The organism is Corynebacterium sp. UD i78, assembly GCF_056280545.1.
The window spans coordinates 1,315,732-1,372,416 of sequence record NZ_JBWCED010000001.1; the positions used below are offsets into that span (position 1 = coordinate 1,315,732).

A 56,685-nucleotide genomic window follows, 5' to 3' on the forward strand; every position below is an offset into this window, starting at 1 on the left:
CGGTGAGGGAGTTCTTGAAGATCTGCTCGAAGCCGAGGAACTTGATGATGCCCAGGTTCACCGACGGGTGGAAACGCAGACCACCCTTGTACGGGCCGAGGACCGAGTTGAACTGCACACGGAAACCACGGTTGACCTGGACGTTGCCCTGGTCGTCGATCCACGGGACGCGGAAGATGATCTGGCGCTCCGGCTCGGCGAGGCGCTCAATGAGGCCCTGGTCGGCGTAGTGGGGGTCCTGCGCGAGGACGAAACGGAGGCTGTCCAGCACCTCGGAAACGGCCTGGTGGAACTCAGGCTCACCGGCGTTGCGCTGGAGGATCTTCTCGTAATAGCCCTTGACTGTGGATTCGACGTCCATCGTGCTCCTTCAGTGTAATTCTGCAGTGTCGTCCGGTATTGTCATGCCGGGGAAACATTCGTAACGTCCCCGTAACAAGAAACCTTAGACAGTTTACCGGTAGGGCACTCGGCCTGAAATGTAACCGCAATCTCCGGCCCTCCGTTTTACGCTGCCGTAACAATTGATCCACTGGATGGGATTTCGGGGGTGGCCGGGGACCATATTCGGGGGCGGATCATCGGAACCCTGAAACATTCGGCCGGGATGCACCCCGTCCGACACCGGCTGACGGCCAACCCCGGCGTCCCCGTCGGACCCCCGGTCCCGCTACGGCCCGGCGCAGCGCCCCACGGCGTCCTCCCCCACCCCGGAATGCAGAAAACCCCGCCTCCGCACACGATGTGCGGCGACGGGGTCTGATGCCGGAGTGGACTACTCCGCGGACTCCTCGGCGGGAGCCTCTTCCTCAGCGGCGTCAGCAGCCTCGGCCTCAGCGGCAGCCTTGGCCTCGGCGGCGGCCTTGGCCTCGCGCTTCTTGGAGGTGATGGCCTCGGCGGTCGGGCCGTCGGCGGCCTCGGCGAGAGCGGCGTTGAAGAGGTCCAGCTTGGACGGCTTCTCCTCTGCCACCTTCAGGGTGCCCTCGGCGCCCTCGATGCCCTTGTACTTCTGCCAGTCACCGGTGACCTTCAGCAGAGCGAGGACCGGCTCGGTCGGCTGGGCGCCGACGGACAGCCAGTGCTGGGCGCGCTCGGAGTCGATCTTGATGACGGACGGCTCGGCCTTCGGCTCGTAGGTACCGATGTTCTCGATGACCTTGCCGGAGCGGCGGGTGCGGGCGTCGGCGATGACGACGCGGTAGTGCGGGGTCCGGATCTTACCGAGACGCTGGAGCTTGATCTTGACGGCCATTGCTGGTCCTCTTTCTTTTCAGACGGTCACCGGGCAGTGCTGACACCCGCTGCCCACCTTCACGGTGCGGCACCGGGCCGGTTCAACCCTTGGATTTATCCTGCGCGTGACCACCGGCCGACCATGGTCGGTGACGGTGTTACGCAGACTGCTCAACACTACCCGAGGGAAGTGCCCGGAACCAAACCTGACCAGCCCCGGCTACTCCCCTACTTCTTGCCGAAGTCGAGATTGTCGAGGTCGACGTTCTCGAACCCCGGGGGCATCTGCTGCTGCATCTTCTGCAGGTCGGCCATCGACGGCATACCGCCCCCCATACCCGGCATTCCGCCACCCATTCCGGGCATGCCCGGCATACCCTGCGGCATGCGCTGCTGACCGCCGCCCTTCTTCGCGGGCTTGCGCTTGCCGTTCTTGCCCTTGCGCCCCTTCGGCTTCTTCTTCGTCGCCGAACGGTTCATGCCGCCCATGCCCATCTGCCCGGCCATCCTGCCCATCATCTTCTTCGCTTCGAAGAAGCGGTTGACCAGCTGGTTCACCTCGGAGACTGCGACACCGGAACCGTTGGCGATGCGCTTACGGCGCGAGGCGTTGAGGATGTTCGGGTCCTGACGCTCCGCCGGGGTCATACCGCGGATGATCGCCTGGATGCGGTCGAGCTGCCCCTCGTCGACGTTGTCGGCCATCTGGCTCATCTGCTTGCCGCCGGGCAGCATCTTGAGGACGTTGCCCAGCGGACCCATCCGGCGGATCATCATCATCTGCTCGAGGAAGTCCTCGAGGGTGAGTTCGCCGGACGCCATACGCTGGGCGGCGGTCTCGGCCTTCTCCTGGTCCATGACCTGCTCGGCCTGCTCGATGAGGGTGAGCACGTCACCCATGCCGAGGATCCGGTTGGCCATCCGGTCCGGGTGGAAGACGTCGAAGTCCTCGAGCTTCTCACCGGTGGACGCGAAGAGGATGGGCTTGCCGGTGACCTCACGGATCGACAGGGCGGCGCCACCACGGGCATCACCGTCGAGCTTGGTGAGGACGACGCCGGTGAAGTCGACACCGTCACGGAAGGCTTCCGCGGTGGTGACGGCGTCCTGACCGATCATCGCGTCGATGACGAAGAGGACCTCGTCGGGGTTGACCGCGTCGCGGATGTTCCGCGCCTGGGTCATGAGCTCCTCGTCGATGCCGAGGCGACCGGCGGTATCGATGATGACCACGTCATGCTTGGTGCGGGCGGCCTCCTCGATACCGGCCTGGGCCACGGCGACCGGGTCACCGTGACTGGTGCCCATCTCGTGGTCGAGGGAGTCGAGCGAGGTGCCCGGGTCAGGGGCGAAGGTGGTGACGTCGGCGCGCTCACCGACGATCTGGAGCTGCTGGACCGCGCCCGGACGCTGCAGGTCACAGGCGACCAGCATCGGGGTGTGCCCCTGCTTGACCAGGTGCTTGGCCAGCTTTCCGGCCAGCGTGGTCTTACCGGCACCCTGCAGACCGGCGAGCATGATCACGGTCGGCGGGTTCTTCGCCAGGTTGAGCCGACGGGTCTCACCGCCGAGGATCTCCTTGAGCTCCTCGTCGACGATCTTGATGACCTGCTGGGCGGGGTTGAGTGCCTCGGAGACGACGACACCGTTGGCGCGCTCCTTGACCCGCTTGATGAAGCCACGGACCACGGTCAGCGAGACATCGGCCTCGAGCAGGGCGAGCCGGATCTCCCGCGCGGTGGCGTTGATGTCGGCTTCGGTCAGCCGGCCTTTGTCCCGCAGCCCCTTGAGGGCGCCTGCGAGGCGGTCTGACAAGGACTCAAACACTGTGGAACTACTCCCTTGGGACTACAGATTTCGGACCCCACCACAGTACCCGGTGTCGACGGGGCGGCACATTCGGAGGGGCCGGAAGTTGCGCCATCATCACTCATGGACCCGGGTCTCAGCCATCGGAGAAGGACACCGACCCACCAGAACCCGGCACAGATCCCGCGAACTGCGTGGTTCGCGGGATCTGTACCGGGTTCCGGTGGTTTCACGGGCCCGACAGGAGGCCGGGTGCGGAGCGTCAGCCCTTCGTGGCGACCCCCGCTGCGTCCTGCTCAGCCTCCAGGGCGGTGAGGTCACCGTCGTCGGAGTAGGCCGACTCGGAATGCAGGACGGAGTCGATACCGGCGACCTCGTCATTGCCGGAGATACGCCAGCCCATGGTCTTCTTCAGGATGATGCCGATGACAGCGGTGACGATCGCGGTGTAGACCAGCGCGACCACGGCGATGACGATCTGGACGATAAACAGCTTGAAGCCGTCTCCGCCACCACCGGTGAGCAGGCCGTCGTCGGTGGCCAGCAGGCCGATACCGACGGTGCCCCACAGGCCGGCGACGAGGTGGACGCCGACGACGTCGAGGGAGTCGTCGAACTTGAACTTGTACTTCAGGCCGACACCCACCGCGGCGAGGGCACCACCGACGGCACCGAGGATGATCGCGGTGACCGGGGTGAGGTTACCGGCGGCCGGGGTGACCGCGACCAGACCGGCGACGACACCGGACGCCGCGCCCAGGGAGGTGACGTGCTTGTCACGCAGCTGCTCGACCAGGAGCCAGCCGAGCATCGCGGCACAGGTGGCGACAGTGGTGTTGAGCCAGGCCAAGCCGGCGTCCCCGTTGGCGCCGAAGGCGGAACCGCCGTTGAAACCGAACCAGCCGAACCACAGCAGAGCCGCACCGAGCATGACCAGCGGGAGGTTGTGCGGACGGGCGTCGGACTTCATGAAGGAGCGGGAGCGGCCGATGATCAGGGCGAGGATCAGGGCGGCCATACCGGCGTTGATGTGGACGACCGTACCGCCGGCGAAGTCGATCGGGGCGATGTCCGCCTCACCGTCGGTGCTGCCGAACATCATCGCGGCGATGCCGTCCTCGGAGTCGGACAGGAAGCCGCCACCCCAGACCATGTGTGCCAGGGGGAAGTAGGCCAGGGTGACCCAGATGTCGGCGAAGACCATCCAGGTGGAGAACTTCACGCGGTTGGCCAGGGAGCCGGAGATGATCGCCACAGTGATCACGGCGAAGGTCAGCTGGAATCCGATGTCGATGACATTCGCGTACCCGGCCGCACCCACGATGTAGTTACCGGCGTCATCGGTGATCGAGTCCTTCAGCCCGAAGAACTCGAAGGGGTTGGCGAACCAGCCGCCCACCGATTCGGTGCCGTAGGACATCGACCAGCCCCAGAGGACGTAGATCACGCCCACCAGTCCCAGGGTGCCGAAGGACATCATCATCATGTTGATCGCGGACTTCTGGCGGGACATGCCGCCGTAGAACAGCGCGAGCGCCGGGGTCATGAGCAGCACAAGAGCTGCACTCATCAGCATCCAGGCAGAGTCACCGGTGGCGGTCACCATTTCCTCTGGGGTCATTGTCCATCTCCTCGGGATCGTTAGCGCCGGCGTCGGCTACCGGCCACAGGAGACAGTCAAATGCAGCCGTGTTTCACGGGTCCGCCCCTGAAGATTTCGTACACGTGAAATGAGACGAGGCCGCCGTTACAGGATCGTTTCCTGCGACGGCGACCTCGGTCACACATCTGACATCAGAGCCTGTCAGGCCCCGGGACTGCTACCCCAGCAGCGCATCCACGAAGCTCTCGACCTCGAAGGGGGCGAGATCGTCCGCGCCCTCTCCCAGTCCGACGAGCTTCACGGGAACGCCGAGTTCCTCCTGCACCTGGAAGACGATGCCTCCCTTGGCGGAGCCGTCGAGCTTGGTCAGGGCGACACCGGAGATGTCGACGACGTCGCGGAAGGTACGGGCCTGCATCAGGCCGTTCTGCCCGACGGTGGCGTCGAGCACGAGGATGACCTCGTCGACCTTGGCCTTCTTCTCGACGACACGCTTGACCTTGCCGAGCTGGTCCATGAGGCCGACGGAGGTGTGCAGGCGTCCGGCGGTGTCGACTACCACGACATCGACTCCCTCGTCGACGCCACGGGCGACGGCGTCGAAGGCGACGGACGCCGGGTCTGCGCCTTCCTTGCCACGGACGGTCTCGGCACCGACGCGGCGTCCCCAGGTCTCGAGCTGGTCGGCCGCGGCGGCACGGAAGGTGTCGGCCGCACCCAGCAGGACGCTGTGCCCCATGCCGACGAGGACGCGGGACAGTTTGCCGGTGGTGGTGGTCTTGCCGGTGCCGTTGACGCCCACCACCATGATGACGGCGGGCTTACCGTCGTAGGGCATGGCGTGGATGGAGCGGTCGAGTTCGGGACGGGCGGCCTCGATAAGGCACTCGCGTAGCATCGCGCGGGCCTGGGCCTCGCTCTCGACACCCTCGGTGGCGATCCGGTCGCGCAGCTTCTCGACGACGGCGACGGTGGTCTTGGTACCGAGATCGGCCATGATCAGCGTGTCCTCGATCTCCTCCCAGGCGTCCTCGTCGAGGTCGCCGGCGGACAGAATACCGAGGACGCCGCGTCCGATGACGTTCTGGGACTTGGAGAGGCTGCCGCGCAGTCGGCCGAGACGACCCTCGACCGGGGCGATCTCCTCGACCGGTGCAGCTGCGGGAGCGGACCCGGGACTCGGTTCGGGTTCAACCTCGGGCTCCGACTCTGCCTCAGGCTCGGGCTCCGGCTCGGGCTCCGGCTCGGCTTCCGGCTCGACAATCTCAGGCTCCGGTTCCTGCTCAGCCCCAGGTTCTGCCTCAACAGGCTCCGGCGCTGCCTCCTGCTCAGGGGCAGGCTCGGGAGTGGGTTCCGGCTCAGGCTCGACCTCGGGCTCTGGCTCTGGGGTGGGCTCCGGGGTGGGCTCCGGGGTGGGCTCCGGAGCAGGCGTCGGCGCCGGCTTTTCCACCGACTCCTTCTCCGGGCTCTTCCCCTCGGCGATCTTCTGCGCCTCATCGGCGAGTCCGGTGGCGGTACCGGCGCTGAAGTTGAATCCGCCCTTGGCCTCATAGTCCCCCGAGGTCGGCTTCTTCTGTTCCAGCTCCTCCTTCTTCTCGAAGGAGACCTGTTTGGTCTTCCCCCTGCGCAGCCCCAGAACGACAAGCAGCGCAATGATGACGAGGACCGCGACGACGGCGATGATGATCCAGGTGACCGAGTTCATGTCCCCCAGTGAATCAGAACACGCCCCCACGCGGCCACAGCACCCCCACACTGGCAGGTCACTCACTGCACCTGGGCCCACCGCGTCATGCGTTCCTCTCGGGCGTCGTGAGAGAATCCCGGTTCAACGGGCTTTTGCGCGAGTTTCTCATGACGCCGCCCCAGCAATCCCACCCGGCACTCCCACCCTGCAGGCTCTCAGAGAATCAGGCCCGCCCGCGGGGCGTCCTCGGCTCACGCGGGGTGCGCGGCTGACGCGGACTACGCGGCTGGCGGGCGACGCGCCCTGCGGCAGCCTCCCCGGCACCGTCTGAGGACGCGGACGCGGCGTCCACCACATCAGCGGCACCCTCCGCAGCGTCTGCACCCTCCGCAGCGTCTGCACCCTCCGCAGCTTCTGCAGCGTCTGCAGCGTCCGACGCGTCCGACTCCGGATCGTCCGGTCCGAAGACACCGAGCACCATGGCGTCGGCGGCGACGAGGTCACCGGTGATGAGGTCCGGGACGATGCGCGCCAGCTGCGCCCACCCCACATACGCCGAGGTCAGCTGACCGGGCGCACCCAGGCGACCATGGGCGCGCAGGCGCGCGGCCATCGCCAGGATCATGCTGATCACCGGAGCCAGAGCCCACCGGTTGTCCGGGTTGTCGGTGTCGACGTTGTCCAGCTTGTCGAAGCGCACCCGCGCCGAGGTGAACAGCTGACGGTTGGTCTGACGGATCCGACGCAGCAGCGTCAGAGCGACCCGCAGCAGCTCCGGATCAGCCAGGATCTCATTGAGCTCCTCCCGCTGACGGAAGGTCTCGAAGACGGCGATGAGCCTCGAGTTCTCCTCCGACAGCGCGCCGGGCACCACCTTCGAGCCGGCGAAGAAGGCACCGAGGACCGCCTCCTGCTGCTCCGGGGAGAGCTGGGCGATCTGCACCGTCGTCGCGTCGATGCAGGAGGTCTCCAGGGTCGCGTCGCGACCGGATTCGACGGTACGGGCCAGCTCGGCACCACCGACGGTGGTCAGCCGCTGGCCGATCTCGCGACGCGCGGCGGTGTCCTCGTCGTCGGTGGCGGCCAGCTCACCGAGGATCTCCAGGGCAGCGATCCAGGCGACACCAGGATTCGGGTCGGCCTCGTCGGTGCGCAGCGGTGCGTGGACCAGGCCGGAGAGGATGAACTGCGCCGGCCGGTCCGTGGAGGGCACCAGCGACCGGGACATCGCCCGCAGTGACTCCCGCGGGTGGCGGGACAGGGCGGCACGCATGGACTCGCCCGCGGCGTCCGGCGCTCCACCGGACAGCCAGCCGGCCAGCACGTCCCACAGGGTCGTGAGGACGTCGATGTCGTCGGGGGCCTCGTCGGATTCACCCGCGAGGAAGGCGGACAGCCGGGTCCACGGGCCGTCCTCGTCGGGACGCGCGTGGCCGGGGGCCTCGACACGGATCGCCGCAGGCCCGGGCGTCGCCGGGGCGTGCAGGCCGCTGAACCGGTCACCGGCGAACAGCTGCACCTTCAGTGGGCCGGCGTCGCAGAACTCCGCCGGCACCGTGGCCGTCGCGCCGCCCTCGGCGAACATGACGGTGACCGCGGACTGCCACGGTGCGGTGAGTTGCCACACCCATGCGCCGACGGGCCGGTCGGTCAGGGCGACCGGCGTCGGAGTCACCGTCAGCACACCGTCGACGAGCTCGGCGGTCCGTTCCACCGAGGGGGTGAAGGACGCCAGGCGCACCGAGTGCTTCCGGCCGTCGGCGATGAACTCCAGCTCGCAGGAGCCTTCGCGCAGCATCGCCAGCGACCCCGCCAGCGGCTTGAGGGAGATGGACCAGGTCACGGCGTCAACGGTCCCGAGACGCAGGGTCCGCACCGCGCTACCGTGGTGGTCGCGGATGACCAGCACGGGCTTTTCGACGGGCAGACCGGGGCGGATCCGGAACCGGGTGGTGGTGTCCACGGCGTCCGCGGAGAGCACCATGGACTCGGTGCGCCACATCGGGTCCTCGCCGATGAGCGGCAGCTGGTAGCGCAGCCGCGGCGGTTCGACGACCAACGGCAGGGCGTCGCCGGCGTCGGTCTCGGCGATGACCTGGACCTGCTTCTCCCCCGGCCCCAGATCCACGGAACCGGCGATGATCAGCGGCTTGTCGCCGCCGCGGAAGTTCACGGTCACCGGAGACAGGCCGGTGAGACGGGCCAGGCGCGGCGATTCGGGTGCCTCGACCTGGAGACCTTCGACGATGGCGTACTCGTGGCGGAAGGACTCGTTGCGCGGGCCGCGCATGCGGACCAGGTACTCACCCACCCAGGGGGTGTCGTAGGCCTCCGGGTCGAAGACATCGAACAGGCCACCTTCGGCCGGGACTTCCAGCGGCTCCTCCTCGGTGACCTCTTCGCCGGTCTCGTCGGGGCCCGCCCAGGAACTCACCGACAGGAACCAGATCTCCGGGGCCCCGGAGACAGTCGGCGGGAACACTGCCTGCAGGCTCTCGGTGTGCACCGGCAGTCCGCCGAGGGAACGCACACCGGGGGCCGGATCGTCGGGCTCGTGGAAGACGACGCGCTGACGGGGGTCGACGCACCGGATCTTCCCCATCGCCGGGCGTGCCACCCCGGGTCGGTCGATGTGCAGGGAGACGGCGTCCGCCAGGTCGATGTCACGGATCACCCAGCCGTCCCACGTCTTGACGGGACGTTCGGCGATCACGGGAAGCGGCACGTCACGGACGGCGTCGACGGCGGTGGCGTCCGCCGGGCAGACGACGAGGACGCGGTCATGGTGCAGGGACACCCGGTCGGTGAGGTCCTTGCCACGCCGGGTGAAGACGAGCGCCGGGTCGGTCTCGTCGACCCCGTTGACGACCCAGGAGTCGTCGTGGGTCAGATCGCGGACGCCGATCTCGCGGACCGGATGGCGCACCGGGATGTCGAGGATACCGGTGACGGCACTGCCCGGGACATCGGCGCGACGGGTACGGAATCCGGCCGGACGGCCCTCGATGTCGACGTGCCAGCGGACCTCACCGCCACCGTCCTCCGCCAGGGGGACCTCGGGCAGACGCAGTACGGTGCGCTGGCGGGCCAGGTCGAGGGCCAGACGCGGCCGGTCTTCACGGGAACCGACACCGACACGGTGACGCCGGGCGGTGGTACCCGCGGGACGCTCGGAGAGTTCCTCGATGACGTCCTCGAGGATCAGCGGCGGGACGCCGTCCACGGCGTCTGCCTCCAGGCCGTGCCGCCAGTGACCGGGGTGTTCGGCGACATAGCGGACGACGCGCACGACCGGGGCGATGAGGTCGGCGGCCAGTGCGGGCAGTACCGCACACATCGGGCCGGCCTGCAGCGACTCGGTCGCCAGGACAGCGGCCACGGCAGCTGCTTCGGCGTCCGCGTCCTCCTCGGCGATGCCGTCGAGACGTCGGGTGTCGATGAGCTCGATGAGCTCGGGGATCCAGTCGGTGGCCAGACCGATGTGGGCGAACAGTCGGCCGGTCTCACCGTCGGATCCGGTCGCGGCGATGTCCACCGGGTCAAGGCCGGCGGCGGTGAGCAGATCGGCGTAGGTGTCGGGGCTGACCAGGGCGATGCGCTCCGGGGTGGGTTCCAGTCCGAGACCGGACCAGAACTCGGCGGAGAGTTCCGCGACGGTGTTCAGCCGTGCGGCACGGAACAGGAGGGTGGAGGCGGTCAGTGCCGGGCAGGTGGCCAGCAGCGCCGCCTCATCCCCGCCTGCGTCGATCTGCCGGGACAGGAAGGTGCCGTAGAAGGTGGTGAGCCGTTCGAGTTCGTCGCCGTTGATGTCGAGGCGGACGAAGATGGCGGGGTCACCGGGGAGCTCGCCGAGACGACGGGCGAGATCCACCTCGGTGCTCGAGGCCCAGGCAAGGAGGGAATCGGACAGGTCTGCAATTGGGCTCGGTGCACTCACGACGACCCATTCTAAGGGGTCTCGACGACCACCGCGTCATCGGGCACGGCCTCCATCGGGTGCATGCGCTGGGAGATGACGCGGGTCACCCCGTCGCCGCGCATCGTCACACCGTAGAGCACATTGGCGATGTCCATCGTCGGCTTCTGGTGGGTGATGACGATGAGCTGGGAATCGCGCCTGAGCTCCAGGAACAGGGCGATGAGGCGGCGCAGGTTCACGTCGTCGAGGGCGGCTTCGACCTCGTCCATGACGTAGAAGGGGCTGGGTCGGGCGCGGAAGATCGCCACCAGCAGCGCCAGGGCCGTCAGCGACTTCTCGCCACCGGACAGCAGCGACAGCCGCTTGACCTTCTTGCCCGGCGGACGGGCCTCGACCTCGATACCGGTGGTGAGCATGTCGGAGGGGTCGGTGAGGATCAGGCGTCCGGCGCCACCCGGGAAGAGGGTGTCGAAGACCCGTGGGAATTCCGCCTCGACATCGGTCCACGCGTCGGTGAACAACTGGAGGATGGTGGAGTCCACGTCCCGGATGACGTCCTCCAGGTCGGCGCGGGCACGCTCGACATCGTCGAGCTGGGTGGCGAGGAAGCGGTGACGTTCCTCCAGCGCGGAGAACTCCTCGAGGGCCAGGGGGTTGACCTTGCCGAGGTTGCGCAGGGACTTCTCGGCGGCGGCGAGTTCCTTCGCCGCGACATCCCGGTCGAAGTCCTCGCCGGGTGCCTCGGCGAGCAGCTGGGGTGCCGTCATGCCGAGCTGGTCCATGGCCTGGTCGAGGGCCTGCTCGAGGCGCAGCTGCGCCTGGGAGCGGGCGATCTCGGCCTGGTGGGACTTGTCGGTGAGGTGGTTGAGCCGCAGGGTCAAGGTGTTGACCTTGTCCTTACTGCGTGCAAGGGTCTCCTGCCACTGCCGGTGCGCTTCCGCGGTCCGGGTGCGGGACTCTGCCGCCCGGTTCAGGGCGTCCTTCAGCCGCAGGTCGACGCGCTGCGCCTGGGCGTGTACCACGCCGGCGCGCTCCCGGGCGGCCCGGCGTCTCGCCGCCGCACGTTCGAACTGTTCGCGGGCGGACGCTTCCTGGCGGGCCTGCCGGCGCAGCCCCTCGGCCCGGCCGCGGTGGGACCCGGCCCGTTCCTCGGCGGTGCGCAGTGCCAGGCGTGCCTCCATCTCCATGGCCCGGGTCTGGGTCAGCGCCTGGGCGGTGGAGTCCCGCTCGGCGGTGGACGGTTCCTCGCCGGTGTCCTCGGAGCCGACGCGGGCGAGCCGGTCGGCGACCTCGTCGGCCTCTGCGGCGAGCTTTTCGCGTCGCTGTTCAGCCTCATCGCGGTCAGCGGTCGCCCGGGCGAGCAGGCGTCCGGCCTGCTCGGCTGCCCGGGAGGACGCCTCGGCGCGCCGTTTCGCCGCAGCCAGGCGTCCCTCATGGTCCCGGACGGCGGCCTTGGCGGACGCGGCGGCGGTGCGCAGTTCCTCGGCGGTCTGCTCCGCCCCGCGTAGTGAGGCCTGCAGGTCACCGAGTTCACTGCGCAGGTCATCGACCTCACCGGTGGCCTCGGTGATACGGGTCGACAGCTCGACCGGGGTGGCCCCACCGGAACCGGCCGCGATCCAGCCGGTACCCAGCAGGACGCCGTCCCTGGTCACCGCGCGCAGCCGGGGATCGGCGGTGACGACGGCGCGTCCGGCGTCCACCGAATCCACCGCGACGACATCGACGAGCAGTGACGTGACCGGTGTGACGACCTCGGCGGCGATGTCGAGGTGGTCAAGCAACCAGGTTGCCCCGGAGACCTCCGCCAGCGCCTGGGAGTCCAACCGCCAGGGTGAACCGTCCGAGCCCTCGCCGGTCGCGCGGACCAGGGTGGTGCGTCCCTCCCCGGCGTCCACCAGGGCGGCGACGACCGCGGCGACGGCCTCCCGGTCCGCGGAGCCGACCAGCCCCTCGGGCAGGACGGCGGCGACGGCGGCGGCCCAGCCGTGGTTGACGGTGACCAGACCGGCCAGCGGGCGGGGTTCGGCGTGACCGAGCTGCCTGGCGGTCTTCACCGCCACCGCCCCGCCGTCGGTGGGACGAAGCCGGTCGCGCCAGCCGTCGATGCGGGCGTCGAGGGTGGCGAGCTTCTTCTCCAGCTCGCGCTCGGTCTTCCGCAGTTCGGTGACGCGGGTCTCGGCACCGGTGGATTCCTCGGCGGCCCGTGTCGCAGCCTCTGCCAGTCCTTCCCCGGCAGCCTCGATCTCATCGAGTGCCTCGACCGCCTCGGCGACTTCGGCACCGGTGGTCTCCTCGATGGACTCGCGGTGCTCGGCGACGGTCTGCTCGAGTCGGGCGATCTCGTTGTCGAGCGCGGAGCGGCGCTGTTCCAGGGCGTCCTGCTGGGCGAGCAGGCGCACGATGCCTTCCCGACGGTCGGCGATGGCGCGGACCTGGGCGAGATGTTCGTGCTCCGCCTCGCGGGCGGCCTCGGCCCGGTCCTCGACCTCCTCGCGGACCTCGCTGAGCCGCTCGGTGGCGATCTCCACTTCCTCGTCGAGGGTCGCCTGCTCCTCCTCGGCGGCCTCGGCACGGGCGATCAGGTCATCGGGGTCGGTGCCGGTCCAGGTGTCCGACATACCGGACTCGGAGGCACGGTCGGCGGCGATACGCAGGGTCGCGGCGTTCTTCTCCGCGATGGTCGAGAGGGTGAACCAGAGGTTCCTGGCGGATTCGGCGTCCTCCAGGGCGGTGCGCAGTTCCTCCTCGGTGACCGCGAGTTCCCCGGAGTACTCCTCCAGCTCGACGCGCACCGCGTCGGTGTCGGCGGTGAGGACGGAGAGTTCGGCGTCCGCTTCGGTGAGCTGGTCGGTGAGCCGGCGGACCTTGTCGGCGGTGAGCAGCAGCCGGTTGTCGCGGATGGTGGCCTGGACCCGCTCGGCCTTCTGTGCGGCCTCGGCCTGCCGGGCCAGTGGCTTGAGCTGCTTGGCGAGCTCTTCGGTGAGGTCGTGGAGGCGGTCGAGGTTGCCCTGCATAGAGACGAGCTTGCGCTGCGCCTTCTCCTTGCGGCGGCGGTGCTTGAGGACGCCGGCCGCTTCCTCGATGTAGGCGCGACGTTCCTCGGGCCGGGACTCGAGGATCTGGGAGAGGCGCCCCTGGCCGACGATGACGTGCATCTCGCGGCCGATGCCGGAGTCCGAGAGCAGTTCCTGGATGTCCATCAGCCGGGCCTTCGCCCCGTTGATCTCGTACTCGGACGCCCCGTCGCGGAACATCCGTCGGGTGACGGACACCTCGGAGTAGTCGATGGGCAGTGCCCCGTCGGAGTTGTCGATGGTCAGCGTGACCTCGGCACGGCCGAGGGCTTTACGGTCACCGGCGCCGGCGAAGATGACGTCCTCCATCTTGCCGCCACGCAGGGTCTTCGCACCCTGCTCCCCCATCACCCAGGCCAGCGCGTCGACGACATTGGACTTGCCGGAGCCGTTGGGCCCGACGACGCCACAGATCCCCGGCTCGAACTTCAGGGTCGTCGCCGAGGCGAAGGACTTGAACCCCTTGAGGGTCAGTGACTTCAGGTGCATGGGGCAGGTCGGGGCTTTCGGTGTTCGCGAGGCAGTACAGAACAGATGATGACTATGCCATCCTACCTGCCCGTTCCGCGTTCCCGGTCAGGCCACAAGCTTGTCCCGTAGACCATCCACTGTCTCGTCACCGAGGTTGAGCCCATCGGTCAGATAGCGGTCGATTCCTACGTACTGCGCGTCCATGGCGTCTAGCCCCGCCTCAAGAAAGTCCGGACTGACACCGAGGAGCACGCGATACGATGCGGCCTCCGCGTCACCCTTGTGTGCCTCAATCTGGTCGACGGTGGCTGCCACACGATCTCTGGTGTAGTCATTCGTCGCGGTGTAGTTGGCAATCACATCCTCCCTCGACACTCCTGACGCGAGTTGCAGCACTGCCGCGACCCAACCCGCCCGGTCCTTACCGGCGGTGCAGTGGAAGAGCACCGGCCCATCCGACTCAGCGACGGCGGTGATCACCTTGCCGATGCCTTCACGCATCGTGGCGTCTTCGACGAACTGGACGTTCGCCTGCCGGAGCATCTCCCTTGCCTTCTCCGGAGTCGACAAGTCCAGGTCAGATTGCTGATTGGCCGCATTCTCCGTGTCTCCCAGGATATTGATATTCCTGTACTCGGCGCCCGCGGGAACCCGGTCCGGTGTCTCCGCGATCTCTTCCGAGGTACGCAGATCAATGACGGTTCCCACCCCGAGACTCTCCACGGTGGACAGGTCCGCATCAGAAAGGTCAAGTACATTGGACCGGTAGACGACACCGGGACGAAGTGTCGCGTCACCGGCCGCGTATGCCTCAGTGATACCGGCGACGTCGCGGAAGTTGTCGGCAGAGGACAGCCGAGGAGTGTCCAGGACAACAGGTGTAACCGACCCATCCGCTTCCACTGTCTCTGATGCTGCCGCTGCCGCTCCGACGGCATCTCCGTCAGACTGACACCCGCTGAGTGCCAGGGCACCAGTGGCAACCACGCCGGTGAGCACCGTCCGAGCGGTACGTCGTTTGGTTGGAAGAATACGGGGGAACCGGGAAGGAAGGGGGGAGGTCATGATGGACTTTCTGGGTCGGAGACTGCCACGGACGGTCACCCGTGCGGCGACCATCGAACACCCTCGCACCCGAAAGAGGCGCGGAGCTTCCCCCGCAGCGGCGGCGAGGTGACGTTCAGGTGAACTGTCAGGCTCTCACCGGGTCCCGAATCCCTCGTAGCCGCCGCGTGGGCCGGTCACGGAGTCCACCACGGTGTCGACGCAGCCAGGCGTGTCGCCGGAACGCAGCCAGGCCAGCAGAGTGTCGGTGGAGTCCTCACGCCCTTCGGCGACGACGAGGACGCGGCCGTCCGGGTAGTTCGACGCGAACCCGACAAGCCCGAGTGACAGGGCCCTCGTCCGGGTCGCCCAGCGGAAGCCGACGCCCTGGACGTGCCCGTGGACCCACGCGGTGAGGCGGACGGGGGACGCGGCGAGGTCGGCGGGTTCGGCGGGTTCGGCGGGTCGGGCGGGATCTGCCTGGTCAGTCATGCCGCCGAGTCTAATCCAGTCGGGCGACTGTCGGATATCGCACCTCGCCTGCAACATCGACCGCCACGAACTGGACACTTTCTATTGGCAAGTTGGAGGTGGGTGCGATATTCCGCATCCGTACCCCTGGGTTCGCCACCGCCGTTAGTGTCGTCCCCGTGCAGAACACCAACCCCCTCCCCTCACTTGATGACCGCCGCTTCACGGCCGCCGCCCAGGCCGAGGGCGGTGAGATCCGCCCCACCACCGTCTTCCACTACCACGAGGCCGACGGTGAAATCTGGGCCGAGTACGCCGGTGGCGAGGTCCGCCGGGGGTTCCTCGTCGGTACCCGGGCCGACGACACGCTGAGCTTCCGCTACAGCCACCTCAACACCGACGATGAGACGGCGTCCACACAGTGCCCTGATCAACTGCCCTGATCAAGTGCCCTGATCAACTGCCCTGATCAGATACGCAGTCCGACCGTTCCCACGGCCTCGAAGGAGTCGTCCTTGTCGTCCCAGCACTCGACATTCTTCAGGCCCGGGATCATGGACCGGCGGAACACCGGGTCCTTGCCCTCCCTCTTCTGGAGGCTGTAGTTCCGCAGCAGCTTGAGCACCACCGGACACAGCGGGATCAGCGCACAGAGGTTGAGCACCACCATCGTCGCCGCCCCGGTGTCCGCCAGCGCCCAGATGACCGGCACATCGACGATCGCGCCGAGGAAGACGCAGATCACCACCAGCGACCGGAAGACAAGCATGACCACCGGGTTCTTCGTGAAGTACTCCACATTCGACTGGGCGAGGTAGTAGTTGCCGATGACCGAGGAGAAGGCGAGGAAGAACAGGATCAACGTCACCGCGTGCGTGCCCCAGTCACCGACCTGGGCCGCCATCGAATCCTGCGTCAGCTTCGCCCCCTCGACATCGGTTCCGAAGGTCGGATTGGACAGCAGGATGATGAAGGCGGTCACCGAGCAGACGACGAGGGTGTCGAAATAGACGCCGAGGGTCTGCACCAGGCCCTGCTTGCATGGGTGGGACGCCGCGGCGGTACCGGCAGCGTTCGGGGCGGAACCCTGACCTGCCTCGTTGGAGAACAGACCGCGACGCATGCCGTTCATGAACGCGGCACCGACAGTCGCGCCGGCGAACTCCTTGAACCCGAATGCCCCGCCGATGATGTCCCCGACAACTGAGGGGATCTCGGAGATGTTCATCCCGATCACCAGCAGCCCGAGCAGGATGTAGGCGATCGCCATGAACGGCACGAAGATCTGGGTGAAGGACGCGATGCGCTGGACACCACCGAAGACGATCATCGCGGTGAGCAGAGCGACGGCGACACCGATGACGACCTTCATCGTGGTGGTGTCGCTGTCGACCGAGGTGGCGACGGAGCTGACGATGGAGTTGGTCTGCAGGGCGTTGTTGATGAATCCGAAGGTGATCGTGATGACCACGCCGAAGATCACCGCCAGCCACTTCGCGTTGAGTCCACGGGTCATGTAGTACGCCGGGCCGCCACGGTAGGCGTTGGCGGCGTAGTCACGGGTCTTGTAGAGCTGGGCCAGCGTCGCCTCGATGAAGGCGGTGGCACCGCCGAGGATGGCGATCATCCACATCCAGAACACCGCACCGGGGCCACCGAGGGTGATCGCGACAGCCACGCCGGCCACATTGCCGGTACCGACGCGGGACGCCGCGGAGATCGTGAACGCCTTGAACGGCGAGATGCTCTTTTCCGGGGCCTTGGTGCCCTTCTCCCCGGCATGGGCCGCGGCACCTTGCGCCAGGATGTCGTCATCCTGGGACGGTGGCTCAGTCACCGCACCGAACATATGGGGCAGCAGCCGGATCTGGACCACGATCGTTCGGATACCGAAGTAGACACCGGCACCGACGAGGATCCAGACAACGACGCCCCAGTAGGAGTCATTTAGTGAGGTGATGAAATCCGCCATGTCGGGCGACTTTACGGTAGGGGACGCCGGGGCGCTCGGCAGCGACTGTCGCCGCTGGTAGGCTCCGTGACACGTCGGCTCATCATCACCGAGGACATCACCCCGTACGGTGTCGTCGAGATTGACGGCACCTGGTTCGACCCCACCGACAACGACGAGCAGGGGCGAGAACTGGCCGGAGTCACTCAGGACCACGCGGCCGCCTCAGACGGTTTCCTCGTCGGACGCATCACGTTCGAGGAGATGCAGGAGTTCTGGCCGGGACAGGTCGACGACAGGACCGGCGTCACCGACCATCTCGACCGCGTCGGGAAATATGTCGTCTCCTGCAGTCTCGAGGATCCGGACTGGGAGGGCACCACCGTCCTGCGTGGTGGGGACGACCTTGCCGGGCAGATCCGTGAACTCTCGACACTGCTCGACCTCACCCTCGCAGAAGGCAGGGCGTTCTCCGGCGGCGTGGTGCTCCTTCGCTACACGCGGTAGGCGATTGTCGACCAGTCAATCCGCCGCGTTCCCCTGGGTCAGTCTGAGCACAGGTTCCGGGAGGTTGCTCGCCCAAGGTCCACCGGTACCGTGTGCTATTACTGGAGGCGACGGTGACCAGAGACGTTCACCGCCGGACGAGGGAGCCGTACCCGGACGACGACAAGACGGCCACGAAAGGTCGTGGCTGCCATGTCATGGTTCATTCTCGTTGTCTCCGGTGTCTTCGAGGCGGTCTGGGCGACCGCGCTCGGGCGTTCCGACGGACTCTCCCGCCTCTGGCCGACTGTCGTGTTCTTCTCCGCACTGGTCGTCAGCATGGGCGGTCTCGCGTGGTCGATGCGGGATCTGCCGACCGGCACCGCCTACGCGGTATGGGTGGCGGTCGGTGCAGTGTGCACCGTGGCCTGGGCGATGACGACCGGCGAAGAACCGGTCACTGCACTGCGGATCCTTTTCCTCACGGTCATCATCGGCGGCGTGATCGGGCTGAAGCTCGTCAGCTGACCGGCGCCTCCTACCACTGCCGGAGCCCCGGAAGAGATTCGCCGGGTGGTTGGCACCGGGACAGGCACCTGTCAGACTCGGTCCATGGAACCACGCCTGCACTTCCTCACGCTCGCAACTCCCGACCTCGACGCGGCACGGAGGTTCTACCACGATGGGCTGGGGTGGCCCATGGCACATGACGAGCCGGGCGAGATCATCTTCTTCCAGATCGCCCCGGGGCTGCTGCTCGGACTGTTCGACGCCGGGAAGTTCGACGAGGACCTTCTCCGTGACCGGGCGAGCGGCGGTGGCAGTGCCGTCAGCGGTGTCACGCTGGCCCACAACGTACCTGACCGGGACAGTGTCACGGACACGCTCGCCGCGTTCGAGGCGGCAGGTGGAACGATCCTCACGCCGGCCCAGGAAGGCCCATTCGGCGGAGTCTTCCACGGCCACGCGGCAGACCCGAACGGCGTCATCTGGGAGATCGCCCACAACCCGGGCTGGTACATCGCCGACGACGGCTCGGTGTTCTTCGACTAGCTGCGGCTCAGCGCCGCTGACACTCCGGGCAGTAGTGCGAGGACCGGTTGGTCCACTGTTCCCGGACAACGGGCGTCCCGCACCGAGGACACGGCTCGCCCTCGCGTCCGTAGACGTTGAGCGACCGGGAGAAGTACCCGGACGCCCCGTTGACGTTGACGTAGAGGTCATCGAAGGAGGTCCCGCCCGCGGCCAGGGCCCGGGTCATCACCTCAGCGGCGGCGTCCAGCAGGGCCACGACATCGGCCTGACGCATCGCGGTCGCCTTCTTCCGCGGATGCACCTGTGCCGCCCACAGTGCTTCGTCGGCGTAGATGTTCCCGATTCCGGAGACCACGGTCTGGTCCAGCAGGACACGCTTGATCTCGGAGCGCTTCTTCCGGATGACGCGGGCGGTGTGCGCGGTATCGAAGGCCGCGTCCAGCGGATCCACGGCGATATGCGGCACCGGGTCGGTCACCCCCGGGGCGTTGAGTTCCCAGCGGCCGAAGGTCCGCTGGTCGACGAAGCTGAGCTCCAGTTCTCTCCCGGTGTCTGTGACCAGCAGTGACCGGATCCGCAGATGCGGTGAGGTCACCTGGCCCGGCTCGCCGAGCAGCATCTGCCCGGACATACCGAGGTGGACCAGGAGGCAACGTCCTGAACCCTGTCCTGCCCCCTCAGCCACACGCGGGTACTCCAGGTCGATCCAGAAGTACTTGCCCCGCCGTCGGAGAGCGGTGATCCTGGCGTCCTCCAGACCCGCTTCCAGGGCCGCGGCACCGCCGGGCTGGCCACGTACCGCGCGTGGGTGAAGCACTTCGGTGCCGATGATGGTCGCACCGGTCATGTGCTCGGCCAGACCGCTGCGGACGACCTCGACCTCAGGAAGCTCAGGCACCGACGACTCAGCCGTTCAGCCCACTGAGCATGCGGTAGGCTTCACGGGCGGCATGGTGCTCCGCCTCCTTCTTCGTGTGCCCGGTCCCCGTGCCGCGCACCTCACCGTCAAAGGAGACGGTCGCGCTGAAGGTCTGGTCGTGGTCCGGCCCCTTGACGTCGGAGGCGTACACCGGGTCCCCGGAGATCCTCAGGTCGGACATCTTCTCCAGCAGCACGGTCTTCCAGTCCATGGTGAGACCGGTGGACGGGGCGGTGGTGATCTTGCGCTCGAAGATGCGCAGCACCGTGGCACGGGCGACCTCGAAGCCGCACTCCAGGTAGATCGCGCCGAGCATGGCCTCCACCGAGTCGGCGAGGATGGAGTGCTTGTCGGCACCGCCGGTCATCTCCTCGCCGCGTCCGAGCAGGATATTTGCACCCATGCCCAGCTCCCGGGCCACCTCAGCCAGGGCGTACATGTTGACCACACCGGCGCGCATCTTGGAGATGTCGGACTCGGAACGGTCCGGGAACTGCCGGTAGAGCTGCTCGGCGACGGAGAGACCGAGGACGGCGTCCCCGAGGAACTCGAGCCGCTCATTGTTCGGCAGGTTGCCGTTCTCGTTGGCGAAGGAACGGTGCGACAGTGCCAGACGCAGCATCCCGTCGGACAGTTCCACACCCCACGCCGCAAGCAGCGGGGCATGGTCGGTCTTCGAGAATGCCGCTTCCAGTGCGGCTTCGCCGGTCAGGCGACGCTTACGCGACATCAGTTCTTCCCGTCTTCACTGTCGTCGGAGCCTGCCTCGTCGGCGATCTCGTCGAGCTTGCCTGCCAGGCCCGCCCACCGGGTGTCCGGGGCAGCCGCCTGCTCCTCGGAGATGCCGTCGGGAGCGGGGGTGTCCTCGGCGCACTCGTGACCGTAGTCCTCGCACACCGGGTTGAACGGCAGGTTCAGGCCCACCTCGTCGAGCACCAGCTGGGTGATGTCGACCATGTCGTCCTGGACGAGCAGCGGGTCGAAATCATCGTCGTCCTCGGTCTCGCCCCCGGCGACACCGTCACGGGTGATGAAGTCGGCGTTGAGGCCGAAGACGTCGCTGATGTGCACCGACAACGGCTCATCGAGTTCCGCCAGGCAGCGGGAGCACTGGCCGGTGGCCTGGCCGTGGACGGTGGCGTCCACCAGCAGGGACTCCCCCAGGTTCGACACGTCGGCGTCGACCTCGATCGGCGATCCCTCGGTGACACCGAGCATCTCACCGCCGAGGCGGACCGGTGCGGGGCCGGTGGTGGTCAGGTGCTGAGGCATTCCGGTGGACCGGAGGACCTCACGGACTTCAAGCTGGAAGGGATTCGTACTCACCTTGTCATTCTTACCCTTCTCAGGTCAGGCGGGTCGAATCAGCCGCGCTCGCCCCAGTCGTTGCGGCTCTCGCGCGGTTCACGCCCCTCCCGCTGCTCGCGCGGGTACCGGTTGCCGGAGACACCCGCACCCTTGCGCAGTGCGGAGCGGTCGCGGGACACGGTGCGCAGCGACCCGTTGAGGGACTCCTCGAACTGGGCCAGCGTGCTGTCGACGTACTGGTCGCACTCGCGGCGCAGCCGGTCGGAGTCGGCGTGTGCGGACTCGATGATGCGGCGGGCCTCTGCCTCGGCCTCGCGGACGACCTCGGACTCGCTGACCAGTCGACGCTGCTCGGCGATACCTTCGTTGACCGCCCGGTCGTAGAGATTGTTCCCCTCGTCCACCAGGCGGGTCTTCTCCGCCTCGGCTCGGGCGGTGGTCTCCTGGTACTCACGGCGGGCGTCCTCCTCCAGGCGCACCGCCTGCGCCTCGGCGTCGGAGACGGTGGCGTTCGCCCGCTCCTCGGCGTCCGCCAGAGTGTCTTCCGCCTGGTTGCGGGCGTCCGAGAGGATCTGGTCGCGTTCGGCCTCGGCGTCAGAGACGAGGTTGGTCGCCTTCATCTCCGCCTCGGAAAGGATCGCGTCCTCCCGGTCAAGAACATCCTGGGCATCGTCCAGGTCACCGGGGATGGAGTGCCGGACCATGTCGAGCAGATCGATGGCACTGGAACGGTTGACCATGCAGTTCCCCGACATGGGGACTCCATAGGCCTGTTCCACCAGTGTCTGCAGATCGTCGAGGCCCTCGAAAGTCTTGTACATGACAGCCAGCATGCCAGAAACCGGCGAGATGTTACGGATGTGACACGCGGGACCCGGACATCTGGGTGGCCACCGGCCCGGCCGCTACCCCCGGTACTTGGCGAGCACGGCGTCGGCGACATTCTCCGGCAGCAGACCGTTGACGTCACCGCCGTACTTCGCGACCTCCTTGCAGATCGTCGAGGAGACGTAGCCGTACTCCGGGTCGGTGAGGAGGAAGAACGTCTCCACCCCGGTGAGCCGCTGGTTCATCTGGGCCATCGGCAGCTCGTACTCGTAGTCCAGGGAGCTGCGCAGCCCCTTCACCAGGGCCGGGATGTCGTGCTCGCTGAGGTAGTCGACCAGCAGACTGTCCCAGGTGTCGATGGTGATCTTCTCCGCCTCCGGCAGACCGGTGGCGTCCAGTGCCTCCCGGATCAGCGCGATGCGCTCGTCGGCGTCGAAGAGCCCGGACTTGTTCGGGTTGAAGGTCACCAGCACGGTGACCTCGTCGAACATCCGCGCGGCGCGGGTGAAGATGTTGATGTGACCGTTGGTGACGGGGTCGAAGGACCCGGGGCAGCAGACTCGCATGGCCCGTATTTTACGGCCTGCGCCGTCCACCGTGCTGTCCGAGGTGCCCGCACACCGCCACGACAAGGATGCCGGAGACTACGAGGAGCCCCGGTGAAACGGCCGATGCACTGGCTGACGACGGCCACCGACGACGGCCACCGACGACGGCCACGGCGAGCACCACGGTCCCCACCACCGAGACCGGGACCGGCCACCCCCGCCGCGCGCCGGTGCGCCACTCAGCGCGCTCAGTCCTCGGTCCCCCGCCAGATCGCCATATCCATCCGGGCGATGCCGAAGGTGCGCTTCTTGAGCTTCTGACCGGTGGTCTCGAACCCCTCGGGCCAGTCGACCTCGGCGGATTCGACGTGCCGCTCGACGACCACCACGGCGTCCTTCGTCAGCAGCGGGATCAGCGCCCGGACCATCTCGTCGACGGCCTCGTCGGCGAGCTCATAGGGCGGGTCGGCCAGCACCATCGTGTAGTGCTCGCGCGGCGCACCGGCGAGGAAGACCGAGGCCTTAGCCTCGACGACCCGGGTGGCGGGGTGACCGACCACGGCGGCATTGGCTCGCGCGGTCTCGCAGGCCCGGTTGTTGTCGTCGACCAGGGTCACTTCCGCTGCACCGCGGGACGCCGCCTCCAGGCCGAGTGCCCCGGACCCGGCGAAGAGATCGAGGACGACCTCACCGTCGAAACCGAAGCGCACCTGCAGGGAGGAGAAGAGCCCCTCGCGGGCGCGGTCGGAGGTCGGCCGCGTCCCCTCGGACGGCACCTTGAGCTTCCGGCCGCGGGCATTGCCGGAGATGATGCGGGTCACTGCAGCGCCTCCAGCGTCAGCAGGAGGTCCCCTCCGTCGACGGCGGAGAAGTCCTCGACCCCGCCGCGACGTGCGGTGCCCGGACCCGGCGCGACGACATTGGCCTCCACTTTGACGGCCTCGACCACGGCGAGACGGTCACCGGCGGCGACGGTCTGCCCGTCCTCCACCTCGAACCTGACGTGCCCGGCGAAGGGCGCGAAAATATCCATGCCCCGCAGTGTAGTCGGCGCCCGGTGGTCGGCATGACGGGGACCGCAGCTCCGCGCGGAAGGTCAGCTCCGCTCGATGAACTCCTGGTCGTCATCGGCGATCTCGGCGACCAGTGCCCGGGCCAGCGCCGTGTCATAGCCGACAAGCTCCCCGGCGTACCGGCGGGCCTCCTCGATCACCGCGGCGTCATCGGCCAGCGACAGCAGGCTCACCCGGCGTGCCCGCGAGCCGGACTGGCTCTCCCCGAGCACGTCACCCTCCGTTCTGGCACGCAGGTCCAGTTCCGCCAGTGCGAAACCGTCGCGGGTCGCGGCGATGGATTCCAGCCGCCGGGAGGATGCCTCCCCCTCCGGCACGGCCGTGCACAGGAAGCACCAGGAGTTGTCGGCGCCACGGCCCACGCGTCCGCGCAGCTGGTGGAGCTGGGAGACACCGAAGTTCTCCGCGTCGACGACGACCATCACGGTCGCCTCGGGGATGTCGACACCGACCTCGACGACGGTGGTGGCGACGAGTACGTCGATCTCACCGGACGCCAGGTCCGCCATGACCTCGGCCTTGTCGTCCATCTTCCCGTGGAGTCGGCCGACCCTCAGACCTGCCAGGACGCCGTTCTCCAGTCGCGAGGCCACATCGTCGACCCCGCCCTCCCCGTCGATGCGGGGGACGACGATGAAGGCGCGGTGCCCGGAGGCGACCTGTTCCCGGATCACGGCGAAGACCCGGTCGACCCATCTGCGCTTGTAGGTGGGGACGACGAAGGTGTCGACCTTTCCGCGTCCTGCCGGGGAGCCGGCCAGGGTACAGACCGACAGATCACCGAACATGGTCATCGCGACGGTGCGCGGAATCGGAGTCGCGGTCATGACCAGCAGATGCGGGGTGCGCTCGACCGGGGCGTTCTCCCGCAGCCGGTCACGCTGACGCACACCGAAGCGGTGCTGCTCATCGACGACGACCATGCCCAGGTCAAAGAAATCGACACTGTCCTGGATGATCGCATGGGTGCCGACGACGATGTCGGAGGTACCGGCGATGATGTCGAGCAGGGCGGCCTTGCGCTCGGCGGCGGTCATCGACCCGGTGAGCAGGGTGACGGTCACCTGGGGCCCGTCGACCCGCTCGAGCAGCCCGGTGAGGGTCCCGGCGTGCTGGACGGCGAGCACCTCGGTGGGGGCGAGGAAGGCGCACTGTGCCCCGGAGTCGACGACGCGGAGCATCGCGAGCAGCGCCACCACCGTCTTGCCGGAACCGACGTCACCCTGCAGCAGCATGCTCATCGGGGTCACGGTGTCGGTGTCTCCGCCCATGGCGTCCCCGATGGTCGCCAGTGCGTCCTGCTGCGGCGTGGTGAGATCGTAGGGCAGCCGGTCAAGCAGGGTCGTGTAGCGCGAGTCCGGGGAAACGGGGACGACGGGTCGGGCGTGGCGGGCGGTGGAATCAGCGCGGCGCAGCGCCATGACCAGCTGCAGGCCGAGGGCCTCGTTGAACTTCAGTCGGGTGCGCGCGGCGTCCGGTCCGTCCTCCGGTGGCCGGTGGACCTGACGCAGTGCGGTGGCGAAATCGAGCACGGGCGCCCCCTCGATCTGCGGCCAGGCCGGCGCGCCCGGCACCCGCGGCAGCATCTCGGAGGGTTCACCCATTGCGACGAGGACATGGTCCATCACCGCGGTGACCTCGGCGGTCGAGGTGCCGGGACGCCGCCGGTAGGTCGGCAGCCACGGGTGCGAGAGCACCTTCTGGGCCGCACGCATGCCGCCGGCGACGTCGACGATGGTGGCCAGCGGGCCAAAGGCCCCGAAGGCCTCCTCGTACTCCTCGTCGGTCCGTCGGTGTCCGTCGGCGGTCGGGGCCGGGTGCAGGGTGATGTAGGAGGGGTTCTTCAGCTGCCACTGGTCACGCCAGATGCCGAGAGTGCCGGAGAACATGAGCTTCGCCCCCGGGGTGACGAAGGGACGGTGCATCCGGACATTTCCGAACAGGGCCGAGGAGAAGACCGTGTCCGCCACCCGGAAGGTGAACTGGAGGATCTCGCGGGGTCCGCGCCGGCCGCGGTTGTCCTGGACCTGGGCGGTGAGCACCTCGGCGAGGCAGGTGAACCGGTCCCCCTCCTCCGGCATCTCCCCGGGCACTCCGCCGTGGTCGGTGAAGGCACCGGTGCCGGAACTGTGGACGTAGGCGACCGGAAAGTTCATCAGCGCCTGCCCCATGGTCGCCAGCCCCGGCTTCCCGGCGAGGTTCCGTGCCCGGTTGGGCGTGATGACCAGGCTCAGCGGCCGGGGGTCATCCCATCCCAACATCTACTCCACCCCCACCTGCGCGGTCACCTGCAGTCCGGGGACATGGACGGCGTGGAACTCGGCATCCGGGTGGGACGCCGCGATCTGCGCCTCGGCCTGCGCCATCCCGTCGGCGCCGAGTGCGTCGCCGTAGAGGATTGTGACCAGTTCCCCACCGTCGGCGAGGAGTTCTGCGACCACCTCGGTGACGAGGTCCTCCCCGGTGACGTCGGCCCAGCGTTGGCCGTGGACGGCGTCCGCCATGTCCTCGGCGTTGTCCTCGAGGTCCGAGGTGGGGCTGTAGACGGCGAGTGCGGCCAGCCCGCCGACGACACTGCCGGTATCCACCACGGTCACCGATGCGCCGGTGTCGTCGAGGACCGCGAAGAGGCCGGTGGTGTCCTGACCGTTGGTCAGGACGATGACCGGCCCGGCGACGGCGGCGACGGCGGCGGCGAGGGCGGCGGGACTGTCACCGACAGCAGCACCGGCGGAGCGGAAGAGGGCGGCCAGGCCGTCACCGGCCGCGTCGCCGCCGCCCGGCACCAGGGCGATGACCGGGGACGCCGGGGACGTGGACCTGGGCTCAGCCACCTCGGGCAGGACCTCGATACGTAGGTCATGGACGTCACCAAGGGCGAAGATTTGCTCGATGAGCTCACCTGACCTGGTGGTGTGGACGTGCGCGTGGTGGTCGGGGTCGTCGCCGGCACCGTCACTGACGACGACGACACTGTCGCCGAGCCGCTCCAGCAGGGCCCGCAGCTCCCCGGTGTCGCCGTGGAAGCCGAAGACGAGTTCGAGGTGCGGGTCGGCGCCGCTGCCGTGGGAATCCACTGTGTCCCCGGCGTCACCGGCCACCGCAGCGTCCGGGTCCGCCTGCAGTGCATCGACCAGTGCCTGGAGGATGACGACGAGTCCGCGTCCTCCGGCGTCGACCACACCGGCGTCGCTGAGGGCGGCGAGCTGTCCGGTGGTCTGCTCCAGGGCGCTGACCGCGGCGTCGCGGGCTGCGGTGACGACGTCGCCGAGGGACGCCCCGTCAGTGGCCTCTGCGTCCCGGGCCCCCTCGGCAGCGGCGCGCAGCACCGTGACAATGGTTCCCTCCACCGGGTCCGACAGGGCGTCGAGCACCAGCGCCCTGGCGCGGGCGAGCATGGCAGGCACCGCGCGGGCGGAGAGCTCACCGGTGGCGGACAGTGCGGCGGTGTCCGCGACAGCGCGGAGAATCTGGCTGAGCACCATGCCGGAGTTGCCGCGGGCACCGGCGACCGCACCTGAAGCCAGGGCGGCGGCGACCTCCACCGCACCGTGGACCCCGCTCTCCGCCCGGACCTCCCGCAACCGGGCGACCGCGGACTCCATCGTCGCGGCCATGTTCGTACCGGTGTCCGAGTCCGGGATCGGGAAGACGTTGAGCTGGTTGATCTCGGCACGGTGGCGGCGCAGCCCCTCCAGGGAGGCGGTCGCCCACGCGTCGAGGTAGTCACCCGTGAGGGTGTCGGGGGTGTGGCCGGTCACTGTGCGACCTCCTGGTCGGCCAGGGACCAGTCGACCGGGGCGGCACCCTGGGCGGCGAGGATCTCGTTGACACGGCTGAACGGGCGGGAACCGAAGAAGCCACGGTAGGCCGACAGTGGCGAGGGGTGCGCGGACATCACGCACCTGTCCTCACCGACCAGTCCGGCGACCGACTGGGCCTGGCGTCCCCACAGGACCGCGGCGAGCGGCCGGGTCGCCAGGTGGGAGACCACCGCACCGGTGATTTCCTCCCAACCGGTGCCCCGGTCGCTGCCGGCGGTTCCGGCCTGCACGGTGAGCACCCGGTTGAGCAGCATGACGCCGTGGTCGGCCCACGGGGTCAGGTCCGCGGACTCCGGCTGCGGCAGTCCGAGGTCGGACTCGTACTCGGTGTAGATGTTGCGCAGCGACTTCGGCAGCGGCCGGGTCGTGGCGGCCGAGGAGAATGCCAGGCCGACGGAGTGTCCGGGCGTCGGGTACGGGTCCTGGCCGAGAATGAGGACGCGGGTCTCGTCGGTGGGCCTGGCGAGGGCACGGAAGATGTTCTCCGGGGCGGGCAGCAGCTGCTCGCCGGCGGTGATGCGGGCGGCGGTGCGCCCGGCGGCGGCGGGCAGGTCCACACCGGCGGCATCCAGTTCGGTGCGCCAGGACGGGTGGACGGTCGCCAGGATCGTCCCGGCGACGGCTTCGGTGGTGGTCACAGGGAATCCCACCCCGTGACATAGAGAGGACGCTGCCCGTCGACGGTCACCGGGTCGGCGAGTTCACCGAACCGGGTGGCGTCCCCGGCGTCCCTGACCTCACCGATGATGCGGTAGCCGGCCGGGGGTTCGGTGTCCGTGGTGCCGAGCAGGGTGTGGTCCTCGCCACCGGAGAGCACCCATTCCCACGGGTCGTCGCCGGTGATCTCGGCGGCGTAGTACAGCTGTGCGTCGGGGGTCAGGGCCGCCCCGTCGAGATCGATGATGGCCTCGGAGCGTCGCGCGACGTTGGCGAGGTCGTGGACGAGTCCGTCGGAGTTGTCGGTCATCGCGGACATCCCGGCGGCCCGGCCCACCTGGCCCCGGCCGACGATGAGATGGGGTGCGCAGTGCCGGGAGACGAGGTCCTGGAGCACGGGGTCATCCGGCACGGCCTCTCGGGAGCCGAAGTAGTTGAGCAGGGCGAGCCCTGCGGCGGAGTGGCCGATCACACCCGAGGCGACGACAAGGTGGCCGGGGCGTGCGGCATCCACGGTGAGCGCCGGATCGGGTCCGGCGAGGACACCGATGGCGGTGACGGCCACAATGAGCTGGCGTGAGGTGACCACGTCCCCACCGACCAGTTCGACACCCCAGGGAGCGGCGGTGTCGCTGATGCCGCGGGCGACGTCGCTCACGATGCCGACGGGTAGGTCAGCGGGGGTGGACAGGGACATGAGGACGGCGGTGGGTCGGCCGCCCATGGCCTGGATGTCGGCGAAGTTCTGGCTGACAGCCTTCGCCCCGACCTCGTAGGGGGTGGACCAGTCGAGGCGGAAGTGTTCACCGTCTACGAGGACGTCGGTGGTGGCGATATCCCGCGAGTTCGGCGGGGCAGGGTCGAGGACCGCGGCGTCATCGCCGTTGACCTCACTGGGGGCTGCTTCACGGATCGCCGCGATCGTCGCCGCCTCTCCGACCTCGGAGACTGTGGGGCCGTCGGCGGAGTGTCCGCCGTAGTTCACTGAGGGGTCTTCCGCCCCTGCCGTCCCTGCCGTCCCTGCCGTCCCTGCCGTCACAGCCATCCGCACCCTCATCCATCCAGTAGGCAGTAGTCGTCGCCGCCGGTGCCACCCGTATGATCGGGGCCATGGCAGAGCAGCGTCCCGGTTCCCCGGAAGTCACTGATCAGGGTAGCAGTACCGGAGGACTGTCCCGCACCACGACGGTGCTGGCACTGGTCCTGGCGGTCGTCTTCGTCGGAGCGGTGCTGGCGGGGGCGAAGATCCTCGTCGACCGCAACGTGTACACCGATATCTCCATGGGCCCGGTGGACGCCCCGGACGCGGACTCCCCCGCCTGTGACGCGGTCATGGGCGCACTGCCGGACCGCACCTCCGACTACCGCTCGGTGGGTATCACGGATCCGGCGCCGGCCGGCGCGGCGGCCTACCGCGACTCCGGCGGTGCCGAACTGACGGTACGGTGCGGTGTGTCGGTGCCGGCGCAGTACTCCGTGGTCAGCCCCGTGGTCTCCCACGGCGGCACAGACTGGCTGCGGGTGGATGACGCCACCGCCGGCTCGGACCTGTCGACCTGGTACTCCGTCAGCTCCACCCCGGTGGTCGCGGTGACGGGCAGTTCTGCCCCGGACACCGCGCTGGACAGCACCGTCAGCTTCGACGGTTTCGGCCGGGCGATCGCCGACAACGCCGACGCGTCCGAGGACGCGGCCCCCACCCCGCGCGAGCTGCCGCTGACGAATCTTCCCGCCGACCGCGGTGCGGCGTCCTGCACGGACTTCGAGGACGCCCTGCCGGACGCCTTCGGCGCCCACCGCCGGATCACGGAGACTACGGCGGGCGAGCCGATCGACGGGGTGGCGGTGTGGACCGAGCCCGGGGCTGAGCCGGTCGTGGTGCGTTGCGGGGTCGGGATGCCGGAGTCCTACGCCGCCGGTGCACAGCTGACCCAGGTCGACGACGTGCCGTGGTACGAGGACAGTGCCCTGGGCAACGGGTCGACGGCCGGGGTCTGGTACGCCCTCGGCTACGGCGCGACGGTGGCCGTCTCCCTGCCGCTGGATGTCGGCGACACGGTGCTGCCGCAGCTCAGCGGCATCATCACCGACACCATGGTCAAGACCGGGGAGTAGTTACTTCCGCACCAGGGCGCGGGCGATGAGGATGTCGAGCAGCTCGGGATAGGTCACCCCGGTCGCCTCGAACATCTTCGGGTACATGCTGATCGGGGTGAACCCGGGCATGGTGTTCGGCTCGTTGAGCACGGGGCCGTCCTCGGTGACGAAGAAGTCGACGCGGGCCAGCCCCTCGCAGTCCAGCGCCCGGAAGGTCTCGACGGCCCAGCGGCGCACTGCGTCGGCCTGGCCCTCGGGCAGCGGGGCGGGGATCTCGTAGCTGATGATGTCGTCGAGGTACTTCGTGTCGAAACCGTAGAAGCCCTCCGGTCCGTCCTCGGTGCCCTTGAGCAGTGAGGGATGGGAGGCGTGGACCGTGCCGTCGGGGTACTGCAGCACACCGCACTCGACCTCCACACCGTGGAGCATGGCCTCGACGAGGATCTTCGTGTCGTGTTCGAAGGCGTGCGCCTCGGCCGCGTCCAGGTCCGCCCAGTCGCTGACCTTGGAGATGCCGACCGAGGAGCCGCCACGGGCGGGCTTGACGAAGACCGGCAGACCGACCTTCTGCTTCTCCTCGTCGGTGAGGTCACGACGCTCGGTGAGCACGACCTCGTCACCGACCGGCACACCGGCGGCGCGGGCGATGAGCTTGGTGTACTGCTTGTCCATGCAGGCGGCAGAGGCGAGCACGCCGTTGCCGACGTAGGGCACGTTCGCCAGCTCGATGACGCCCTGGACGGTGCCGTCCTCACCGTTGCGGCCGTGGAGGACCGGGAAGATGACGTCGACTTCGGCGTAGAGGGAGCCGTCGCCGTAGCGGAGCTGGCCGCGTCCTGAGGCGAAGGACCCCGGCACCAGGTTGACGCCGCGCGACATTTTCACGGTCGGCAGGTCCCGGCCGCGGGCGGAGAGTGCCTCGATGTCGGTGGTTCCCTTGACCCACATCCCGGTCTCGGTGATGCCGACGGGGACGACCTCGTAGCGGTCAGGGTCGAGGTGGCTCATCACCGCGGCGGCGGACAGGCAGGAGATGCTGTGCTCGGAGTTCTGGCCACCGTAGAGGACGGCGACGACGGTGCGGGCGGCGGGTGATGTCGGTTCAGTGTTGCTCACCCGGCAGAGTCTACCGGTCGCCTACTCGGCTTTCCTGGTACGGCCCAGCAGGGAGCGCACCGCGTCCGCCACGCTGCCGCCACGGTGGCAGACATCGACCACCGCATCGGTGATCGGCATATCCACCCCGGCCTCCTCGGCGATCTCCGCGATGGAGATCGAGGAGATGACACCCTCGGCGACCTGGCCGCGGGTCGACTCACGGGCCTGGTCCAGGGTCTCGCCCCGGCCCAGCCGCTCGCCGAAGGTGCGGTTGCGCGACAGCGGGGAGTTGCAGGTCGCCACCAGGTCACCGAGACCGGCGAGACCGGCCATGGTGCGCTCGGAGCCGCCCAGGGCCACGGCGAGCCGGGTGATCTCCGCGAGACCGCGGGTGATCAGCGTGGCGATGGAGTTGTGGCCCAGCCCCATGCCCGCCCCCATGCCGCAGGCCAGGGCGATGACGTTCTTGCAGGCGCCGGCGATTTCACAGCCGATGACGTCGTCGTTGGTGTACGGCCGGAAGTAGGGGGCTGCGGCGGCCTCCTGGACCGCCACGGCCCGGGCGTCGTCGGTGCAGGCCACGACCGTGGCGGCGGGCTGGTTGCGGGCGACCTCGTAGGCGAGGTTCGGCCCGGAGAGCACGGCGACGCGTTCCTCCGGCACCTCGGCGACTTCCGCGATGACCTGACTCATGCGCCGGCGGCTGGAGTGTTCGATGCCCTTGGTGAGGCTGACGAGGGTGGCATCCGGCCCGATGAGGTCCCGCCAGGCGGCGAGGTTGGAGCGCATGGACTGCGAAGGCACGCCGAGGAAGACGATCTCCGCGCCCTCGAGTGCCTGTGCCGGATCGGTGGTCGCGGTCAGGGGCTCCGGCAGTTCCACCTCCCTGAGGTAGGTGGAGTTGGTGTGACGGCCGTCGTTGCCGTCCTTTCCCCCGTTGATCTCGCGGGCGATCTCGTCACGGCGGGCCCAGAGGGTGACGTCACTGCCGGCATCTGCGCAGACCTTCGCCACCGCGGTCCCCCAGGATCCCGCCCCCATCACCGCGACCTGCACCATGCTGCCCACTCTCCTGTCGTCGTCGTGCCTATCAGTACGCTGTACATTGAACCAGACTGCCAGACCCGAAGAAGGTAACTCACGTGATCACCCATTCCGGTATCGGTGACCTGTCCACGCCCGTCGCATCCCGGAATCCCGGGGACGCCTCGGGAACCGCGGTCGCCCGCATCGGCAGCTCCCCCTCCGACGAGTTCGTCAATCCGACCTTCGCCGCCGGCGCGGTGATGTGGCGGCGCCTCTCCCCCGCCGACCCGGGTACCCCGGAGACCGGCGCGGAGGACGCCGTCGAGATCGCGATGATCCACCGCCCCCGCTACGACGACTGGTCCCTGCCCAAGGGCAAGGTCGACAAGGGTGAGGGCATCGTCCAGACCGCGGTCCGCGAACTGGTCGAGGAGACCGGGTACGCCTCCTCGCTCGGCTGGCTGCTCGGCTACGTCCACTATCCGGTCGGCACCTCCACCAAGGTCGTCTGGTACTGGACCGCCGAGGTCACCGACTACTCCGAGCCCACCCCGGAGGACACCGACGAGGTCGGCGAACTGCGTTGGGTCTCCCCCTCCGAGGCCACCCGACGGTGCTCCTACGAGGCGGACCGCGAGATCATCGCCGCCGCCCAGGCGCGACTGTCCCTCGGAGCGACGCGACGGGTGCTCTACGTCCGTCACGCCAAGGCCGCCGACCGTCGCGGTTGGCAGGGCGATGACCGCCTGCGCCCGCTGACGAAGAAGGGACGCCGTCAGGCCGAGGCACTGGTCGACGTGGCCCGCGGCTACGGCGTGAAGTCGCTGAGCTCAGCGGCACCGGAGCGGTGCACCGACACCCTCGCCCCGACTGCCGGGGCACTCGGACTGGAGACCGCGGTGGACGCATCTCTGGGCGATGCGGCGGTCGAGGACGGCCCCCGGACCGTGATGGACGCCCTGGTGCGGGCCTCCGCCGCCCCGGTCAGTGAGGTCTGCGCCCAGGGCGTGGTGATCCCCGCGGTGGTCAACGGACTGGCCGCAGATGAAGGGATCGAGATCGAGGACCTGCGCGCGAAGAAGGGTTCGGTGTGGGTCCTGCACTTCAGCGCCGCGGAGAAGCTGCTGGGTGCGGACTACCTGGCGTCCCCGCTGCCGGTGCGGTAAGCGCCGGAGTTACCGGATCACCGGCTTGAAGGACGGCCGGGTCTTCTCGTAGGCGGCGATCGCGTCGGCGTCCTGCAGGGTGATGCCGATGTCGTCGAGTCCGTTGAGCAGGCGCCAGCGGGTGTCCTCGTCGACCACGAAGGGGAAGACGTGCTCCCCGAGGGTGGCGGTCTGTGCGTCCAGGTCGACGGTCATCTCCGCACCGGGACGCTGCTCCAGCAGCTTCCAGATCAGTTCGATCTGTTCCTCGGGCATGACGCCGGCGAGCAGACCGTTCTTGGCGGTGTTGCCACGGAAGATGTCGCCGAAGCGCGGCGAGAACACGACACGGAACCCGTAGTCGAGCAGTGCCCAGACGGCGTGCTCACGGGAGGAACCGGTACCGAAGTCGGGCCCGGCGACGAGCACCGAGGAGTGCACGTAGGGCTTCTGGTTGAGGATGAACTCCGGGTCCGTGCGCCAGGACCTGAACAGACCGGACTCGAAGCCGGTCCTGGTCACCAACTTGAGGTACTCGGCGGGCACGATCTGGTCGGTGTCGACGTTGGACCGCTTCAGCGGCAGCGCCACACCGGTGTGGGTGGTGAATGCTTCCATGTCAGCTCTCCTCAGAGATCGGCCGGGCTCGCCAGGTGACCGAGCACCGCTGTGGCTGCGGCGACCGGCGGAGAGACCAGGTGGGTGCGTCCACCCTTGCCCTGGCGTCCCTCGAAGTTGCGGTTGGAGGTGGAGGCCGACCGCTCACCCGGGGAGAGCTGGTCGGGGTTCATGCCCAGGCACATGGAGCAGCCGGCGGTGCGCCATTCGGCACCGGCGTCGAGGAAGATCTTGTCCAGCCCCTCCTCCTCGGCCTGCTTCTTCACCTGGGTCGACGAAGGGACGACCATCATCCGCAGACCGTCGGCGACGTGGCGTCCGCGCAGCACCTCGGCGGCGGCGCGCATGTCCTCGATGCGGGAGTTGGTGCAGGAGCCGAAGAAGACGGTGTCGATGCTGATGTCGCGCAGCGGAGTGCCTTCCTCCAGCCCCATGTACCTGATCGCACCCTCGGCGGCGATGCGCTCGGTCTCGTCGGTGATGTCCTCGAGGTACGGGACATGGCCGGACAGCGGCAGCCCCTGGCCGGGGTTGGTGCCCCAGGTGACGAAGGGGGTCAGCGCAGAGCCGTCGATCTCGACGACGGTGTCGAAGACCGCGCCCTCGTCGGTGGCCAGGGAACGCCAGTAGTCCACCGCGTCCACCCAGTCCTGTCCGGTCGGCGCGAAGCGACGGCCTCTGAGGTAGTCGAAGGTGATGTCGTCCGGGGCGATCATGCCGGCACGGGCGCCGGCCTCGATGCTCATGTTGCAGATCGTCAGCCGACCCTCCATGGACAGCTTCCGGATCGCCTCGCCCCGGTACTCGATGATGTGACCCTGAGCGCCGCCGGTGCCGATCTTCGCGATGATGGCGAGGATGAGGTCCTTGGCGGTGACGCCGGGCTGCAGTTCCCCGCTGACCTCGATGGACATCGTCTTGAACGGCTTGAGACGCAGCGTCTGGGTGGCCAGGACGTGCTCGACCTCACTGGTTCCGATCCCCATGCCGATGGAGCCGAAGGCGCCGTGGGTGGAGGTGTGCGAGTCGCCGCAGACGATGGTCATGCCGGGCTGGCTGGCGCCGAGCTGCGGGCCGACGGTGTGGACGATGCCCTGGTCGGCGTCCCCCATCGGGTGCAGTTCCACACCGAACTCGTCACAGTTCTTCCGCAGTGTCTCGACCTGCAGGCGGGAGACCTTGTCCTCGATCTCCAGCAGGTTGCCGGTATGGACACCGAGGGTCGGCACGTTGTGGTCCTCGGTACCCAGGGTCAGGTCGGGACGCCGCACGGGGCGTCCCGCCTGGCGCAGACCGTCGAAGGCCTGCGGGCTGGTGACCTCGTGGATCAGGTGGAGGTCGATGTAGATCAGGTCGGGTTCGCCGGGTTCGCCCCTGGTGACGACGTGGTCGTCCCACACTTTCTCGGCCAGGGTGCGGGGTGTGTCCGGTCGTGTGGTGCCCCGGTTCTGCTGTGTCACAGCGGTCACGGTTGCTCTCCTCATGAAAAAGTGCTGCGGTATGAGTTTCACACGGTGGGACGCAGGAGCGGCAGATGCCCCGGGTAGTCAGTCCGGGACCCGGTCCTGGCAGTTCCACTGGATGGAATGTAGTATATCAGATTATGGGAACTACCTCTGACGTCCCGGTACCCGTCACCAGCGGCATCCAGGTACTTGACCGTGCGCTGCTGATCCTGGGCATCGTCGCACGACGACCGCACAGTCTCTCCGAACTCTGCGAGACCACCGGCCTGCCACGCGCCACCGCGCACCGTATCGCCGTCGCCCTCGAGAAGCACCGCATGGTGACGCGACTCGACGACGGCCAGTGGACCGCCGGTCCGGCCCTGGCCGAGCTCGCACCGAAGTCCTCGGCACGCCTCGACGAAGCTGCGGAGTACGTGCTCCCGTCGCTGGTCCAGCGTACCGGCGAGTCCTGCCAGCTCTACAAACTCTCCGGTGCCGAGCGCATCTGCGTGGCCACCTCCGAGCCCCCGCTGGGCCTTCGCGACACCGTCCCGGTCGGTGCCCGGATGACGCTGGCCGCCGGGTCCGCGGCGAAGATCCTCGTCGCCTTCTCCCCCAAGAGCTTCCAGGACGAGATCCTGCAGACCGCGACCTACACCGCCGCCGATCTGGAGCAGATCCGGGTTGCCCGGATCGCCGAGTCCATGGGCGAGCGCGAGCCGGTGCTGGCCAGCACCTCGGTACCGGTGCGGGACGCCACGGGCGTCATCGCCGCGCTGTCGATCTCCGGGCCGATCGACCGGATGGGCCCCTCCCCCGCCGCCCGCCACCGTGAGGCCCTGCACGCCGCGGCGATGGACCTGGAGGAGCACCTGCGGTAGGAGACTGCGCCGGCGGTGACACCGGACGCAGTGACTCACGCAAGCGGAAAGCCCCGCACCAGAAGTTCTGGTGCGGGGCTTTGCCTGTCGGTACTCCGTACGGGATTTGAACCCGTGTTACCGGCGTGAGAGGCCAGCGTCCTGGGCCGCTAGACGAACGGAGCATTCGTTGGTGAGATCCGGCATGCGCCGCTCTCTGCAACGCGTTGAACTATATAGGAACGTCGCACAGAACGCCTAATCGACGGCAGAAATACAGTGTGACCTGCTCAGATACTGCGCATCCGACACTGACGTAGCCTCGCGGTATGACCCTTGCCCTGACCGATACCACCGAGCTCCGCGCCCGCCGGCTCATCGCCCAGCTGCTGGCCCCCTCAGCGGCCCGCCCTGAGCCCGGGTCTCTGGCGGAGACGGCGACCTGGCTCACCGCCGTACAGGCCCAGAACGCCGCCGCCGGCCGCGAGGCCCTCGCGCTACGCACCGGGTCGGACTCCCTCTCCCCTGCCGACCTCACCGCGGCCGGTGTCGTGCGCAGCTGGTCCCAGCGCGGCACGCACCACTACCTCCCCGCCCGGGACGTCCGCTGGATCACACTGTTGTGCTCACCGCGTGTCCAACGCGCCTCGGCGAAGCGCCGGGGACAGCTGGGTCTCACCGACGCCGACGTCGAGCTGGGCCGCGCGTCCCTGCTGGACGCCCTCGCCGACGGCACCTCCCTGACCCGGCCCCAGTGCTACGGGGTCTTCCGGGACGCCGGCGTGGATCCCGACGGTGGACGTGGCCCGCACATGCTCCGCCACTTCGGCGGCGAGGGCGACATCATCCAGGGCGTCCCTGCCGGGCGGGAGGAGACCTTTGTGCTCCATGACGTCGCCGTCAGTGATCCCGTCAGGCTCACCGGCCAGGACGCCCTGGGCACCCTGGCCACCCGCTACTTCCACTCCCGAGGTCCGGCGACGGTGAAGGACTTCGCCTGGTGGACCGGAGTGACCGTCACCGACGCGAAGAAGGGCACGGCTCTCGCCGTGGCCTCCGGCTCCGTGACCGAGGCATCCGCGGACGACGGCCGCACGATGTACCTGGCTGACTGGCAGGCGGATGTCACCGCCGCAGAACTGGCGGACGCCGTCTCCCCGGAGCACGCGGACATCTCCCTGCCCGCCTTCGACGAGTATCTCATGGCCTACACGAACCGCTCCGACATCATCACCCCGGACGTCACCGTCGAGGTCGGCCCGACGAAGAACGGCCTGGTCCGTCCCAGCGTCCTGCGGGCAGGCGTGGTCACTGGCCGGCGGTGAGGATCCTCGCCTGCTCTTCCGCCTTCGCCAGCAGCTCCTCGCTGGTGAGGTAGCGGCGCTCGAAGGACTTCCAACCCTGGACGTGCATGTGCCACTCCCCGGTCTCCGGGTCACGACGCGGGTGGGCGAAGCGCACCCACCGGATCTTCGGCTCCACCTCGCCGGTCTCCGGGTTGATGCGCGTGTAGTGCACCACCGAGCAGTTGTGGATGGTCATCGTGGGGTCCTTGTCATTCCTGAGGAACTCCTCGTCGCTCCAGCGTTCCAGCACCAGGCGGGTAGACCACATGAAGTCACCGTGGGAGACCACGAGGACGTTCTGGTTCTCACTCTCCCGGTGCAGGGTGCTCAGCAGGTTGCGCACCCGGTTCTCTGCTACCTCGGCGATCGACTCGCCGGCCGGCGGGGACCAGTACAGCGGGTCCTTCCGCTTGAGCAGTGCATTGTGGGAGTACTGCTCCTCGAAGACCGCCCGTGGCAGCGGGGAGATCTCGCCCCAGGACCGCTCCCGGACCACACGGTTCTCCTCCCAGGACGCGTCCGGGATGCCGAGGGTCGCCGCGGTCTCCCGGGTCCGGACGAACGGCGAGGTGATGCACCGGTCGAAGTCGTCGATGTTCTCCCGGATCCACTGCCCCGCCGTCTTCGCCTGTGCCACCCCGGCTTCGGTGAGGCGCCAGGACCGGTCGGCGACGAGCATCGTCGCCTCGGTGAAGAGTCGCTGGTCACCTGCCTTGTCGCGCTTCTGGATGACATTGGCCTCGCTCTGTCCGTGCCGGACGAGGACCAGATTCCTGGGCATGGTCATGCGCCCCAGAATAGACCGATCGAACCGGAGGCGTCGCACGCAGAAAGTCCCGTTCCATTCTGTCCGGGGACAGTATGGGAACGGGACTTTCTTCAAGTGGTACTCCGTACGGGATTTGAACCCGTGTTACCGGCGTGAGAGGCCAGCGTCCTAGGCCGCTAGACGAACGGAGCATATACAGTTGAAATACCGCGAAAAAGTATTTCCGCTGGCCTACCAGGACTCGAACCTAGAACGACGGTACCAGAAACCGCTGTGTTGCCAATTACACCATAGGCCAAAAACAAGGCACTCTCGCGAAAGAATGCGTGGTACTCCGTACGGGATTTGAACCCGTGTTACCGGCGTGAGAGGCCAGCGTCCTAGGCCGCTAGACGAACGGAGCATTGAAAAGTAGAAGGAGATTCCAGCTTTTCAGCTGGCCTACCAGGACTCGAACCTAGAACGACGGTACCAGAAACCGCTGTGTTGCCAATTACACCATAGGCCAATCATTACGACGGTGAAGAAGACTCCGTGAAACGGTGCCCCCTGCCGTGCAACGGGGACTACTGTAGCCCGCGCCCCTACAGGGCGCAAACCTGCAGGTAGTTCCTGTCCTCTGCCGGTTCCCTACTGCTCAGGCGCCACGAAGGGAGTGACGGCCCGGGCCGCACGCAGCCGCGCGAGGGTGGACTCACGGCCCAGCAGCTCCATGGACTCGAACAGCGGCGGGGAAACCTGCTCGCCGGTCACGGCGACACGCAGTGCACCGTAGGCCTTACGAGGCTTGAGCTCCATGCTCTCGATGAGCCGACCACCGACCTTCGCCTCGATGGTCGCGGTGACGAACTCGCCCTCGCCCAGTGCCTCAAGCTCCTCGATGGTGGCGTCGAGCACCTCGACGGCGTCCTCCTTGAGATTCTTCTTGGCGGCCTTGGGATCAAGCTCCAGGTCGGCGTCCGCGGTGACGAGGAAGCGCAGCAGACCGTCGGCGTCGCCGAGCATCTTGATGCGGGTCTGGACCAGGTCGGCGGCGAAGGTGAACTTCTCGGCCGGGTAGTCCGCCGGGAAACCCTTGTACTCCTCCAGGTAGCTGCGCAGACGGGCCGCGAAGTCCGCCGGCTCCAGCAGCCGGATGTGGTCGGCGTTGATCGCCTCGAGCTTCTTCTGGTCGAAGCGGGCCGGGTTCGGCTTCACATCGGCGACGTCGAAGTTCGCGATGAGGTCGTCGACGCTGAAGATGTCCTGGTCGGCGGACAGTGACCAGCCCAGCAGGGACAGGTAGTTGATCATGCCCTCGGGGATGATGCCGGCGTCCCGGTGGTTGAAGAGGTTGGACTCCGGGTCGCGCTTCGACAGCTTCTTGTTGCCCTCACCCATGACGAACGGCAGGTGGCCGAACTCCGGAGTGAACTTCGCGACGCCGATGCGCTCCAGCGCCTCGTAGAGGGCGAGCTGGCGCGGGGTCGACGGCAGCAGGTCCTCACCGCGCAGCACATGGGTGATCTGCATGAGCGCGTCATCGACCGGGTTGACCAGGGTGTACAGTGGAGCACCGTTGGAACGTGCGACGACGAAGTCAGGCACGTTCGCGGCCTCGACGCTGACCTCACCACGGACCAGGTCATTCCAGGTCCAGGTCTTCTGCGGCATCCGCAGCCGCCACACGGGCTTGCGTCCCTCAGCCTCGAAAGCGGCGATCTGGCCGTCGGTCAGCTCGCGATCGTAGTTGTCGTAGCCGAGCTTGGGGTCGCGGCCGGCGGCCTTGTGTCGCTCCTCGACCTCCTCCGCGGTGGAGTAGGCAGGGTAGACCTCTCCGGCGTCCTTGAGCTTCTGCAGGACATCGGCGTAGATATCCATACGCTGCGACTGGCGGTACGGGGCGAACGGGCCGCCGACCGGGTCCACACCCTCGTCCCAGCTCATCCCGAGCCAGCTCAGCGAGTCGACGATGGCCTGGTAGGACTCCTCGGAGTCGCGGGCGGCGTCGGTGTCCTCGATGCGGAAGACCAGCTTGCCGCCGGTGTGGCGGGCGTAGGCCCAGTTGAACAGTGCGGTGCGCACCATGCCGACGTGCGGGGTCCCGGTCGGCGACGGGCAGAAACGGACGCGAATGTCACTCATAACCGTCTATTTCACCACATCCACTCCCCCGCGACCTCGCCGGTGTAGCCCACCGCCTCCAGATCACACAGCCAGGCATCCAGCGGCAGAACCCCGCTCTCAGGCACGCAGCGCCCGGGGTCGTCGGCGAGTTGGACATGGGCCGGCAGCTGCCCGTTCCAGCGCAGGCCCTCCAGCCAGTCGGTGATCCCCTTGTCCCCGACGGTTCCCGCGAGGTGCCACAGATCGGCGAGCAGGCCGGTGCCCGGGGTGGAGTCGATGATCTCGTGGGCGTCAGCGATGGTCTGCACGGGGTAGTCGGTGGGCCCGGGTTCCGGGCTGCGGCTGGGTTCGATGAGGACGGTCCCCAGGTGTCGCCCGATCACGGACTCTGCGACGGCGGCGATCCGTTCGCGCTGGGTGTCGGTGATCTGCCGTCCGTCGCGGCCGACGAGGAGATTGAACAGTTCCGCACCCGTCTTGCCCGCGAGGCGCGCGTGCGCCTCCAGGTGGCGCCGGCTCAGCGGTTCCCGGTGAAGGACGCCGCGCTCCCCGAAGTCCAGGTCCCCTGCCCAGAAGTTCAGGGCGACGAGGGTGAGTTCCCGCCGTTTCAGTTCCTCGACGAGGTCGTCGACCTGGGTGTCGGTGGGTTCGGGCGTGGTCCAGGGCCACCACAGTTCGATCCGGTCGATGCCGAGGGCACGGGCCCGGTCGAAGTCGGGGTCGCCGGGCGGTCGGCCGATGGAGCAGTTGATCGCGGTGCAGTACGCGTCCGGGGCGAGTTTCACCTCACCCAGTGTGGCACTGTCGCGCCGGCTACTCCGTCAGACCCTGAAACTGAATCTTCTTTCAATCATCGAGGAGTGCTTCCACGTACACCACCACCGTCCACGGTGCCCACGACGTCCGTTTCGACAAGCTCACCCCGGCCTCCCCCGGTTCCGGCGAGGTCCGGATCCGCCCCGCCTTCAACGGCATCTGCGGCTCGGGCATCCACCTCATCGACGATCCGGAGACCTCCGGCTGCATCCTGCAGCTCAGCGCGCTGGTGGAGCCGATGGCCGTGGCATGGCACGCGGTCCGCCTCGCCGAGGTCACCCCGGAGGACGCCGTGGTCATCGCCGGTGCCGGCCCCATCGGACTGGGGCTGTTTCTCGCATTGCGGGCACAGGGCGGGCACAGGGGGGGGTGGAGAACGTGGTCCTCTCCGAACCCTCGGCGGAGCGTCAGGAGGCCGCCGCAGCGCTCGGTGCACAGGTCGTCGACGCCACCGCACCCGATTCCTCGGCGCAGGTGCGGGCACTCGTCAGCCCGGAGCGTCCGACCGTCGGATTCGATGCCGCCGGGTCCGCGGCAGCCTTCACCGCCGTACTGCGCCTGCTGGGCCTGCTGGGCCTGCTGGGCCTGCTGGGCCTGCTGGGCCGGATGGTGGTCGTGGCGATCCACACCCGTGAGTTCCCCTTCAACCCGACGATGGTGCTGCTCGCCCGGGAGCGGTCGGTTTTGCACAGCTACGCCTGTCCGGCGGCCGACTTCCGCGAGGTCATCGACGCGATGGCGCAGGGCCACTACCCCACCACCGGTTGGGTCGTGACGCGTCCGGCCCGTGAACTGGAGGACGATGTCGAGGAGCTCAAGGACGGTCGGGGCACCAAAGTGCCGCTGGAGATCTGACCCCTCCCGTACCATCGGCCTCATGAGGTCCCTGAACACTCCCGCGTCCGGCATCTCCCGCGTCGCCGTGGTCACCGGCGCCGGCGGTGGCCTGGGCCGTGCCTTCTCCACCGCCCTGGCCCGTGACGGCTGGACCGTCGCCGCCCTGGGCCGCACCCTGTCCTCACTCAGCGAGACAGTGACCGCCTGTGCGTCCGCCAGTGCCGCCGCCGACAGTCCCCGGCCACACTCCGCGGTGGTCTGCGACGTCACCGACGAGGCCTCGGTCACCGAGGCGGTCCGTACCGTCACCGGCCGCTACGGCCGGCTCGACCTGCTGGTCAACAACGCCGGCACGCCCGGCCCCACCGGCCGCATCGACGGGGTGGACGCGGCGACCTTCGAACACACCCTGCGTACCAACACCCTCGGCACCTTCCTGTGCACCCGGGAGGTCTTCGCCTGGATGGCGTCCCACGGCGGGGGCCGGATCATCAACAACGGGTCCATCGCCGCCCATGCCCCGCGCGCCGGAGTCGCCGCCTATGCCGCGTCGAAGGCCGCCGTGGCGTCCCTCACCGTCTCCACCGCGCTCGACGGCCGTGACGTCGGGATCACCGCCACCGAACTGGATATCGGCAACGCCCGTACGGAGCTGCTGTCCACCTTCAGCTCCACCGAGCCGATGTTCGACGCCACCGAGGCGGCCCGGCTGCTCGTCACCGTCGCAGACCTGCCGGCGGATGTCAGCGTGGACACGGTGACCGTCACCGCGACGGGGATGCCCTATCTGGGGCGAGGATAGCGACGACGTGATTTCTGTCACCCGTGACCGCTGGGTACGGTTGTCTGCGTGACCTACCTCGACCGCCCCGCGACCGCCCCGGACTTCCTGTTGTCGCGCTCCTCCGGAAGCCTGCGCACGCGCGGGTCCCGGGCGAACTGGCCGGATCCGTTCGAGGCCGCGACCGCACTGCGCAACGGGGACGCCGGGCTCATCGTCGGCGCGGTCCCCTTCGACACCGCCAACCGGGCGGCACTGACCGTCCCGGAGGTCATCACCGAATCCGAGGGGCCGCTGGAGCCGCCGGCGCACTACCGCGGTCTGGACGCCGGACAGAAGGCCGAGGTCCTCTCGGTGACCCCGCTGACCACCAGCGAGGAGCACCAGACCACGGCGGCGGCGGCGATCGCCACGATCCAGAACTCGACCCTGGAGAAGGTGGTGCTGGCCCGCGCGGTCGACGTCGAGTTCGCCGAGGAGGTCGACCCGCTGCTCATCGCGGCCCGGATGATCGACCTCTCCGCCCGCCGGGACGGCTTCGCCGTGGACCTGGGCGCGACCGGACGCCACGACGACAAGGACACCATGCTCGTGGGCTCCTCCCCCGAACTGCTGATCCGACGCCGCGGCACCACCGTGGAGGCCCTGCCTCTGGCGGGCTCGGCGGCGCGACTGCGTGACCGGGACGCCGATGTGACGGTCGGCCGGATGCTCCAGGACTCGGTCAAGGACCTCTCAGAGCATCGCTGGGTCACCGACCACTATGAACGGGTCCTGTCCCCGGTCTGCACGGAGCTGTCGGTCCCGGACCGCCCGGAGCTGATCCAGACCAACGAGATGTGGCACCTGGGCACACGGATCCAGGGCACGGTGCCGGAGGACGGCCCCTCCGCCCTGGATCTGGCTCTCATGCTGCACCCCACCCCAGCGGTCGGCGGGTACCCCACCCATGAGGCCCTCGGGATCATCGACGAGGTCGAGGAGCCGCGGGACTTCTACGCCGGTTTCGTCGGCTGGTGCCGCGACAACGGTGACGGCGAGTACATGGTCTCCATCCGCTGTGCCGAGGTCGCCGGAGCCGGTGCCCGGGCATGGGCCGGTGGCGGGATCGTGGCGAACTCCTCGGCGTCCGCCGAAGCCGCGGAGACCACCGCGAAGCTCCAGACCGCTCTGCGGGCCCTCAATGTGCCGGCAGCACTGCGCGCGGTGTAGAAGTCCCCCGGAAACCTCTGTATCCAGCCTTGTGACTTGACCAGCAGTTGCGTAATCGACGTTCCGGAACAGCGGCCAGAAACATGGTCGGAAGGCGTCACAGACGCCGGACCGGTCGACGATCGGTCGACCACCAGACACCTGCTGACAAGGACACATCCATGAAGCTCCGTTAGAGCATCCTCTCCCTCGGATCCTCCGCGTGAACCGACAACCCGTTCGACACCATCGCGAGCATCTCCACCGTCATCGGCCTGGGCAACGCGCTCAACATCCAGCTGCCGAAGCTCCCCTGATCCGGCAGTGACGACGGACGCCCCGACCTCCCGGTGGAGGTCGGGGCGTCCTTCTGTGCGCCGGTAGCTCTAGTAGCGCTCGATGGGGTTGACCAGGTGGCCGAGACCGGGGATCTCGACATCGATCGAGTCACCGGGGACCATCTCGGCGGTACCGGCCGGGGAACCGGTGCAGATGACATCGCCGGGCAGCAGGGTGAACGCGGAGGACACCCACTCGACAATCTCCGGGATGGACTTGATCATCTGGTCGGAGTTCGAGTTCTGCTTGGTCTCGGTGGCACCGTCGTGGGTGAGATGCGCCTTGATCGGCAGGTTGTCGAGCTCGGCGAAGTCCAGGTCGGTCTCGATCCACGGGCCCAGCGGACAGAAGGAGTCCAGGCCCTTGGCACGAGCCCACTGGCCGTCAGCGAACTGCAGGTCGCGGGAGGACACGTCATTGACGATGGTGAAGCCGAGGACGACGGACTTCCAGTCGTCGCGCTTGACGTCCTTGCAGGGCTTGCCGATGACGATGGCGAGCTCGCCCTCGAACTCGACGCGGGTGGCCCACTCCGGGATACGGATCGGGGCCTGCGGACCGACGACGGCTGTCGGGGGCTTGATGAAGATCGTCGGGGGAAGGTGCTCCGCGGACTTCTTGAAGACCTCCTTGACGTGGTCGGCGTAGTTACGGCCGACGGCGACAACCTTGGAGGGGAGGATGGGGGCGAGCAGCCGGACATCCTCGAACGGCCAGCTGCGGCCGGTGAACTCGGGCTCGCCGAAGGGATGACCCGCGATCTCGCGGCAGGTCGCACCTGTGCCGTCCGGCTGGCCCCCTTCCACGACTGCGAAGGCCATGCCTTCGGGGTGTGCAATTCGGGAGATACGCATGTCTTGACACCCTACAGAGAGTGTCCTGGGTGTCACCCACCCACCGCCCCTGATCCGGCATTAATGGACGAAAATGCCCATATCGTGGGAAGTTCGGGTGAGGAATGTCACACCTGAGTGGAACGTAGCGTGGTGAACTTCCGAGCCCCCTCCCCGCCCGCCGTCAGCGCGAGGTAGAGCTCAGCGCACGCCAGCGCGTCGGTGACCGCCCGGTGGTTGCCGTAGTACGGTAGTCCGTAGCGCGACCGTACCCGGGGCAGCCGCAGGTCCTCACCGCGCGGGTAGGTGCCCATCCGCTCCATGTGGCGTCGCTCCAGGTCCAGGGTGTCCACCACCGGCACCTCGAACCGCAGCCCGAGTTCCTGCCGGCACACCGCGTCGAGGAACCCGGTCTCCATCACCGCGAAATGGGCCAGCAGCGCCCGCCCCTCGACCGCCTCGAGAAGTTGCCCGAGCGCCTCACCGGCCGGGATGCCGGCCGCCACCGCATCATCGGTGAGGCCGTGCAGGGTCACGGACGTGCCCACACCTGTGTCATCGTCGACCGTGTCGCGCAGGATCACCTCCCGTGCACCGGACAGGTCGATCACCCTGCCATCGAGCGGCACCCACCCGATGGACAGCAGCCGGTCCTTCTTCGGGTCCAGCCCGGTGGTCTCCACATCGACCGCGAGCAACGGCAGCGTCCCCAACGGGGTGTCCGGGGCCGGTGGGGACAGGTCGACGCGGCGCCGGCGCCGCAGAAACCCCATCACGTGCTCCGGACCGGGTAGGCGGTGGTCAGGGCGGACTGGATGGACTTGATGATGCCGAAGGCGTCGCGCAGGTTCTCCCGTTCCAGCCGCCCCAGCGCATCCGGGACGACGGCGTAGTCGGTGGTCTCCCCGGCGCGCAGCTGCCGCGCCTGATGACGCAGCGCCAGGCCGGTCAGCACCCCGAAGGCGTCGGTGAGGTCGCGGGCCCCCTTCGCGGAGACGACGCCTGCCTGTGCGGCTGCGGCGAGGCGCTGGCCGGTCCCCACCACCGGTGCCCCGGCGACGAGGGCGTACAGCCGCGCAATCTGGACGATGGCGGCGATCCCGCCCTTCTTCACGTCGAGGGTGTTGGCGTAGTCGCCACCCCGGCGAACCACCAGGCCACGGAAGACCCCAAGTGGCGGTTCCCGGCGCACCGCCAGCGCCGCGAGCTGGGCATGCAGGCGTCCGGAGCTTTTGGCCGAGGCGACCGCGGCACGGTGGACCTGCTCGACGAGCTCACGGGAACCGTGGACGACACGCATGTCGAAGAAGGTCTGGGCATAGAGCAGCGCGTCCGGGTCCGGCGCCGTCACCCAGGTGTGGAAGATGTCCGCCCACTGCCCCACCGTCATCCGCCATGCCGGATTGGAGGCCATCATGTCCCCGGGGCAGTACACCTGACCGGCCGCGGCCAGCCCGTCGCACACCATGGCCGACAGGGCGGCGAAGTACCCACTGTGGGCGTCCTCGTCGTAGTCATCGGAGAGCACCAGGCAGTTGTCCTGGTCGGAGGCGAAACCGGCGGCACGACGGCCCTGTGACCCCACCACGGCGAAACCGTAGGGCACCGGCGGCGGGCCGAGCTCCTCCTCGGCGAGCGTGAGCAGCCGGCGGGCCAGGGAGTCCAGGCCGACGGTGAGCAGCTCACTGACCTCCTCCGGCGACGCGCCGCGCTCGATGAACCCGGCGGCCATCGTCGCGGCGTCGTCGACGATGCGTTTCATCTGCTCGTCGGTGCTGGCCTTGGCCAGGTCAGCCGTGAGGTAGATCGGGTCATTGCGCATGGTGCGCATGACGTCGGACGCAGCGAGAATGCCGACCAGCACACCGCCCTGCGAGGCATCGGTGACCGGCAGGTGATGAATGTGCAGGTCGCTCATCCGCAGCATCGCCTCGAAGACGGTGCCCTCCGGTTCGACGGACACCGGGTCAGGCGTCATGATCTGACGGACCGGGACGCCGGCGTCCACCCCGGCGGCGAGAACACGGTTACGCAGGTCCCGGTCGGTGATGATGCCCACGAGGCGGCGTCCTTCCGCTGCACTGTCCACCACCGGCAGGCAGGAGACCCGCTGCTCCCCCATCAGCGCGGCGGCTTCCGCGACAGCCACCGACGCGTCGACGGTGACCAGGTCCCGACAGTGGTGCTCCATGTCGGCGACGGTACGACGCAGGACGTCGGTGCCGGCGCGCTGGCGGAGGCGGTCGGCATCCGCACGGATACGCACCGAGAGCCCCGCGTAGTAGCGGGCGACATCGGGATTGCGGCCGACGAGTTCGAGCAGGTCCGCGCCGGGCAGGGTCAGCAGGAGACTGTCCTCGACGGCGACCATCGTGTAGTACGACGGGCCGTGCGTATCAGGGGCGGCGAGGTAGTCCCCTCTCACCCCGGGCAGCATCGCCGAATAGCCGAAGGAATCACCGGTGCCTCGTCGATCGAGCAGGACCCCGGAGTCATCGGTGACGTCCACCGCGCCGGAGCGGACGATGAACAGATGGTCGTTGTCGTTGCCTGAGGTGATGACCGTGTCGCCGCGCCGGACATAGGTCATCGTCATCTTCGCCGGCAGCGCGTCGAGGTCAGCCTCCGGCAGGTGGGCGAAGGGCTCCTGTTCTGCGAGGAAGCGGCGGATTTCATCGAGTTCCACACTCATGGGCTCACAGTACGTTGCAGACTGAACGTGCACCCCCGCACCGGGGTATAGGCAACGAGTTGCACATAATCATGTGATGGCGGTTACACTGCCTGCCATGGCGTTGGACCACGCGATCATGATCTCCCTGGCGGAACGACCCGGCACCGGCTACGAGCTGAGCCGGCAGTTCTCCACGTCCCTCGGCCACTTCTGGCCGGCGACCCGCCAGCAGATCTACCGCACCCTGTCCCGCCTGCATGACCGTGGCCTGGTGACCTGTGAAGACGTCCCCCAGCAGGGCCGTCCGGACAAGAGGGTCTACACCCTCTCCCCCGCCGGGGAGGACGCCCTGGCGTCCTGGATCGCCGAGCCCTCCCCCGTCCCCACCCTGCGGGACAGCCTGGGTGTGAAACTGCGCGGCGCCGAACACGGCGACCTGGCTGACGTCCTGACCGACGTCCGGCACCACCGCGCCGTCCACGCCGAACGACTGGCCCTGTACCGCGGCTACGCGGTCACCCAGTTCCCCGAGGCCGCGTCCGGACCCACGGCCCTGACCGGCCGACGACTGCACCAGTACCTCGTCCTGCGCGGCGGCATCCGCATGGAGGAAGGATTCGTCGCCTGGTGCGACGAGGTACTCGAGACCCTGACTCCCTCTGACTACCGAGAAGAGCTGACATGACTGACACCACTGCCCCCTTCCCGAACCTGTTCCGTCCCCTGGACATCGGCGGTATCACCCTGCCCAACCGCTCGGTCATGGGCTCGATGCACACCGGCATGGAGGAGCGCATCTGGCACGCCGACGAGCTCGGCGAGTTCTACGCGGAACGCGCCCGTGGTGGCGTGGGCCTCATCATCACCGGTGGCATCACCCCGACCCGCTCCGGCGACCTCATGCCGCTGGGCGGACGCATGGCGACCCCGCTGTCGGTCCTCCACCACCGCCGGATCACCTCCAAGGTCCACGAGGCCGGCGGACTGATCGCCATGCAGATCCTCCACGCCGGACGCTACGGCGTGACCCCGTTCAAGGCCGCGCCTGGTTCCGAGCCCTCGCCGATCCACCCCTTCAAGCACATCCGGATGACCGACCGCATGATCCGGTACACCATCCGCTCCTACGGTCGGGCGGCACGACTGGCGCGCAAGGCCGGGTACGACGCCGTGGAAATCATGGGCGGCGAGGGCTACCTGATCAACCAGTTCCTGTGCCCGCACACCAACGACCGCACCGACCGGTGGGGTGGGTCGACCGTCAACCGGCAGCGGTTCCTCGTCGAGGTCATCGATGAGATCCGACGCCAGGTCCCGCGCGATTTCCCGGTCATTCTGCGCCAGTCCGTCGCCGACTTCGTCAAGGACGGCCAGACCTTCGACGAGATCGCCCTGCTCGCCAAGCGTGCCGAGCGCCACGGGGTGGACGCCATCAACACCGACATCGGCTGGCACGAGGCGAAGGTACCGACCATCGTCACCTCGGTGCCGCGTGGTGCCTTCGTGAAGTTCACCGAGCGACTGGCCGACGTGGTGAAGATCCCGCTCATCGCCTCGAACCGGATCAACACCCCGGAGGTCGCCGAGGACATTCTCACCGACCGCCGGGTGGACGCCGTCTCGATGGCCCGACCTTTCCTCGCCGATCCGGCGTTCATGAACAAGGCTTCGCAGGGCAGGTCCGAGGAGATCAACACCTGCATCGGCTGCAACCAGGCCTGCCTCGACCACGCCTTCGTCGGCAAGAAGGTCACCTGCCTGGTGAACCCCCGGGCCGGTCGGGAGACGAAGCTGGTGCTCTCCCCCACCCGGTCGGCGAAGAAGGTCGCGGTCATCGGTGCGGGCCCGGCGGGCCTGTCGGCGGCGGTCTCTGCAGCGGAGAAGGGCCACAAGGTGACCCTGTTCGAGTCCCGTGACCATGTCGGCGGTCAGTTCGCCATAGCTGCCCGGATCCCCGGCAAGGAGGAGTTCCATGACTCCATCCGCTACTTCCGGACGCAGCTGGCGGTCCGTGGTGTGGATGTCCGGCTGAACACCCGGGCATCGGCGGAGGATCTGGTGGCCGGCGGTTTCGACGATGTCATCCTGGCCACCGGTGTGACGCCGCGCATCCCACAGATCGACGGGATCGACCACCCCTCGGTGATGACCTACGCCCAGGCCGTACTCGGCGAGCGCGAGATCGGCCACCGGGTCGCCGTGCTAGGGGCCGGCGGTATCGGCTTCGATGTCTCCGAGTTCCTCACCACCCCGACCGGCGAGGATTCCCCGACGCTCAACCTCAAGGAGTGGGAGCAGGAGTGGGGTGTGACCGAAGATCTTGAGACCCCCGGTTTCCTCACGAAGCCGCGTCCGGAAGCTCCACTGCGCAAGGTGTACATGATCCAGCGCAAGGCGTCCCGCCAGGGTAAGTCGCTGGGCAAGACCTCCGGCTGGGTACACAAGGCCTCGGTGAGGGGGAAGAAGGTCGAGCAGATCAGCGGTGCGACGTACGAGAAGATCGACGACGCCGGCCTGCACCTAGCCTTCTACGAGGAGACGAAGGACAGGAAGGGCAGGGTCATCTCGAAGGAGCTCAAGGAGCGCCGCGTCATCGAGGTCGACAATATCGTGCTGTGCACCGGCCAGGAGTCGGTGAAGGAGCTCGCGGAGCCGCTGAAGGCTGCCGGCATCGACGTCACCATCGTGGGTGGCGCTGACCTGGCTGCCGAACTGGACGCCAAGCGTGCGATCCGCCAGGGCACGGAGGCTGCGGCGAAGATCGCGTAATCGCGCAGCCGTAGCCCGGTCGTCCCCGTCTGTCATGGCGGCAGGGACGCCGGGTCTTTCCGTATGTGGAAGGGCACAGGTCAGGGTTCGGGGCCTGCTCTGGCCGGGGACAGGGGACCGTCAGCCTCGGTCACCGCGATGACACCTGCCGGGCCGGTCCAGATCACCGTCACCCCACCATCGGTGGTCTCCGCCGCCCACAGTCCCGCAGTTTTCAGGGCATGATGCAGCCGGCACAGGCACATCCCGTTGATCACGGCCGTCGGACCGTCCGAGTCCGGACTGGTGTGCCACGAGTTGACGATATGGTCGTGCTCGCACCGGTCGGCGGGAATGTCACAGCCCGGGAACCGGCAGTGCCCGTCCCGGCCCTCCATCGCCGCACGCTGCATGGTGGGGAACCGGTAGGACTCACTCTCCTCGGCGAGGATCTCGGCCTGGTTCGGCAGGTTGCGGACATAGTCAGCCACCGACTCCAGCATCTCGGCGGTCACCTCGGAGATGTAACCGACCTTCGGGACAAACGCGCCACCGACACCGGTGACGCCGTCGACGGTGGTGCGGTACAGGTTGACCACCGTGCGCATCGCCTCCGGGGTGTCCCCGAGCTGATCGAGCAGCACACGTGCCCGGCACTGCGCCATCGAGGGCACGGCGGCACTGAAGTCGCTGAGGTCGCTGAGGTCGCTTTCGGTACCGTCCTGATCCTCAGCCGCCTTGCGTGCCGCCCGCAGCAGTTCCAGGGCCTTGTCACCGACAGCACCCCACACGGCGGTGGCGGTGGTCTCCGACCCGCAGTCCAGCACCAGTTTCGTGCCTCGCTTGGTCAGCCGCTGGGTGTCCTGCTCGGCCAGTTCGGTGGCTGCGACCAGGCCGGCGGCCACAGTGGCGAGGGTTTCCTGGACGACCAGGGCGAAGGCCTCCAGTCCGACGGGGCAGTTCGCTTCCATCCAGTCGGTCAGTGCTGCGGCGACCGCGGTGTCGATGACCGGGCCCAGCCGGCGCGCTTCTGTCCGGGTCAGTGTGGTGAGATGACGGTTGATCTGGGACCAGACGGTGTCGAGGTGGTCGACGGTGATCCGCCCGTCGGCGCCGAGCAGGTCGAACAACTCCGGCATCCGTGCGGCGAGTTCGGCAGCGTGTGCGTATCGGTAGGCTTCTGCCCGCGTCCTGCCGCGTAGCGCGAGGACGGTGGACAGGCGCAGGTCTTCGTCGATGGTCAACAGCCAGGTCACGAGATCGAACTCGGCGTGGTTGACCGCCTGGACGAGGTCGCGGGCAGGGTGTTCGGCATCCAGTGGCAGCAGTGCGGTGGTCATGTTCCCTCCCTCGCAGCGTCCGGATCATCATCGACCGACAGTTTGATCACTACCCGAAAGTATATCCGAGCCATCGGACAGTGTCAACCACACGTTCGAATCTGTGGAATATCGGCGGCATAGTGTGCACGACGCGGGATCTGCTCCCACCACTCCTGTCAGCGAGCCCAGCTACGGAAAAGCCCGGGTGAGCTCGCCAGAACCGCCATTAGACCCCGTACCCCAGCCGGAACCTCAGGGATGCCCGGACCTGCGGCCACTCGGCGGGGACGATCGAGTAGACGCAGGTGTCCCGCAGCGACCCGTCGGGGGTGCGGGCGTGTTGACGGAGAACCCCGTCAAGTTTTGCGCCGAGCTTCTCGATGGCTGCCCGGGACTGCCGGTTCATCCACGAGGTGCGGAACTCCACCGCCGCACAGTCCCACACCTCGAAGGCATGGGTGAGCAGCAGCAACTTGGACTCGGCATTGGTGCCGGAGCCCTGCGCACTCTTCGCGTTCCAGGTGGACCCGATCTCCACCCGAGGCAGGGACCCGTCGATGTTCATGTACGTCGTCATGCCGATGACCCGGCCGCTGCGCAGGTCGCGGGTGGCGAAAGGGATCATCGAGCCGGCGTCCTGCAGGGCGAGACGACGGTCGATCTCCGCCGTCATGCCGTCCGGGCCGGGAACGGGCGTGTACCAGAGCTTCCAGAGCTCGCCGTCCTTCGTCGCCTCGACCAGGTCGGCGGTGTGGTCGTGACTGAGCGGCTCGAGACGGACGATCTCACCGGTGAGGGTGACGGGCGACAGCGTGGTCATCGGAAAGGCCTACGCAGTCACAGCCGCAGCGACCCGGTCGCCGACCTCGGCGGTACGGATCTGCGAGGCGTCGCGCGAACCTGCCTCGGCCAGCACCGCGGCCTCGATCTTCTCGGCCTGGGCGATACGGAGGTCGGCGTCCTGCCCCTCGTCGCCGGCGAGGTGACGCAGCAGCAGTGCGGCCGACAGAATCGCCGCGCACGGGTCGGCGATACCCTGACCCGCGATATCCGGCGCGGAACCGTGGACCGGCTCGAACATGGACGGACTCTTCCGGGACGGGTCGATGTTGCCGGACGCCGCCAGGCCGATACCACCGGTGACCGCACCGGCGAGGTCGGTGAGGATGTCGCCGAAGAGGTTGTCGGTGACGATGACATCGAATCGGCCCGGGTCGGTCACCATGTAGATGGTCGCGGCGTCGATGTGGCAGTAGTCCACCGTGACCTGCGGGTACCCGGCACCGATGGTGTCAATCGCGCGAGACCACAGCCCACCGGCACTGACCAGCACATTGGTTTTGTGGACCAGGGTCAGCTTCCCGCTGCGGGAGGACGCCCGCTCGAAGGCGTCACGCACGACGCGCTCCACGCCGTACCAGGTGTTCTGACTGACCTCGCTGGCGACCTCGTGGTCGGTACCCTCACGGAGCGTGCCGCCGTTACCGCAGTACAGACCCTCGGTACCCTCGCGCACGACGACGAAGTCGATCTCGCCGGGGTTCGCCAGCGGCGAGGAGGAACCCGGGTAGAGCTTGGCGGGACGCAGGTTCACCGCGTGGTCCAGCTTGAAGCGCAGCGGCAGCAGCAGGCCGCGCTCGAGGATACCGGCAGGCACGGAGCGGGGATCTCCGATGGCGCCGAGCAGGATCGCGTCATGCTCCCTGAGGGACGCCAGGTCAGCGTCGGTGAGCAGCTCGCCGTTGCGGAGGTAGCGGCGGGCACCGAGGTCGTAGTCGGTGGTGTCGATGGCCTCGTCGCCGGTCACGGCATCGAGGACCTTGAGCGCCTCGGCGGTGACTTCGGTTCCGATTCCGTCTCCGGCGATAACGGCGAGTTTCATTCCGTGGGCTCCTTAGCGTCAATCCGTCTCACATCGTTGGAAAGTGCAGCCAGAATACCATGCCTCCCCCACCGTCAGCCCATGGCGGCCCCGGAGAAACCGGACCAGGATCCACCCCCGGAGTCAGCCCCCGGGGCGATAAGTAACCACCCCCACACCGTCCCCCTCTTTTGCTTCCACTGCAGCGGGACTAACATTCTCTTGCCCCAGAGCTTCGGTGAGCCTCACCATCATGCAGTCCGTCGGCATCGGCCCACTACGGCCGTAACAGTGCACGTCATTCATCAGAAAGCAGCCGCAGTGTTCTACACCAACGCTCTCATCGGTCTCCGCGAGGGTCTCGAAGCCACCATGGTGGTCATCATCCTCGCCGCGTACCTGAAAAAGACCGGTCAGCGCCGCTCCTACCCCTGGTTGTGGGGAGGTATCGTCGCCGCGCTCGCGGTGACAGTCAGCGTCTTCCTCATCATCCACTTCGGCACGAAGACCCTCACCACCACCGGCCAGGAACTCATCGGCGGCATCGCCTCCCTGGTCACCGTGGCACTGGTGGTCTGGATGCTGATCTGGATGAAGGGCGCGAGCAGGAACATGACCGCCGAGCTCGAGGGGAAGATGGAGAAGGCCGTGTCCGTGGGCCCGTTCGCCGTCGCCACCGTCGCCTTCATCGCCGTCGCCCGCGAAGGCATCGAGACCGCACTGCTGGTCTTCGACTCCTTCAGCCGCTCGCTGGGTGTCCCCTTCGCCGGGCTGATGACCGGCGTCGGCATCTCCATCGTCATCGGCGTCGCCCTGTACCTCGGCGCCGTGAAGATCAACCTGAAGATGTTCTTCCAGATCACCGGGGCGCTGCTGATTCTCGTCGCCGCCGGCATCCTGCGCTACGGCATCACCGACCTCCAGGAGGCCGACGTTCTGCCGGGCCTGTCGAACTACGCCTTCGACATCTCCGACGTCCTGGAGCGCGGTACCTGGTACGCCACCCTGCTGGAGGGCATGTTCAACATCGTCCCGAACCCGACGGTCCTCGCCTTCACCGGCTGGGCGGTCTTCCCCGTCATCGCTCTGCCTGCCTTCTTCCGGCCCACGAAAACCAAAGGATCCAAGTAATGAAGATCTCCCGTATCTCCCGCGCCGCACTCGCCGTTCCGGCGGTGATCGCTCTTCCGCTGGGAATGGTCGCCTGCGCCGACAAGGACGATGACGCCCCTGCGTTCGCCGTCACCGCCGACGACGAGAACTGCGACCTCGACGCCTACGACGCCACCACCGGCAACAACAGCTTCGAGGTGACCAACAACGGCAAGAAGATCACCGAGTTCTACGTCTACACCGACGGTGGACGCGTGGTCGGCGAGGTCGAGAACATCGGCCCGGGTGCCACCCGCAAGCTGCTGGTCTCCATCCCCGAAGCCGGCACCTACCAGGCCACCTGCAAGCCCGGCATGGTCGGTGACGGCATCAGCCACGACCTGAACATCACCGGCGACGCGGTCGACCTCACCGAAGGCAGCGACACCCTCACCGCCGCCGTGGAGGGCTACCTGCGCTACGTGCGGTCCCAGACCACCGCACTGCAGGAGGCGACCGACACCTTCGTCCAGGCCATCCAGGACGATGACATCGAGACCACGAAGTCCCTGTTCGCTCCGACCCGTATCTACTACGAGCGCATCGAGCCGATCGCCGAGTCCTTCCCGGATGACCTGGATCCGCGCATCGACCTGCGTGAGGCCGATCTCGAGGACGGCCAGGAATGGACCGGCTTCCACAAGATCGAGAAGGATCTGTGGGAGAAGGGCGAGATCACCGACGAGACCAGGGCGGACGCCGACCAGCTGGTCGAGGACATCGCCGAGCTCGTCGACGGCGTCAACGCCGACGACTTCACCGTCGCCCCAGACCTCATCGCCAACGGCGCCCACGGCCTGCTCGACGAGATCTCCACCTCGAAGATCACCGGCGAGGAGGACATCTTCTCCCACACCGACCTCTGGGACTTCCAGGCGAACCTGGACGGTTCCAGGGCCGCCGTCGCCTCCCTGGAGGACGCCATCGACGAGAAGGACGCCGACCTGCTGTCCGACATCAACGTCAAGTTCGACGCCGTCCAGGAGCGGCTGGACACCTTCCGTGACGGTGACGGCTTCGTCTACTACGACACGGTCGGCGAAGACGACCGTAAGAAGCTGTCCACCGTCCTCGACCAGCTCAATGAGCAGGTCTCCAAGGTCACCGGCGTCATCACGGCAGCGGAGAGCGGCAGGTAATGTCCGACCGGCCCGTTTCCCGCCGTCATTTCCTCACCGGGCTCGGTGTCACCGGGCTCGGTGCGGCCGCCCTCGGCACAGCAGGTGTCGCAGGTGTCGGTACACTGGCCGCCTGTTCCACCGACGATGACAGCCAGGTGGTCCCCTTCCGGGGTGTCCACCAGGCCGGCGTCACCACCGCGCAGCAGGAGCACCTGCACATCGTGGCGTTCACGGTGCTCACCGAAGACCGGGATGAACTGCGGGACATGCTGTCTACCTGGACTTCCATGGCTGAGCGGTTGACGACGGGCGAGCAGACCACCGAGGGCGGTGCCCTCACCGACTCCGACGCCGACATCACCGACGATCCGGACAATCTACTCAACCAGGTTCCGGAAGACACCGGTGAGGCGCTGGACCTGGCGTCCGGAAATCTCACCGTCACCGTGGGTTTCGGACCGTCGCTGTTCGACGACCGCTTCGGTCTGAAGGACCGGAAGCCGGAGGAACTGGAACCGTTGCCGAAGTTCCCCGGCGACCAGCTGCAGGACGCC

The 56,685-nt window shown here is 68.0% G+C and carries 51 protein-coding genes, 5 tRNA genes and 1 riboswitch (2 of these 57 cut by a window edge); of the genes, 16 read left to right on the top strand and 40 right to left on the bottom strand.

Annotated features, from left to right (window positions below; translation table 11 throughout):
- The 9 genes from gdhA to ACZ9GM_RS06220 form a co-directional block, all read right to left on the bottom strand.
- A protein-coding gene (gdhA, locus tag ACZ9GM_RS06180) for an NADP-specific glutamate dehydrogenase (RefSeq protein ID WP_291473227.1) crosses the window boundary here: on the bottom strand, positions 1-361 show its start. It extends 983 nt beyond the left edge of the window; the window shows 361 of its 1,344 coding nt (coding positions 1-361); its start codon is at positions 359-361; its stop codon lies beyond the left edge, outside the window.
- A gap of 414 nt (positions 362-775) precedes the next feature.
- Positions 776-1,252 carry a 30S ribosomal protein S16 gene (gene rpsP / locus ACZ9GM_RS06185; protein ID WP_291473228.1) on the bottom strand — a complete coding sequence of 159 codons (477 nt, stop codon included), beginning with the start codon at positions 1,250-1,252 and terminating at the stop codon, positions 776-778.
- Between the two features lie 209 nt (positions 1,253-1,461).
- Positions 1,462-3,060 carry a signal recognition particle protein gene (ffh, locus tag ACZ9GM_RS06190; RefSeq protein WP_291473229.1) on the bottom strand — a complete coding sequence of 533 codons (1,599 nt, stop codon included), beginning with the start codon at positions 3,058-3,060 and terminating at the stop codon, positions 1,462-1,464.
- A gap of 244 nt (positions 3,061-3,304) precedes the next feature.
- Positions 3,305-4,663 (bottom strand): ammonium transporter, encoded by a 1,359-nt coding sequence (locus ACZ9GM_RS06195; RefSeq protein ID WP_476037427.1) that lies wholly within the window; start codon positions 4,661-4,663, stop codon positions 3,305-3,307.
- Between the two features lie 199 nt (positions 4,664-4,862).
- On the bottom strand, positions 4,863-6,350 hold the full coding sequence (ftsY, locus tag ACZ9GM_RS06200; RefSeq protein WP_476037428.1) for a signal recognition particle-docking protein FtsY: 1,488 nt from the start codon (positions 6,348-6,350) through the stop codon (positions 4,863-4,865).
- Between the two features lie 205 nt (positions 6,351-6,555).
- Positions 6,556-10,269: a hypothetical protein gene (locus tag ACZ9GM_RS06205; protein ID WP_476037429.1), complete on the bottom strand. Its 3,714-nt coding sequence runs from the start codon at positions 10,267-10,269 to the stop codon at positions 6,556-6,558.
- A gap of 11 nt (positions 10,270-10,280) precedes the next feature.
- Positions 10,281-13,817, bottom strand: coding sequence for a chromosome segregation protein SMC (gene smc, locus ACZ9GM_RS06210; RefSeq protein ID WP_476037430.1), 3,537 nt, complete (start codon positions 13,815-13,817; stop codon positions 10,281-10,283).
- 87 nt (positions 13,818-13,904) lie between these two features.
- Positions 13,905-14,798 carry a tyrosine-protein phosphatase gene (locus ACZ9GM_RS06215; RefSeq protein WP_476037431.1) on the bottom strand — a complete coding sequence of 298 codons (894 nt, stop codon included), beginning with the start codon at positions 14,796-14,798 and terminating at the stop codon, positions 13,905-13,907.
- 201 nt (positions 14,799-14,999) lie between these two features.
- Positions 15,000-15,335, bottom strand: a complete 336-nt coding sequence (locus ACZ9GM_RS06220) for an acylphosphatase (protein WP_291473235.1) — start codon at positions 15,333-15,335, stop codon at positions 15,000-15,002.
- Positions 15,336-15,493: 158 nt separating this feature from the next.
- Here ACZ9GM_RS06220 and ACZ9GM_RS06225 point away from each other — a divergent pair, with 158 nt between their 5' ends.
- Positions 15,494-15,757: an avidin-fold protein gene (locus ACZ9GM_RS06225; protein ID WP_291473236.1), complete on the top strand. Its 264-nt coding sequence runs from the start codon at positions 15,494-15,496 to the stop codon at positions 15,755-15,757.
- A 26-nt stretch (positions 15,758-15,783) separates the two neighbouring features.
- On the opposite strand, the gene ACZ9GM_RS06230 is transcribed toward ACZ9GM_RS06225, so the two are convergent.
- Positions 15,784-17,286, bottom strand: coding sequence for an alanine/glycine:cation symporter family protein (locus ACZ9GM_RS06230; protein WP_291473237.1), 1,503 nt, complete (start codon positions 17,284-17,286; stop codon positions 15,784-15,786).
- A gap of 66 nt (positions 17,287-17,352) precedes the next feature.
- On the opposite strand from ACZ9GM_RS06230, the gene ACZ9GM_RS06235 reads away from it, so the two are divergent.
- The 3 genes from ACZ9GM_RS06235 to ACZ9GM_RS06245 all read left to right on the top strand — a co-directional run bounded on the left by ACZ9GM_RS06235 (position 17,353) and on the right by ACZ9GM_RS06245 (position 18,804).
- The gene (locus ACZ9GM_RS06235; protein WP_476037432.1) at positions 17,353-17,772 is read left to right on the top strand and encodes a dihydrofolate reductase family protein; all 420 of its coding nucleotides are present in this window, start codon (positions 17,353-17,355) and stop codon (positions 17,770-17,772) included.
- A gap of 107 nt (positions 17,773-17,879) precedes the next feature.
- A riboswitch (guanidine-III (ykkC-III) riboswitch) is annotated at positions 17,880-17,950 on the top strand.
- Positions 17,951-17,964: 14 nt separating this feature from the next.
- Positions 17,965-18,279, top strand: a complete 315-nt coding sequence (locus tag ACZ9GM_RS06240; RefSeq protein ID WP_014010248.1) for a DMT family transporter — start codon at positions 17,965-17,967, stop codon at positions 18,277-18,279.
- 84 nt (positions 18,280-18,363) lie between these two features.
- Entirely contained in the window at positions 18,364-18,804 is a 441-nt protein-coding gene (locus ACZ9GM_RS06245) for a VOC family protein (protein WP_291473239.1), read from the top strand.
- A gap of 7 nt (positions 18,805-18,811) precedes the next feature.
- On the opposite strand, the gene mutM is transcribed toward ACZ9GM_RS06245, so the two are convergent.
- The 11 genes from mutM to ACZ9GM_RS06300 all read right to left on the bottom strand — a co-directional run bounded on the left by mutM (position 18,812) and on the right by ACZ9GM_RS06300 (position 28,988).
- A complete protein-coding gene (gene mutM, locus ACZ9GM_RS06250) occupies positions 18,812-19,684 on the bottom strand; it encodes a bifunctional DNA-formamidopyrimidine glycosylase/DNA-(apurinic or apyrimidinic site) lyase (protein WP_476037433.1) in 873 nt (290 codons plus the stop codon).
- 7 nt (positions 19,685-19,691) lie between these two features.
- A complete protein-coding gene (gene rnc / locus ACZ9GM_RS06255) occupies positions 19,692-20,435 on the bottom strand; it encodes a ribonuclease III (protein WP_291473241.1) in 744 nt (247 codons plus the stop codon).
- Complete coding sequence (locus ACZ9GM_RS06260; RefSeq protein ID WP_476037434.1) at positions 20,435-21,031, bottom strand: YceD family protein; 597 nt, start codon at positions 21,029-21,031, stop codon at positions 20,435-20,437. Before ACZ9GM_RS06260 ends, rnc begins: the two co-directional genes overlap by 1 nt.
- Positions 21,032-21,069: 38 nt before the next feature.
- Complete coding sequence (locus ACZ9GM_RS06265; protein ID WP_291473243.1) at positions 21,070-21,834, bottom strand: DivIVA domain-containing protein; 765 nt, start codon at positions 21,832-21,834, stop codon at positions 21,070-21,072.
- 84 nt (positions 21,835-21,918) lie between these two features.
- On the bottom strand, positions 21,919-22,407 hold the full coding sequence (gene coaD, locus ACZ9GM_RS06270) for a pantetheine-phosphate adenylyltransferase (protein ID WP_291473244.1): 489 nt from the start codon (positions 22,405-22,407) through the stop codon (positions 21,919-21,921).
- A 230-nt stretch (positions 22,408-22,637) separates the two neighbouring features.
- Complete coding sequence (locus tag ACZ9GM_RS06275; protein WP_291473245.1) at positions 22,638-23,210, bottom strand: RsmD family RNA methyltransferase; 573 nt, start codon at positions 23,208-23,210, stop codon at positions 22,638-22,640.
- Positions 23,207-23,422, bottom strand: a complete 216-nt coding sequence (locus ACZ9GM_RS06280) for a biotin/lipoyl-containing protein (RefSeq protein WP_291473246.1) — start codon at positions 23,420-23,422, stop codon at positions 23,207-23,209. The genes ACZ9GM_RS06275 and ACZ9GM_RS06280 overlap by 4 nt, the downstream gene beginning before the upstream one ends.
- A gap of 63 nt (positions 23,423-23,485) precedes the next feature.
- Positions 23,486-25,723, bottom strand: a complete 2,238-nt coding sequence (locus tag ACZ9GM_RS06285) for an ATP-dependent DNA helicase RecG (RefSeq protein ID WP_476037436.1) — start codon at positions 25,721-25,723, stop codon at positions 23,486-23,488.
- Entirely contained in the window at positions 25,724-27,223 is a 1,500-nt protein-coding gene (locus ACZ9GM_RS06290; RefSeq protein ID WP_476037437.1) for a DAK2 domain-containing protein, read from the bottom strand. It abuts the gene before it with no gap.
- Positions 27,220-27,924, bottom strand: coding sequence for a uracil-DNA glycosylase (locus ACZ9GM_RS06295; protein ID WP_291473249.1), 705 nt, complete (start codon positions 27,922-27,924; stop codon positions 27,220-27,222). Before ACZ9GM_RS06295 ends, ACZ9GM_RS06290 begins: the two co-directional genes overlap by 4 nt.
- The gene (locus ACZ9GM_RS06300) at positions 27,921-28,988 is read right to left on the bottom strand and encodes a thiamine-phosphate kinase (RefSeq protein ID WP_476037438.1); all 1,068 of its coding nucleotides are present in this window, start codon (positions 28,986-28,988) and stop codon (positions 27,921-27,923) included. The genes ACZ9GM_RS06295 and ACZ9GM_RS06300 overlap by 4 nt, the downstream gene beginning before the upstream one ends.
- A 65-nt stretch (positions 28,989-29,053) precedes the next feature.
- On the opposite strand from ACZ9GM_RS06300, the gene ACZ9GM_RS06305 reads away from it, so the two are divergent.
- A complete protein-coding gene (locus ACZ9GM_RS06305) occupies positions 29,054-30,058 on the top strand; it encodes a DUF3515 domain-containing protein (RefSeq protein ID WP_291473251.1) in 1,005 nt (334 codons plus the stop codon).
- Here ACZ9GM_RS06305 and ACZ9GM_RS06310 read toward each other — a convergent pair whose 3' ends face one another.
- Complete coding sequence (locus ACZ9GM_RS06310) at positions 30,059-31,156, bottom strand: D-alanine--D-alanine ligase family protein (RefSeq protein ID WP_291473252.1); 1,098 nt, start codon at positions 31,154-31,156, stop codon at positions 30,059-30,061.
- 21 nt (positions 31,157-31,177) lie between these two features.
- Positions 31,178-32,197, bottom strand: a complete 1,020-nt coding sequence (locus ACZ9GM_RS06315; RefSeq protein ID WP_291473253.1) for an NAD(P)H-dependent glycerol-3-phosphate dehydrogenase — start codon at positions 32,195-32,197, stop codon at positions 31,178-31,180.
- A gap of 83 nt (positions 32,198-32,280) precedes the next feature.
- Between ACZ9GM_RS06315 and ACZ9GM_RS06320 the strand changes: the two genes are divergently transcribed.
- Entirely contained in the window at positions 32,281-33,330 is a 1,050-nt protein-coding gene (locus ACZ9GM_RS06320) for an NUDIX hydrolase (RefSeq protein WP_291473254.1), read from the top strand.
- Positions 33,331-33,339: 9 nt separating this feature from the next.
- Here ACZ9GM_RS06320 and leuD read toward each other — a convergent pair whose 3' ends face one another.
- Together leuD and leuC are read right to left on the bottom strand one after the other, a co-directional pair.
- The gene (gene leuD / locus ACZ9GM_RS06325) at positions 33,340-33,927 is read right to left on the bottom strand and encodes a 3-isopropylmalate dehydratase small subunit (RefSeq protein WP_291473255.1); all 588 of its coding nucleotides are present in this window, start codon (positions 33,925-33,927) and stop codon (positions 33,340-33,342) included.
- 11 nt (positions 33,928-33,938) lie between these two features.
- On the bottom strand, positions 33,939-35,396 hold the full coding sequence (gene leuC, locus ACZ9GM_RS06330; RefSeq protein ID WP_291473256.1) for a 3-isopropylmalate dehydratase large subunit: 1,458 nt from the start codon (positions 35,394-35,396) through the stop codon (positions 33,939-33,941).
- Between the two features lie 134 nt (positions 35,397-35,530).
- Here leuC and ACZ9GM_RS06335 point away from each other — a divergent pair, with 134 nt between their 5' ends.
- Positions 35,531-36,256: an IclR family transcriptional regulator gene (locus ACZ9GM_RS06335; protein WP_291473257.1), complete on the top strand. Its 726-nt coding sequence runs from the start codon at positions 35,531-35,533 to the stop codon at positions 36,254-36,256.
- 91 nt (positions 36,257-36,347) lie between these two features.
- Here ACZ9GM_RS06335 and ACZ9GM_RS06340 read toward each other — a convergent pair.
- Positions 36,348-36,420, bottom strand: a tRNA-Glu gene (locus ACZ9GM_RS06340).
- Between the two features lie 144 nt (positions 36,421-36,564).
- Between ACZ9GM_RS06340 and ACZ9GM_RS06345 the strand changes: the two genes are divergently transcribed.
- Positions 36,565-37,560 (top strand): winged helix DNA-binding domain-containing protein, encoded by a 996-nt coding sequence (locus ACZ9GM_RS06345; RefSeq protein WP_476037439.1) that lies wholly within the window; start codon positions 36,565-36,567, stop codon positions 37,558-37,560.
- On the opposite strand, the gene ACZ9GM_RS06350 is transcribed toward ACZ9GM_RS06345, so the two are convergent.
- The 8 genes from ACZ9GM_RS06350 to ACZ9GM_RS06385 all read right to left on the bottom strand — a co-directional run bounded on the left by ACZ9GM_RS06350 (position 37,544) and on the right by ACZ9GM_RS06385 (position 41,590).
- Positions 37,544-38,368 (bottom strand): histidine phosphatase family protein, encoded by an 825-nt coding sequence (locus ACZ9GM_RS06350; RefSeq protein ID WP_291473259.1) that lies wholly within the window; start codon positions 38,366-38,368, stop codon positions 37,544-37,546. The two genes, ACZ9GM_RS06345 and ACZ9GM_RS06350, sit on opposite strands and share 17 nt — an antisense overlap.
- Before the next feature lie 97 nt (positions 38,369-38,465).
- Positions 38,466-38,541 (bottom strand) — tRNA-Glu (locus tag ACZ9GM_RS06355).
- 35 nt (positions 38,542-38,576) lie between these two features.
- Positions 38,577-38,648 (bottom strand) — tRNA-Gln (locus ACZ9GM_RS06360).
- 29 nt (positions 38,649-38,677) lie between these two features.
- Positions 38,678-38,753: transfer RNA gene (locus ACZ9GM_RS06365), tRNA-Glu, on the bottom strand.
- Positions 38,754-38,786: 33 nt separating this feature from the next.
- A tRNA-Gln gene (locus ACZ9GM_RS06370) sits at positions 38,787-38,858 on the bottom strand.
- Between the two features lie 122 nt (positions 38,859-38,980).
- Positions 38,981-40,474: a glutamate--tRNA ligase gene (gene gltX, locus ACZ9GM_RS06375; protein WP_291473260.1), complete on the bottom strand. Its 1,494-nt coding sequence runs from the start codon at positions 40,472-40,474 to the stop codon at positions 38,981-38,983.
- An 11-nt stretch (positions 40,475-40,485) separates the two neighbouring features.
- Positions 40,486-41,241: a TIM barrel protein gene (locus ACZ9GM_RS06380; RefSeq protein WP_291473261.1), complete on the bottom strand. Its 756-nt coding sequence runs from the start codon at positions 41,239-41,241 to the stop codon at positions 40,486-40,488.
- Between the two features lie 61 nt (positions 41,242-41,302).
- Positions 41,303-41,590, bottom strand: coding sequence for a hypothetical protein (locus ACZ9GM_RS06385; protein WP_291473262.1), 288 nt, complete (start codon positions 41,588-41,590; stop codon positions 41,303-41,305).
- Positions 41,591-41,650: 60 nt separating this feature from the next.
- Here ACZ9GM_RS06385 and ACZ9GM_RS06390 point away from each other — a divergent pair, with 60 nt between their 5' ends.
- The 3 genes from ACZ9GM_RS06390 to ACZ9GM_RS06400 are packed head-to-tail and all read left to right on the top strand — an operon-like array spanning position 41,651 to position 44,102.
- Entirely contained in the window at positions 41,651-42,127 is a 477-nt protein-coding gene (locus ACZ9GM_RS06390; protein ID WP_476037440.1) for a zinc-binding dehydrogenase, read from the top strand.
- Positions 42,128-42,149: 22 nt separating this feature from the next.
- Complete coding sequence (locus tag ACZ9GM_RS06395; protein ID WP_291473264.1) at positions 42,150-42,911, top strand: SDR family oxidoreductase; 762 nt, start codon at positions 42,150-42,152, stop codon at positions 42,909-42,911.
- A gap of 48 nt (positions 42,912-42,959) precedes the next feature.
- Positions 42,960-44,102 carry an isochorismate synthase gene (locus tag ACZ9GM_RS06400; RefSeq protein ID WP_291473265.1) on the top strand — a complete coding sequence of 381 codons (1,143 nt, stop codon included), beginning with the start codon at positions 42,960-42,962 and terminating at the stop codon, positions 44,100-44,102.
- A 365-nt stretch (positions 44,103-44,467) separates the two neighbouring features.
- Here the strand turns inward: ACZ9GM_RS06400 and ACZ9GM_RS06405 are convergent, their stop codons facing one another.
- The 3 genes from ACZ9GM_RS06405 to ACZ9GM_RS06415 form a co-directional block, all read right to left on the bottom strand.
- Positions 44,468-45,274 (bottom strand): fumarylacetoacetate hydrolase family protein, encoded by an 807-nt coding sequence (locus tag ACZ9GM_RS06405; protein WP_291473266.1) that lies wholly within the window; start codon positions 45,272-45,274, stop codon positions 44,468-44,470.
- 107 nt (positions 45,275-45,381) lie between these two features.
- Positions 45,382-46,026 (bottom strand): exonuclease domain-containing protein, encoded by a 645-nt coding sequence (locus ACZ9GM_RS06410; RefSeq protein ID WP_291473267.1) that lies wholly within the window; start codon positions 46,024-46,026, stop codon positions 45,382-45,384.
- The gene (locus ACZ9GM_RS06415) at positions 46,026-47,945 is read right to left on the bottom strand and encodes a putative nucleotidyltransferase substrate binding domain-containing protein (RefSeq protein ID WP_291473268.1); all 1,920 of its coding nucleotides are present in this window, start codon (positions 47,943-47,945) and stop codon (positions 46,026-46,028) included. Before ACZ9GM_RS06415 ends, ACZ9GM_RS06410 begins: the two co-directional genes overlap by 1 nt.
- Before the next feature lie 97 nt (positions 47,946-48,042).
- On the opposite strand from ACZ9GM_RS06415, the gene ACZ9GM_RS06420 reads away from it, so the two are divergent.
- Both ACZ9GM_RS06420 and ACZ9GM_RS06425 read left to right on the top strand, forming a co-directional pair.
- On the top strand, positions 48,043-48,612 hold the full coding sequence (locus tag ACZ9GM_RS06420) for a PadR family transcriptional regulator (protein WP_291473269.1): 570 nt from the start codon (positions 48,043-48,045) through the stop codon (positions 48,610-48,612).
- Positions 48,609-50,696 carry an NADPH-dependent 2,4-dienoyl-CoA reductase gene (locus ACZ9GM_RS06425; protein ID WP_291473270.1) on the top strand — a complete coding sequence of 696 codons (2,088 nt, stop codon included), beginning with the start codon at positions 48,609-48,611 and terminating at the stop codon, positions 50,694-50,696. Before ACZ9GM_RS06420 ends, ACZ9GM_RS06425 begins: the two co-directional genes overlap by 4 nt.
- An 80-nt stretch (positions 50,697-50,776) precedes the next feature.
- Here the strand turns inward: ACZ9GM_RS06425 and ACZ9GM_RS06430 are convergent, their stop codons facing one another.
- From ACZ9GM_RS06430 to ACZ9GM_RS06440, 3 genes are all read right to left on the bottom strand, one after another.
- On the bottom strand, positions 50,777-52,015 hold the full coding sequence (locus ACZ9GM_RS06430) for an HNH endonuclease signature motif containing protein (protein WP_476037441.1): 1,239 nt from the start codon (positions 52,013-52,015) through the stop codon (positions 50,777-50,779).
- Positions 52,016-52,223: 208 nt separating this feature from the next.
- Positions 52,224-52,817, bottom strand: a complete 594-nt coding sequence (locus ACZ9GM_RS06435; protein WP_476037442.1) for a GNAT family N-acetyltransferase — start codon at positions 52,815-52,817, stop codon at positions 52,224-52,226.
- A gap of 9 nt (positions 52,818-52,826) precedes the next feature.
- The gene (locus tag ACZ9GM_RS06440) at positions 52,827-53,879 is read right to left on the bottom strand and encodes a 3-isopropylmalate dehydrogenase (RefSeq protein ID WP_476037443.1); all 1,053 of its coding nucleotides are present in this window, start codon (positions 53,877-53,879) and stop codon (positions 52,827-52,829) included.
- 300 nt (positions 53,880-54,179) lie between these two features.
- Between ACZ9GM_RS06440 and efeU the strand changes: the two genes are divergently transcribed.
- The 3 genes in view from efeU to efeB are tightly spaced (each overlapping or abutting the next) and all read left to right on the top strand, a layout consistent with a single transcriptional unit that may run on beyond the window.
- Complete coding sequence (gene efeU / locus ACZ9GM_RS06445) at positions 54,180-54,989, top strand: iron uptake transporter permease EfeU (protein ID WP_476037444.1); 810 nt, start codon at positions 54,180-54,182, stop codon at positions 54,987-54,989.
- Positions 54,989-56,149 carry an iron uptake system protein EfeO gene (gene efeO / locus ACZ9GM_RS06450; RefSeq protein ID WP_476037445.1) on the top strand — a complete coding sequence of 387 codons (1,161 nt, stop codon included), beginning with the start codon at positions 54,989-54,991 and terminating at the stop codon, positions 56,147-56,149. The genes efeU and efeO overlap by 1 nt, the downstream gene beginning before the upstream one ends.
- On the top strand, positions 56,149-56,685 hold the beginning of the coding sequence (gene efeB / locus ACZ9GM_RS06455) for an iron uptake transporter deferrochelatase/peroxidase subunit (protein ID WP_291476340.1). It continues 741 nt past the right edge of the window; 537 of the gene's 1,278 nt are visible here — the first part of the coding sequence; its start codon is at positions 56,149-56,151; the stop codon falls past the right edge of the window. The genes efeO and efeB overlap by 1 nt, the downstream gene beginning before the upstream one ends.

Excerpts from the sequence above, each read along its gene's own strand:
- ACZ9GM_RS06430 (WP_476037441.1), bottom strand. The coding sequence starts at position 52,015 with ATGACCACCGCACTGCTGCCACTGGATGCCGAACACCCTGCCCGCGAC.
- rnc (WP_291473241.1), bottom strand. The coding sequence starts at position 20,435 with ATGTCGCGTAAGCGTCGCCTGACCGGCGAAGCCGCACTGGAAGCGGCA.
- ACZ9GM_RS06300 (WP_476037438.1), bottom strand. The coding sequence starts at position 28,988 with ATGGCTGTGACGGCAGGGACGGCAGGGACGGCAGGGACGGCAGGGGCG.
- leuD (WP_291473255.1), bottom strand. The coding sequence starts at position 33,927 with ATGGAAGCATTCACCACCCACACCGGTGTGGCGCTGCCGCTGAAGCGG.
- ACZ9GM_RS06435 (WP_476037442.1), bottom strand. The coding sequence starts at position 52,817 with ATGACCACGCTGTCGCCCGTCACCCTCACCGGTGAGATCGTCCGTCTC.
- ACZ9GM_RS06220 (WP_291473235.1), bottom strand. The coding sequence starts at position 15,335 with ATGACTGACCAGGCAGATCCCGCCCGACCCGCCGAACCCGCCGAACCC.
- ACZ9GM_RS06315 (WP_291473253.1), bottom strand. The coding sequence starts at position 32,197 with ATGGTGCAGGTCGCGGTGATGGGGGCGGGATCCTGGGGGACCGCGGTG.
- gltX (WP_291473260.1), bottom strand. The coding sequence starts at position 40,474 with ATGAGTGACATTCGCGTCCGTTTCTGCCCGTCGCCGACCGGGACCCCG.
- ACZ9GM_RS06385 (WP_291473262.1), bottom strand. The coding sequence starts at position 41,590 with ATGGGGCCGGCACCGGCGATGACCACGGCGTCCTCCGGGGTGACCTCG.
- ACZ9GM_RS06420 (WP_291473269.1), top strand. The coding sequence starts at position 48,043 with ATGGCGTTGGACCACGCGATCATGATCTCCCTGGCGGAACGACCCGGC.
- efeO (WP_476037445.1), top strand. The coding sequence starts at position 54,989 with ATGAAGATCTCCCGTATCTCCCGCGCCGCACTCGCCGTTCCGGCGGTG.
- ACZ9GM_RS06425 (WP_291473270.1), top strand. The coding sequence starts at position 48,609 with ATGACTGACACCACTGCCCCCTTCCCGAACCTGTTCCGTCCCCTGGAC.
- ACZ9GM_RS06415 (WP_291473268.1), bottom strand. The coding sequence starts at position 47,945 with ATGAGTGTGGAACTCGATGAAATCCGCCGCTTCCTCGCAGAACAGGAG.
- ACZ9GM_RS06405 (WP_291473266.1), bottom strand. The coding sequence starts at position 45,274 with ATGCGTATCTCCCGAATTGCACACCCCGAAGGCATGGCCTTCGCAGTC.
- ACZ9GM_RS06195 (WP_476037427.1), bottom strand. The coding sequence starts at position 4,663 with ATGACCCCAGAGGAAATGGTGACCGCCACCGGTGACTCTGCCTGGATG.
- ACZ9GM_RS06345 (WP_476037439.1), top strand. The coding sequence starts at position 36,565 with ATGACCCTTGCCCTGACCGATACCACCGAGCTCCGCGCCCGCCGGCTC.
- ACZ9GM_RS06245 (WP_291473239.1), top strand. The coding sequence starts at position 18,364 with ATGGAACCACGCCTGCACTTCCTCACGCTCGCAACTCCCGACCTCGAC.
- ACZ9GM_RS06305 (WP_291473251.1), top strand. The coding sequence starts at position 29,054 with ATGGCAGAGCAGCGTCCCGGTTCCCCGGAAGTCACTGATCAGGGTAGC.
- ACZ9GM_RS06440 (WP_476037443.1), bottom strand. The coding sequence starts at position 53,879 with ATGAAACTCGCCGTTATCGCCGGAGACGGAATCGGAACCGAAGTCACC.
- ACZ9GM_RS06240 (WP_014010248.1), top strand. The coding sequence starts at position 17,965 with ATGTCATGGTTCATTCTCGTTGTCTCCGGTGTCTTCGAGGCGGTCTGG.
- rpsP (WP_291473228.1), bottom strand. The coding sequence starts at position 1,252 with ATGGCCGTCAAGATCAAGCTCCAGCGTCTCGGTAAGATCCGGACCCCG.
- smc (WP_476037430.1), bottom strand. The coding sequence starts at position 13,817 with ATGCACCTGAAGTCACTGACCCTCAAGGGGTTCAAGTCCTTCGCCTCG.
- ACZ9GM_RS06285 (WP_476037436.1), bottom strand. The coding sequence starts at position 25,723 with ATGTTGGGATGGGATGACCCCCGGCCGCTGAGCCTGGTCATCACGCCC.
- ACZ9GM_RS06410 (WP_291473267.1), bottom strand. The coding sequence starts at position 46,026 with ATGGGGTTTCTGCGGCGCCGGCGCCGCGTCGACCTGTCCCCACCGGCC.
- ftsY (WP_476037428.1), bottom strand. The coding sequence starts at position 6,350 with ATGAACTCGGTCACCTGGATCATCATCGCCGTCGTCGCGGTCCTCGTC.
- ACZ9GM_RS06280 (WP_291473246.1), bottom strand. The coding sequence starts at position 23,422 with ATGGATATTTTCGCGCCCTTCGCCGGGCACGTCAGGTTCGAGGTGGAG.
- ACZ9GM_RS06395 (WP_291473264.1), top strand. The coding sequence starts at position 42,150 with ATGAGGTCCCTGAACACTCCCGCGTCCGGCATCTCCCGCGTCGCCGTG.
- ACZ9GM_RS06265 (WP_291473243.1), bottom strand. The coding sequence starts at position 21,834 with ATGTACAAGACTTTCGAGGGCCTCGACGATCTGCAGACACTGGTGGAA.
- coaD (WP_291473244.1), bottom strand. The coding sequence starts at position 22,407 with ATGCGAGTCTGCTGCCCCGGGTCCTTCGACCCCGTCACCAACGGTCAC.
- ACZ9GM_RS06230 (WP_291473237.1), bottom strand. The coding sequence starts at position 17,286 with ATGGCGGATTTCATCACCTCACTAAATGACTCCTACTGGGGCGTCGTT.
- ACZ9GM_RS06335 (WP_291473257.1), top strand. The coding sequence starts at position 35,531 with ATGGGAACTACCTCTGACGTCCCGGTACCCGTCACCAGCGGCATCCAG.
- ACZ9GM_RS06350 (WP_291473259.1), bottom strand. The coding sequence starts at position 38,368 with ATGACCATGCCCAGGAATCTGGTCCTCGTCCGGCACGGACAGAGCGAG.